At 69.9% G+C, this 57,139-nt stretch carries 51 protein-coding genes (2 of these 51 only partly in view); 34 read left to right on the plus strand and 17 right to left on the minus strand.

Annotated elements, in window-relative coordinates; translation table 11 throughout:
* From IPK71_04195 to IPK71_04210, 4 genes are all read left to right on the plus strand, one after another.
* Positions 1-470 carry the 3' portion of a ribulose-phosphate 3-epimerase gene (locus tag IPK71_04195; GenBank protein MBK8212928.1) on the plus strand. 187 nt of this gene lie to the left of the window's left edge, so only the last 470 of its 657 coding nucleotides appear in the window; its start codon lies off the left edge, out of view; its stop codon occupies positions 468-470.
* Positions 467-1,879: a hypothetical protein gene (locus tag IPK71_04200; protein MBK8212929.1), complete on the plus strand. Its 1,413-nt coding sequence runs from the start codon at positions 467-469 to the stop codon at positions 1,877-1,879. The genes IPK71_04195 and IPK71_04200 overlap by 4 nt, the downstream gene beginning before the upstream one ends.
* 55 nt (positions 1,880-1,934) lie before the next feature.
* The gene (locus IPK71_04205; GenBank protein MBK8212930.1) at positions 1,935-2,450 is read left to right on the plus strand and encodes a hypothetical protein; all 516 of its coding nucleotides are present in this window, start codon (positions 1,935-1,937) and stop codon (positions 2,448-2,450) included.
* 133 nt (positions 2,451-2,583) lie between these two features.
* Positions 2,584-3,852, plus strand: coding sequence for a hypothetical protein (locus IPK71_04210; GenBank protein ID MBK8212931.1), 1,269 nt, complete (start codon positions 2,584-2,586; stop codon positions 3,850-3,852).
* 504 nt (positions 3,853-4,356) lie between these two features.
* Here IPK71_04210 and IPK71_04215 read toward each other — a convergent pair.
* The 5 genes from IPK71_04215 to IPK71_04235 all read right to left on the minus strand — a co-directional run bounded on the left by IPK71_04215 (position 4,357) and on the right by IPK71_04235 (position 11,857).
* Entirely contained in the window at positions 4,357-7,254 is a 2,898-nt protein-coding gene (locus IPK71_04215) for a hypothetical protein (GenBank protein MBK8212932.1), read from the minus strand.
* Between the two features lie 259 nt (positions 7,255-7,513).
* The gene (locus tag IPK71_04220) at positions 7,514-8,185 is read right to left on the minus strand and encodes a lamin tail domain-containing protein (protein MBK8212933.1); all 672 of its coding nucleotides are present in this window, start codon (positions 8,183-8,185) and stop codon (positions 7,514-7,516) included.
* 15 nt (positions 8,186-8,200) lie between these two features.
* On the minus strand, positions 8,201-10,444 hold the full coding sequence (locus IPK71_04225) for a hypothetical protein (GenBank protein ID MBK8212934.1): 2,244 nt from the start codon (positions 10,442-10,444) through the stop codon (positions 8,201-8,203).
* Between the two features lie 7 nt (positions 10,445-10,451).
* A complete protein-coding gene (locus tag IPK71_04230) occupies positions 10,452-11,123 on the minus strand; it encodes a hypothetical protein (protein MBK8212935.1) in 672 nt (223 codons plus the stop codon).
* On the minus strand, positions 11,120-11,857 hold the full coding sequence (locus IPK71_04235; protein ID MBK8212936.1) for a hypothetical protein: 738 nt from the start codon (positions 11,855-11,857) through the stop codon (positions 11,120-11,122). The genes IPK71_04230 and IPK71_04235 overlap by 4 nt, the downstream gene beginning before the upstream one ends.
* 375 nt (positions 11,858-12,232) lie before the next feature.
* Here IPK71_04235 and IPK71_04240 point away from each other — a divergent pair, with 375 nt between their 5' ends.
* Positions 12,233-13,279, plus strand: a complete 1,047-nt coding sequence (locus IPK71_04240) for a hypothetical protein (GenBank protein MBK8212937.1) — start codon at positions 12,233-12,235, stop codon at positions 13,277-13,279.
* A 60-nt stretch (positions 13,280-13,339) separates the two neighbouring features.
* On the opposite strand, the gene IPK71_04245 is transcribed toward IPK71_04240, so the two are convergent.
* Positions 13,340-14,584 carry a competence/damage-inducible protein A gene (locus IPK71_04245; protein MBK8212938.1) on the minus strand — a complete coding sequence of 415 codons (1,245 nt, stop codon included), beginning with the start codon at positions 14,582-14,584 and terminating at the stop codon, positions 13,340-13,342.
* 9 nt (positions 14,585-14,593) lie between these two features.
* Positions 14,594-16,078, minus strand: a complete 1,485-nt coding sequence (locus IPK71_04250) for an SAM-dependent methyltransferase (GenBank protein MBK8212939.1) — start codon at positions 16,076-16,078, stop codon at positions 14,594-14,596.
* Positions 16,079-16,233: 155 nt separating this feature from the next.
* On the opposite strand from IPK71_04250, the gene IPK71_04255 reads away from it, so the two are divergent.
* Together IPK71_04255 and IPK71_04260 are read left to right on the plus strand one after the other, a co-directional pair.
* A complete protein-coding gene (locus IPK71_04255; GenBank protein MBK8212940.1) occupies positions 16,234-17,724 on the plus strand; it encodes a hypothetical protein in 1,491 nt (496 codons plus the stop codon).
* Entirely contained in the window at positions 17,721-18,377 is a 657-nt protein-coding gene (locus tag IPK71_04260) for a sensor histidine kinase (GenBank protein MBK8212941.1), read from the plus strand. Before IPK71_04255 ends, IPK71_04260 begins: the two co-directional genes overlap by 4 nt.
* Positions 18,378-18,543: 166 nt before the next feature.
* Here the strand turns inward: IPK71_04260 and IPK71_04265 are convergent, their stop codons facing one another.
* Together IPK71_04265 and IPK71_04270 are read right to left on the minus strand one after the other, a co-directional pair.
* A complete protein-coding gene (locus tag IPK71_04265; GenBank protein MBK8212942.1) occupies positions 18,544-18,897 on the minus strand; it encodes a hypothetical protein in 354 nt (117 codons plus the stop codon).
* A 272-nt stretch (positions 18,898-19,169) separates the two neighbouring features.
* On the minus strand, positions 19,170-19,685 hold the full coding sequence (locus tag IPK71_04270) for a hypothetical protein (protein MBK8212943.1): 516 nt from the start codon (positions 19,683-19,685) through the stop codon (positions 19,170-19,172).
* Between the two features lie 517 nt (positions 19,686-20,202).
* On the opposite strand from IPK71_04270, the gene IPK71_04275 reads away from it, so the two are divergent.
* Positions 20,203-21,168 carry a hypothetical protein gene (locus IPK71_04275; GenBank protein MBK8212944.1) on the plus strand — a complete coding sequence of 322 codons (966 nt, stop codon included), beginning with the start codon at positions 20,203-20,205 and terminating at the stop codon, positions 21,166-21,168.
* A 226-nt stretch (positions 21,169-21,394) separates the two neighbouring features.
* Here IPK71_04275 and IPK71_04280 read toward each other — a convergent pair whose 3' ends face one another.
* The gene (locus IPK71_04280) at positions 21,395-22,054 is read right to left on the minus strand and encodes a TetR/AcrR family transcriptional regulator (GenBank protein MBK8212945.1); all 660 of its coding nucleotides are present in this window, start codon (positions 22,052-22,054) and stop codon (positions 21,395-21,397) included.
* 524 nt (positions 22,055-22,578) lie between these two features.
* Between IPK71_04280 and IPK71_04285 the strand changes: the two genes are divergently transcribed.
* The 12 genes from IPK71_04285 (at position 22,579) to IPK71_04340 (ending at position 33,878) form a co-directional block, all read left to right on the plus strand.
* Positions 22,579-23,367 (plus strand): hypothetical protein, encoded by a 789-nt coding sequence (locus IPK71_04285; GenBank protein MBK8212946.1) that lies wholly within the window; start codon positions 22,579-22,581, stop codon positions 23,365-23,367.
* A gap of 50 nt (positions 23,368-23,417) precedes the next feature.
* Positions 23,418-24,029 carry an L-2-amino-thiazoline-4-carboxylic acid hydrolase gene (locus IPK71_04290; GenBank protein ID MBK8212947.1) on the plus strand — a complete coding sequence of 204 codons (612 nt, stop codon included), beginning with the start codon at positions 23,418-23,420 and terminating at the stop codon, positions 24,027-24,029.
* Positions 24,030-24,265: 236 nt separating this feature from the next.
* Positions 24,266-25,315 carry a PAS domain-containing protein gene (locus IPK71_04295; protein ID MBK8212948.1) on the plus strand — a complete coding sequence of 350 codons (1,050 nt, stop codon included), beginning with the start codon at positions 24,266-24,268 and terminating at the stop codon, positions 25,313-25,315.
* Positions 25,316-25,319: 4 nt separating this feature from the next.
* Positions 25,320-25,685: a roadblock/LC7 domain-containing protein gene (locus IPK71_04300; GenBank protein MBK8212949.1), complete on the plus strand. Its 366-nt coding sequence runs from the start codon at positions 25,320-25,322 to the stop codon at positions 25,683-25,685.
* 13 nt (positions 25,686-25,698) lie between these two features.
* Positions 25,699-26,451 carry an FprA family A-type flavoprotein gene (locus tag IPK71_04305; GenBank protein MBK8212950.1) on the plus strand — a complete coding sequence of 251 codons (753 nt, stop codon included), beginning with the start codon at positions 25,699-25,701 and terminating at the stop codon, positions 26,449-26,451.
* The gene (locus IPK71_04310) at positions 26,448-27,491 is read left to right on the plus strand and encodes a response regulator (protein ID MBK8212951.1); all 1,044 of its coding nucleotides are present in this window, start codon (positions 26,448-26,450) and stop codon (positions 27,489-27,491) included. The genes IPK71_04305 and IPK71_04310 overlap by 4 nt, the downstream gene beginning before the upstream one ends.
* 34 nt (positions 27,492-27,525) lie before the next feature.
* Complete coding sequence (locus tag IPK71_04315; GenBank protein MBK8212952.1) at positions 27,526-28,095, plus strand: OmpA family protein; 570 nt, start codon at positions 27,526-27,528, stop codon at positions 28,093-28,095.
* Positions 28,092-29,003: a hypothetical protein gene (locus tag IPK71_04320; protein MBK8212953.1), complete on the plus strand. Its 912-nt coding sequence runs from the start codon at positions 28,092-28,094 to the stop codon at positions 29,001-29,003. Before IPK71_04315 ends, IPK71_04320 begins: the two co-directional genes overlap by 4 nt.
* A gap of 49 nt (positions 29,004-29,052) precedes the next feature.
* On the plus strand, positions 29,053-29,382 hold the full coding sequence (locus IPK71_04325) for a hypothetical protein (protein ID MBK8212954.1): 330 nt from the start codon (positions 29,053-29,055) through the stop codon (positions 29,380-29,382).
* Positions 29,383-29,445: 63 nt separating this feature from the next.
* Positions 29,446-32,352, plus strand: a complete 2,907-nt coding sequence (locus tag IPK71_04330) for a DUF3160 domain-containing protein (protein MBK8212955.1) — start codon at positions 29,446-29,448, stop codon at positions 32,350-32,352.
* A 20-nt stretch (positions 32,353-32,372) separates the two neighbouring features.
* A complete protein-coding gene (locus IPK71_04335) occupies positions 32,373-33,122 on the plus strand; it encodes a hypothetical protein (protein MBK8212956.1) in 750 nt (249 codons plus the stop codon).
* Positions 33,123-33,173: 51 nt separating this feature from the next.
* Entirely contained in the window at positions 33,174-33,878 is a 705-nt protein-coding gene (locus IPK71_04340; protein ID MBK8212957.1) for a hypothetical protein, read from the plus strand.
* 2 nt (positions 33,879-33,880) lie between these two features.
* Here the strand turns inward: IPK71_04340 and IPK71_04345 are convergent, their stop codons facing one another.
* A complete protein-coding gene (locus IPK71_04345) occupies positions 33,881-34,546 on the minus strand; it encodes a hypothetical protein (protein ID MBK8212958.1) in 666 nt (221 codons plus the stop codon).
* 2 nt (positions 34,547-34,548) lie between these two features.
* Positions 34,549-36,012, minus strand: a complete 1,464-nt coding sequence (locus IPK71_04350) for a hypothetical protein (GenBank protein MBK8212959.1) — start codon at positions 36,010-36,012, stop codon at positions 34,549-34,551.
* A gap of 134 nt (positions 36,013-36,146) precedes the next feature.
* Here IPK71_04350 and IPK71_04355 point away from each other — a divergent pair, with 134 nt between their 5' ends.
* From IPK71_04355 to IPK71_04365, 3 genes are all read left to right on the plus strand, one after another.
* Positions 36,147-37,034, plus strand: coding sequence for a hypothetical protein (locus IPK71_04355; GenBank protein MBK8212960.1), 888 nt, complete (start codon positions 36,147-36,149; stop codon positions 37,032-37,034).
* A gap of 111 nt (positions 37,035-37,145) precedes the next feature.
* Positions 37,146-37,910: a hypothetical protein gene (locus tag IPK71_04360; GenBank protein MBK8212961.1), complete on the plus strand. Its 765-nt coding sequence runs from the start codon at positions 37,146-37,148 to the stop codon at positions 37,908-37,910.
* A gap of 18 nt (positions 37,911-37,928) precedes the next feature.
* Positions 37,929-38,510 (plus strand): Fis family transcriptional regulator, encoded by a 582-nt coding sequence (locus IPK71_04365; protein MBK8212962.1) that lies wholly within the window; start codon positions 37,929-37,931, stop codon positions 38,508-38,510.
* Between the two features lie 177 nt (positions 38,511-38,687).
* Here the strand turns inward: IPK71_04365 and IPK71_04370 are convergent, their stop codons facing one another.
* On the minus strand, positions 38,688-39,857 hold the full coding sequence (locus IPK71_04370; protein MBK8212963.1) for a hypothetical protein: 1,170 nt from the start codon (positions 39,855-39,857) through the stop codon (positions 38,688-38,690).
* Positions 39,858-40,197: 340 nt separating this feature from the next.
* Between IPK71_04370 and IPK71_04375 the strand changes: the two genes are divergently transcribed.
* Positions 40,198-41,010: an enoyl-CoA hydratase/isomerase family protein gene (locus IPK71_04375; protein ID MBK8212964.1), complete on the plus strand. Its 813-nt coding sequence runs from the start codon at positions 40,198-40,200 to the stop codon at positions 41,008-41,010.
* A 76-nt stretch (positions 41,011-41,086) separates the two neighbouring features.
* Positions 41,087-42,007, plus strand: coding sequence for a hypothetical protein (locus tag IPK71_04380; protein MBK8212965.1), 921 nt, complete (start codon positions 41,087-41,089; stop codon positions 42,005-42,007).
* Between the two features lie 16 nt (positions 42,008-42,023).
* Here the strand turns inward: IPK71_04380 and IPK71_04385 are convergent, their stop codons facing one another.
* A complete protein-coding gene (locus IPK71_04385) occupies positions 42,024-43,091 on the minus strand; it encodes a hypothetical protein (protein MBK8212966.1) in 1,068 nt (355 codons plus the stop codon).
* 314 nt (positions 43,092-43,405) lie between these two features.
* Positions 43,406-43,990, minus strand: coding sequence for a hypothetical protein (locus tag IPK71_04390; GenBank protein MBK8212967.1), 585 nt, complete (start codon positions 43,988-43,990; stop codon positions 43,406-43,408).
* Positions 43,991-44,176: 186 nt separating this feature from the next.
* On the opposite strand from IPK71_04390, the gene IPK71_04395 reads away from it, so the two are divergent.
* The 8 genes from IPK71_04395 to IPK71_04430 all read left to right on the plus strand — a co-directional run bounded on the left by IPK71_04395 (position 44,177) and on the right by IPK71_04430 (position 54,830).
* Positions 44,177-45,172: a hypothetical protein gene (locus tag IPK71_04395; protein ID MBK8212968.1), complete on the plus strand. Its 996-nt coding sequence runs from the start codon at positions 44,177-44,179 to the stop codon at positions 45,170-45,172.
* A gap of 189 nt (positions 45,173-45,361) precedes the next feature.
* A complete protein-coding gene (locus IPK71_04400) occupies positions 45,362-45,862 on the plus strand; it encodes a hypothetical protein (protein ID MBK8212969.1) in 501 nt (166 codons plus the stop codon).
* A 367-nt stretch (positions 45,863-46,229) separates the two neighbouring features.
* Complete coding sequence (gene fusA / locus IPK71_04405) at positions 46,230-48,311, plus strand: elongation factor G (GenBank protein ID MBK8212970.1); 2,082 nt, start codon at positions 46,230-46,232, stop codon at positions 48,309-48,311.
* Between the two features lie 172 nt (positions 48,312-48,483).
* Positions 48,484-49,140 carry a hypothetical protein gene (locus tag IPK71_04410; GenBank protein ID MBK8212971.1) on the plus strand — a complete coding sequence of 219 codons (657 nt, stop codon included), beginning with the start codon at positions 48,484-48,486 and terminating at the stop codon, positions 49,138-49,140.
* A 210-nt stretch (positions 49,141-49,350) separates the two neighbouring features.
* The gene (locus IPK71_04415; GenBank protein ID MBK8212972.1) at positions 49,351-50,586 is read left to right on the plus strand and encodes a hypothetical protein; all 1,236 of its coding nucleotides are present in this window, start codon (positions 49,351-49,353) and stop codon (positions 50,584-50,586) included.
* Between the two features lie 109 nt (positions 50,587-50,695).
* Positions 50,696-51,940 (plus strand): hypothetical protein, encoded by a 1,245-nt coding sequence (locus IPK71_04420; protein MBK8212973.1) that lies wholly within the window; start codon positions 50,696-50,698, stop codon positions 51,938-51,940.
* 297 nt (positions 51,941-52,237) lie between these two features.
* The gene (locus tag IPK71_04425; GenBank protein ID MBK8212974.1) at positions 52,238-53,320 is read left to right on the plus strand and encodes a hypothetical protein; all 1,083 of its coding nucleotides are present in this window, start codon (positions 52,238-52,240) and stop codon (positions 53,318-53,320) included.
* A gap of 118 nt (positions 53,321-53,438) precedes the next feature.
* Positions 53,439-54,830 carry a fibronectin type III domain-containing protein gene (locus IPK71_04430; protein MBK8212975.1) on the plus strand — a complete coding sequence of 464 codons (1,392 nt, stop codon included), beginning with the start codon at positions 53,439-53,441 and terminating at the stop codon, positions 54,828-54,830.
* Positions 54,831-54,882: 52 nt separating this feature from the next.
* On the opposite strand, the gene IPK71_04435 is transcribed toward IPK71_04430, so the two are convergent.
* Positions 54,883-55,686, minus strand: a complete 804-nt coding sequence (locus IPK71_04435) for a hypothetical protein (protein MBK8212976.1) — start codon at positions 55,684-55,686, stop codon at positions 54,883-54,885.
* 146 nt (positions 55,687-55,832) lie between these two features.
* Positions 55,833-56,798, minus strand: a complete 966-nt coding sequence (locus IPK71_04440) for a hypothetical protein (GenBank protein MBK8212977.1) — start codon at positions 56,796-56,798, stop codon at positions 55,833-55,835.
* A 130-nt stretch (positions 56,799-56,928) separates the two neighbouring features.
* Between IPK71_04440 and IPK71_04445 the strand changes: the two genes are divergently transcribed.
* Positions 56,929-57,139: the start of a hypothetical protein gene (locus IPK71_04445; protein ID MBK8212978.1), read on the plus strand. It continues 626 nt past the right edge of the window; only the first 211 of its 837 coding nucleotides appear in the window; the start codon lies at positions 56,929-56,931; the stop codon falls past the right edge of the window.

Below are 57,139 nucleotides of genomic sequence, written 5' to 3' on the forward strand. Positions count from 1 at the left end.
CCCTCGACTGCCACCTCATGATCGTCGAGCCGGAGCGCTACGTCGACGACTTCGCCAAGGCCGGCGCCGACGTGATCTCGGTGCACGTCGAGGCGTGCGTGCACCTGCATCGGACGCTCTCCCACATTCGCTCCCTCGGGAAACGCGCCGGCGTCGTGGTCAATCCGTCGACCAGCGAAGAGGCCCTGAAGTACGTGTACGACGTCGCCGACCTCGTGCTCGTCATGAGCGTGAACCCGGGCTTCGGGGGGCAGAGCTTCATCGAGTCGGCCCTCCCCAAGATCGAACGCATTCGAAAGGCCATCGAGGCCAGCGGGAGAGCGATCGACCTCCAGGTCGACGGGGGCGTCAACGAAGAGACGGCACCGCGCGTCGTGTCCGCGGGCGCCAACGTGCTCGTCGCAGGCAACGCCGTGTTCTCGAAGCCGAGCTACGCCGAGGCCATCGCGCGCCTCCGGGGGGCGCGTTGAGGCGCCTCGTCACGAGCGCGGCGATCGTCGCAGGTGTCTCTGCGGCGCTCACGTCCTGCGGGGGTGAGCCCAAGGTGCCGCCGCTCGCCTACGTGCCGATCCCTGCCCCGAGCGCGCCCGCGAGCGTACCGATCGCGCCGCCGTTGCCAGGAGTCCCCACGCCTTCCCCGGAGGACAAACACATCGCCGCCATCCTCAAGAAGGTGAGCGCCGTCCGCGGCCTCGCCGCCAAATCGCCCGTGCCTGGCAGGGTGCTCGAGCGCACCGAGCTCGTCGCCGCCGTCCGCAAGAAGGCCGACGACGAGTACCCGAAGGCGGCCATCGAGCGCGACGCGAAGGTGATGGAGCTCATGGGCTTCGCGCCCGCCCCGTTCGACTACATGGGCGAGCTCTCGAAGCTGCTCGAGGCCCAGCTCGACGGCTTCTACGACCCGAAGACGGGCACCATGTACGTCGCGCAAGACCTCGCCGGGGACGCGGCCACCCTCGCGCTCGCCCACGAGCTCACCCACGCGCTCCAAGATCAGCACTACGACCTCAAGCCCCGCGGCGGCTACCACCCCGGCAAGAGCGACGAGATCATGGCGGGCAGCATGCTCGCCGAGGGCGACGCCACGAGCACCATGCTCGATCTCTCGATGAAGGCTCAAGGCCAGACGGCGCTCGATCTCCCCGAGACCGTGTTCACGTCGGTGCTCCAGGGCGCCATGAGCTTCGGCGACGCGGCCAACGCCCCGCGCTTCCTCCGGAGCACCCTTATTTTTCCCTACGTCGACGGCACCCTCTTCGTGCACGCCCTGCGGCGCGAGGGCGGGTTCCTCCACGTCGACGACGCCTGGCGCGACCTCCCGAAGACCACCGAGCAGGTGCTCCACGCCGAGAAGTGGAGCGCGCACGAGCCCGCCCTGGCGGTGCCCGCGCCCACCTTCGCGGCGCTCGGTGCAGGATACACGCGCGTCGACGAGGATACCTCGGGCGAGGGCGGATTGCGCATCGCGCTCGAAGAGTGGACCGCGACCCTCGGCGCCGCCAAGGCCGCCGCGGCCGACTGGGGCGGCGATCGATCGGCCGTGGTGCAGAACGGCAAGACGATGGCGAACGCGCTGCTCGTCGTCACCGACGCTCCCCCCAAGGGCAAACCCGAGGACACCTTCGCCAAGCGCGCCTTCGAGGCCGTGCGCCCGGGCCTCGAGAAGATCCCCGGCAAGGTGACCAAGGACGCCGACATGATCTGCGTCGAGCGCCCGAAGCTCGGCCCGCTCGCCGTGGCGCGCAAGGGCCGCGCGTACGTCGTCTTGGCGGGCCCCGCCGAGCGCTCCGACAAGGCCGATTGGACCCCGAAGGGCACCTGCGCCCTCTCGCGCAAATGGGCCGACGAGGTGCTCGCCCAAGGCGCGAAGGTGAGGTAGCGAACGGGCGCGCGGCGTCCTTTACCGGCCTCACCCTGGCGCCTACGCTGCTCGCATGGGGTCGAGGCGCGCCCGTATCCGAGTCACGGTTCTGGGGATCGGCGTCACGCTCGGCTCGATCGGGCTCCTCTGCACGTCGTACGCGCGTGCCGCCATGGAGCCCCGAGAGGCGTCCTCGGCGGCGCTCCACGACCCGAAACCGTACGAGCTAGGGGGCGTGGAGAGGGAGTCCTCCTCCGAGGCCGCTCGTCCGAAGGAGCCCGTGACGTGCGGTTACCAAGCGCTGGTCTCGGCGGCGCTCGTCGTGTTCGTCGGTATCCCAGGGGTCCTCTTCTTCGCGCGCCTCGCCGTCATGGCGAATCGGGCCGGTCCGACGGGTCCGGTCGCCGCAGGGGCACCCCCGGCGGGGAGGCGAGGCCCGCAGATCGCCGGCGAGCGGTGTGGCCACTGCCGCAAGCGAGTGATCGCGGAGAACGAAGCAGCGCGGTGCCCGAGCTGCGACGTCATCGTGCATCGCGACGACTGCATGGCTCGCCACGTGGCCGAGCACCGGGACGAGCCCTACCGGTAGGCGAGCGCGTGGAAGGCCGTCGACCTCACGCGTCGGTGGACGGACGATAGGCTCGCCCAAGGCGCGCGCATGAAGTCGCGAGCCTCTCGAACATTTTCCGACGGAACACCGCGGCGTGCGCCAAGCGGCGGACATGAACCCCTCGCATCGCGCTTCCTTGTCCCTCGCCGTCGCCCTCACGCTCGCCGCTTGCGGCGGAAAAACCGAGGATCTCTCGGGCACTGCCGCCCCCGGATCGTCCCCGTCGGCGAGCTCGACCCCCTTCCCGGGAGCCCCTCCGCCTCCCGGCGCGATCACGCCGACCGATCCGCCGCTGCCGACGAGCCCGTTCACCGCGCGCGTCGCCACGACCGACGTCTCCATCCTCTATCCGCTGCCCGAGCGCGGCACCGCGGGCCTGCTCCGCGCGAGCGACGGCACGGGGCTAGGCCCTCTCCTCCCGCGGGAGGCCTTCTCGGGCCCCCTCGGCCGGGGCTCGCTCGACTTCGAGCACACGTCGACCTACGAGGCGCTCCACCTCGTCGGCGTGCGCCTCGATCCGTGCGGCCACCGAGCCGAGGGCGCGGCGTGCACGAGCGAGGTCCGCGCGGTGTTCCAGGGCGTCGCCCCCGACACGAAGGGCGCGACGCTCGCGGCCGACGGGGGCGTGCACGTGATGTACGACGTGCCCGCGGGCGAGCTCGACGAGATGCTCCGCGAGATCCTCACCGCGAAGCGCGCGAGCGGAGACACGGAGTCCCGAGAGCTCGGGCCGCACCCGATCCTCACCGCCCAGGGCCTCGAGGGCGCCTTCGGCAAGACGCTCCGCGCGATCGTGCTCCGCCACGTGGGAGAGAAGCGCATCGCGCGAGTCACCACGTTCGACCACAACTTCGCCCTCGACGGCGACGGGTGGACGTTCACCATCCACGATCGGGTGAATGGCAAATACGTCGCGGGCAAGATCCCGGGGGTCGAACAGTCTGGTCAGACCGTCGGGGGCACGCCTGCACGCGCCCTCTCGCTCGCGGAGACCTCGGCCGAGGCCCTCGGCGGCCCTTCGGCGAAGGATCCCGTCGCCGCCCTCGTCTCCAGCGCCCGCAGGGAGGCGCCCGCGGCGACGCTCCAAAAGGCCTTCGACTCCGCCCTCCGCGTCGAGGATCCGAGCGTGCACACGGCCGCCTCCACCGACTGCGCGAACTGCCACTTGGCCGAGGGAGCGCACCGCATCGGCAAAGAGCTCTTCGGCATGAACGAGCCGGCGGGCTTCCTCCCGGGCGTCTCCCGGCGCGACGAGCGCACGAGCGTCACGAACCTGCACGCGTTCGGCTACCTCGACAGGAGCGTCTCGATCACGCTGCGCACGGCCGCAGAGTCCGTCGACGTGGCCCGCGGGATGGAGCGCACGCTCGTCGCGAAGTAACGAGCCCACGCCCACGGGACGAGGGCCTTCGCATCCTCGCAGCATGCGACCGGGAGAGCGGCTCGGCGATTCGTACCGTGCGACAGAGCTCCCGAAGCCGCGGCGAGCCTGCCCGTACGCGTACGAAGGCCCTATTGTTCTCCCGGAAGGGATACTCCCATGTACGAACGCCACTTTGTTCTCCCGGAAGGGATACTCCCGTGTACGAACGCCACTTTGTTCTCCCGGAAGGGATAACCCCATGTACGAACGCCACTTTGTTCTCCCGGAAGGGACAATGGCGGGTACGAGCGGCCCACGCCGTGCTTGGGAGCTCCCCCTATCCGCTCGCAGGCTTTGCGGGCGCGGGTGGACGCGCCGAGACTCGGAGAAGCAAAGCCGAGAACGGATTTTGGGGGAGCTGTCGGGCGCGGAGCCCGGAGGGCGAGCACCCGGCGGTGGGGGCACCCCTCTCTTTCTCTCTTCTCTCGCTCTCGGCGAGCGGAGCCGTGGGCTCCTCGTGCCTCAGGGCACCGCGACGTCGAAGTGCACGGCCCAGTTGTAGAGCGAGTATCCGTAGAGCGAGGGCGTCGCGTCGGAGTCGCGGAGGTTGCCGCGCGCACCTCCCGTGGGCCCAGGGCACGCGGGGGACGGGGCGTTCTGCGCGTAGGTGAGCCTGCGGCTCGTGCCCGTCGGGGTCGACGCGAGGGTGATGGTCACCGTGTCGGGCGCGGTCACCGCGACGCTGGTGATGGCCGGCGTGCCCGCGCTGTCGAGGTAGCGGAAGCCGAAGTTGCCGGGGTTCGTCACGAGCGTCGTGTCGAGCGTGAGCGGCGGCGCGGGCACGGCGAACTTCACCGTGATCACGTTGCCCGCGCGCGAGACGGCGGTCGGGCGGACCGGCTCCCACGTTTTGCCCTCGAGCACGTGCTTGAGATACGCCTTGGCGAAGTACTCGCCGAGCCTCCGGTTGCTATGCGACGTGTAGTGGAGGCAGTCGGACGCGAAGGCGAACGGGTAGCCCGGCGTGACGAGCACGACCTTCCCGGGCGCGCGCACGTGGGCGTCGAGCTGGGCGTTGGCGATGGGGCTCGCGGGCTTGTCGGTCCAGCCGCTCATCTGCGAGACGAAGAGGGGCACGGGGAGGGTCTGCCCGGTGCGCGCCTTCACCTCGGCCTCGTAGTCGGTTTGCCACTCGACGAGCGCGTCCGAATAATTCTGGATTTTGTTCGGGGTCCCGTCGGTCCCCGCGAGGGGGAAGCCGGCGTAGTAGTGGTCGGTCTCGCCGTGGATGGCCGTGACGGCGCGCACGACGTACGAGGCGCCGCGGGCCGCGGCGAGCCGCTTGCCGTCGTCGACCTGGCGCATCGCCTCGGTGAAGGCCTTGATGTTCGACGCGCTCTCCCACGAGCACCCGCCCTTGCGGAGGCACGCGTAGCTGTTGCCGCTCCGGCCGTGCAGGCTCACGAGCACCTCGTGGCTCGTGCGACCCGCGGGCTGGCCGACGAGGTACACGCTGCGCGCGATGTTCGTGATCTCGTTCGCGATCCCGCTCGAGGCCGTCTCGACCGAGTAGTTGAAGAAGCGATCGCCCTCGACGAGCGCGACGAGCGAGCTCGGCGTCTGGTAGGTCGTGCAGCCGTTGCCGTTGCAGCCGGTGGCCGTCATCACGCCCACGTCGAACATGAGGTTCGCGAAGGGCTGCGTGGTGGTGAGCACCGGGGTGCCCGAGTTCGCCACGCTGTTGCTCTGACCCGTCGAGAGCACGTGGTTCACGTCGAAGTGTTGGTAGAACGGATCGAGCCCGGTGCCGGGGCCGCCCGTCTCTTCGTTGAGGCCGATCGTGACCGCCGCCGAGACCGTGCGCTTCAGCGTGAGCCACACCGTGTTTCCGTCGCGCGAGACTTCGTAGTCCGTGCCGTCGACGAGGGCCGTCGTGCCGAGTCGCACGCCTGAGGGGAGCGTCGCCTTCGTGTAGTCGAGCAGGCGGAACACCGGGTTTTTGATGGCCTTCGCCTTGGGGTCGAAGGTGAAGACCGCCGCCGAGGTCGTGGGCTCGGCGCGGACGTCCCACGTGGCGAGCACGTGGTTGTAACCGGCGGGCGCGAACGTCACGGTGTCGGTCCGGCCCACGCCAGCGACTCCGCTCGTGACCACTTGGCCGCGCGTGGCCGCGATCGACGAGGCGGTCTGGCGCTCGACCTGGGCGACCTGGTTCGTCGTGGCGGACTTGGCGCCGAGCACGATGAAGGTGCCGTAGCTCTGGTACGGATAGCCGCTCAGGTTGCCCTGATATCCATACGACGGGAACGAGGTCTGGCCGACGGCGCCGAAGTTCATGCCCCAGCCCATCGTCTTCACGCTGGTGCCGGCCGGGAGCTGGTGCTGATTCAAGAGGTACGTCCAGTTCCACGCGGCCGGCATGAGCTGGCTCGCGGGGCTCCCGGCGTCGATGACGCGGGTGGCGCTCGTCTTTCCCCAGTTCGAGTAGAACCAGCCGTAGCCGGCGTCGTGCTGGGTGTACCTCTGGCTCTGCACGAGCCCCATCTCGGCGTTCTGGGCGTTGTTCCACGAGAGCACGTACGGCACCACGTTGGTGGCCGAGTACGACCACGCCGACTGCATGGTGACGGGCCCCGTGGTGGCCGTGGTCGTGAACTTCCGGCGATCGCCCCACCCGACCCCGTCGACCGTGCCCGACGAGCCCGTGTACTCGAGCGCGCCAAAAGGAGATTTGGTGTCGAGCGAGAGCCCGTTCGCGCCGGCCGCCGAGCTGTCGTAGGTGACGTTCCAAAGCGGGTAGTCGCGCCCGGTGACGAAGACCCATTGCACCGTGGCCTTCACGGGGATGGTGGCGCCGGTGCTCGTCTTGAGGGTCGCGTACGAAAACTCGACGATGGCGTGGCCGGTGCCGTTCGCGCGGAGCGTGCGCGTGCCCGTGACGAACTTGTTCGAGATCGTGGCGTAGTCGCTCGAGCGCTGGGCCATCACCAAGCCGAAGCCGGGCTCGCTCGCGCCGCCGCTCATCGTGCGCGTGACGCCCGCCGAGGGTTGGTACGTGAAGGTGCGGGCATACCCGCCGAAGGCCCCGGCCGGATCTTGCGCGCCGTTGCCCACGAGGAAGGCCGTGCGCGTGCGGTTCGCCGAGTCGCGCCAGGTGATCTTGTCGCCGACGAAGCCGCCCTCGTTCACGTTCTGCGCGACCGACACCGTGGGCGCCGCGGCGGTCGTGTCGGGCAGCTCGAGGGGGTCGCCTGCGAGCCGCGCCCGCGGGCCGTCGAGCTCCGCGTCTTCCGTGGGCGTGGCCGTGTCGGGATCGAACGGCGCGTCGGCCCCGGTGGCCACCTCGTCGGCGGGCGCCCCGCACGCGACCGGGAGCAGCAACACCGCGAAAAGACCCGAGAATTTCAGTGCGTTGCGCATGGCTTCGACCCTCGGGGCGGACTATGACCCGAGATCGGCCGGTCGACAAACGGCATCTTTTGCACGAGCTCGGCTATGCCGCGCACGGTTCACCTCCCCCTCGCCGCTCGCAGGCTTCGCGCGCATGGGGAACGTGCCGGGACGCGGGGAAGCGAAGCCGAGAACGGCGTTTGGGGGAGGTGTCGGGCGCGGAGCCCGAAGGGCGAGCACCCGGCGGTGGGGGCACCCCTTTCTCGCTCTCTCTTTCGTGCAGGGCCCGTCAGCGCCGGTTCGGGGCGCCGGGCGTCTCGGGTGCCGTCTCGAAGCCCGCGTCGGGATCGCCGCTCGGGAGACGTGACCAGCTCATCGCACCCGAGGAGGCGTCGGGCGGGTAGACCACCTTCCCGAGCACGCCGCCGTCCTTCGCGAGCAAGAAGAGGGTCTCTCCGCTTTTGTTGCTGATGCCGAACTCGGCGTTGAAGCAGTGCGACTGCCCGCCATCGGGGCACGGGCGCCCCGCGTCGCCGGTGCCGCCGCCGCGCACGATCACGTATCCGCCCTTTTGGACCACGGTCGAGGGTGGGAACATGACGGCCTCGGAGAGCTTGGGCTCGCCCGTGGTTTTGTCGCGATCGGCGAGCCGGATGCCGGAGATGTCCTCGGGATCGGCGCCGATGTTCACGAGCTCGACCCACTCGTCGCCGCCGGAGACCTCGTTGATGAGGAGGTTCGAAGCGCTCAGGTTCGAGCCTGCGTCGAACCTCCCGGAGTCGACCGTGGACGTGTCTCGCGCGGCGTCGATCGGGGGCGGCGGGGGCGGCGGCACGTACGTCTCGGCGGTGCCCGCGTCGACGACGGGGACGGTGTCGTCGCCCGAGCAGGCGTACGCCAGGGCCGCGGGCACGAGCACGAGGGCCAAGAGCACGAGGCGGCGATCGGTGGTCGATTTCATGGTCTTTCCCTGGACTTAGCGGCCGCGGAACTCCCGCATTTGTTTCATCACCACGTGGCCATTGGCCAACACCTTGAACTCCATGTCGAGGGCCACGGGCTTCTCGGACCCGAACTGCACGTTCGCACACGAGGGCGCGTACCCCGGGCTCACCGTGCAATAGGCCACCTCGGCGGCGCGCGCGATCTTCACGATCTCGGCCTTCTTCTCGTCGGTCAGGACCGATCCGGGGAGCTTCTCGCCGTAGGGCACGGGCACGGCCGCGCGCACCATGGTGAAGCGATCGGGCCGCGAGGGGTCGGCGCTAAACGTGACGAGCGTGGTCTCGGCGATGGTGCCCGCGGGCGGGTTCGTGACGAGCACGTTGCCCTGCTGGAGCGTGAGCGTGTACCCCGAGATGCCGATGCCGTTCACCACGCGCGTGATGACCACGCCGTTCGCGACGACGTCGGACTCGGTGTCGTACGCGGGCACCACGGCGAGGCCCATGGCGCTCGTCGCGTGATCGAGGCGTGCGAACGAGCGCTCCTCGATGGCCCGTTTGTTCCAGAGGCTCGCGTACACGGCTTTGATCGCGCACTGCGGGGTCTTCGGGGCCACCTTGAGCTTGGTCGCCACGTCGCCCGGATCTTGGTAGACGAAACACGAGCCGTCAGGGTTGTCCCGCGCGGAGAGCTTCACCGAGAAGCTGTCGTGGAGGCCCGCCCCGTCGAAGCCGGGAATGTCCTCGGCGTTCGCGCTGGAGCGGAATTTCAGCTCGTCCATGTCCGGAAAGCGCGCGGCGAGCGCGGCGACCTTCGTGGTCACTTCGGCGAGCTCGGCCTCGGGCACGCGACCGAAGTAAAACGCCTGTTGAACGTCGGCCACCATCTTGGCGCGGTCGTTCGACGAGAGGTCGCCCTTGCGCTCGGCGGCCACGAGGGCGTCGACCTTGGCGGCGATCGCCGGATTGTGCGCGATGAACGAGCGGTAGCGAGCGACAGGCACACCGAAGCCGAAGGGCGCGAGGTCGTAGCCCATGCTGCGGCTCAAGGAGTCGGGCTGGGCGTAGCGCCCGAGCACACGTGGGCTCGCCAAGAACCCGAGGCCCGTGGCTTTGCCGCCGAAACGACCGCCGTCGTTCACGCACGACGGCCCGAGGGCGAGACACATGACGTCGTAGTCCTTCGTCGAAGGCTCGTTCGTGAGGGGCAGCGTGACCCAGGGTTTGTTCGTCCGCTCGGCGAGCTTCTGCGCGACCATCTCGGGCGTCGTGGGCTCGAGCACGTAGCCCGTCTTGCCCACGGCGAGGTGCACGGGGAGGTTCGCGAACCGCGCGAGCTCGGGCAGGGCGGGCGAGGCGTCGCGCAGCACCATGTTGGGCGTGCCGCGCTCTTTGCTCTTCAAGTTCACGTGGGACGTCACGTCCTGGAAGGCGCGCGTGATGGTGCCCGCGACCACCGACAGGTCGAGCGGGAGCTCGTCGAACACGGGAATGTCGGTCGCGCGCAGCTCACCATAATCCTTAGGGAATATGCGCAGATAGCCCCAGGCCTCGCCCGGGTTCATGGGCAAGTAGCGCACGGTGCCGAGCACGTCCTCGATCGTCATCGGCTCGACGCCGATCGCGCGGAGGCGGTCCTTCACGCGGGCGAACGTCTGTTGGGGGCCGGTGGACACCACGGCCACGCGCACGTTCGGGATACGGATCTTCGGCCGGAGGATCTCGCACGCGCGGAGGATGCCCTCTTCGTGGATGACGTCGTCGGGATAAAACTGGATGGCGTAGGTGGGCGTGGGCTCGCCACCGAGCGTGTACGTCTGGATCGAACCGGCGACGTAGCGCTTGTCGTCCGAGTAGTAGGTGTTCTCGTTGAACGCCGCGGGCGGCTCGGCGATCCCCAGCACGGTCGTGGCGAAGTCGTAGTGGAGCTTCGCGTACGTGGGGATTTCACCTCCCACGCGGTAGTTCGCGTTGATGAAATACGTGTCCGACCCGCCGCTCCGCAGATCGACGAAATACTTGAGCGACCGCCCCGCGAGGCCGAACCCGCCGCCCTCGGTGGCGAACGCGTCGAACGCGCGCACGGTCTTGATCGCGGGCAGGTGGAGGGTCCTCGCGAGCTCCTCGAGCGACAGCTCGTCGTCGACCACCGGCGGCTCATCCCCGCCGCAGCCCACGACGAACGCACCGCCCGAGCCCGCGAGGGAGACGGCGAGCGCGAACCTTGCGGCCACGTGAGCGAAGGGGCGGAGGCGCGAGGAGCTCAAGAGTCCCATGATGCCCTTACTTTCCGTCCGCGACGAGCGAGACCGTGCCGTCGGGCGCGACGCGCACGATCCGCGGCTCGGCGGCTCCTTGCGCGACGATGCCGATGCCCTCGGCGAGGAAGGCGTACGCGGCGCGCATGGCCGAGGTGGTCTGGCAGGTGACGTTCTCCCCTCCGCGCTGCGCGACGTAGGCGGCCTCTTGCGGCGTGTCGATCGCGCCGAAGAAGCTGCGGACGTCGGCGTCGGTCACGACGAGGCCGACCTCGTCGCCCCGCGTGAAGACGAGGTAGGTCGCGGTGCAGGTGCGATCCCCGGGCGGGCCCTCCTCGGGAGCTCGGAACTTCGGCACGATGGGGGTCCCGTAACACGAGCCCACGAGGGCATGCGCGCGGGCGAGGGCCGACTCGCAGGCGCCCTTGTCTTTCGCGGTCGCGCAAGGCGTGCCGCGAGCCTCGAGGGTCGTACTCTGCACCGTTGCCTCGTTCACGCCGCGGGAAAACACGGCGTCGTCACGGCGGAAGGCCAGGTAGTCGACGTCCTTCGCTGGGCGGAAACCCTCGACGAGCCGAAGGATGTCCCCGTCGCACATCGACGTGTAGCCCTCGGGGGCGGTGGGCTCGCTCGCGCACCCGGCCAACCCGAGGAGAGCGAGCACCACGCCGACGGGCACGAGGCCGCGGGCGCTCATCGGCACACCGCCGTCTCACCGGCCTCGACGACGCTCGGCGCGCCGTTCGTCGCGATTTGCACGATTCGGCCGCTCTCGTTGCCATCGCAGTCGCGCTGGCCGGTCGCGACGTTGTATCCCCCGGCGACGCTCGCGTATCCGGCCCCCGATCCCGTCGGCCCGCTGCAACTGAGCGCCTCGCCCCCGGCGCGGGCGACGTACGCGGCCTCTTCGCCCGAGTCGATGGGGCCGAAGAACGCGATCGCCTCGCGCGCGTTTCGCACGAGGCCGACCTCGTCGCCGCGTGTGTAGAGGAGATACTGCGTCTCGCACGTGCCCTGCGGGATAGACGGAGCCTCCATCGCTGCGGCTTGCGGCACGATGCTGAGGCCTTGGCACGTCGTCCCGAGCTCGCGCACGGCGGCGACGGCCTGCTCGCACTTGGCCTTGTCCTTCGCCGTTCCGCAGAGCGTGCCCTGCGAGTCGACGAAGCGGGCCGACCACGCGGCGACCTGCTGCGGACCAACAGGAGCGATCGGGTCGGACGCGCTGGCCGCGCGAGGCGACGTGCGCTCGACGCGCAGGCCCACGAAGTCGACCGGGGCGGCGGGCCGAAAGCCGCGCGCGAGCACGAGCTCCCCGGAGTCGGAGCAGAGGCTCGTGTACCCGTCCGGCAGGCCACCGGGACTGCACGCGGCAGAGAGCGCGACGAGGGCGAGGGCTCCGAGAGAAACAGCGGTGCGGTGTGGGCTCATGCCCGGACCTACTGCAGCCGGCGTACCAGGCACTAACATACGGAAACCTATGACGATTCCGAGCCGCGTGTGCCACCGTGGCACACGGTTCGGGGAGCACGGATCCGAGTGTGGGGGGAGGCCTCACTCGAAATCGACCGGACCTCCATTTTCTCACGCAACGTCTCCATCGGCCGGGCCGATGTCACCGCGAAAGGTGACGTCATGAAGCGCACGCCCTCGTTCCTCGGCCTCTTCGGGCTCCTCATTCTCACGTCGGCGTGCTCGGGCACCGACGGCCCGGCTCCCCTTCTCGCCCGCAAGGTGGATTCGTGACGAATACCGCGACCTTGGACGACCGCGGCAACCTCCGCTGCTTCGGCTGGGAGGAGTGACATGCGCCCTCCGCTCGCCTTCCCTCTCATGGGGGCGCTCGCCCTCCTCGCGCTCGGCGTCGACGTCGCTCGGGCGGGTATTCCGCCCCGAATCGCCTTCGCGGAGGCCCCCAAGGCGGAGCGCTCCCCGGGTTTTCCCGCATGCGGGAGCAGCGACGTGGTGGGCCTCCCGAACCGAACCGCCTTCGAGCGCGAGGAACCGCCGTTCCTCCCGCCGGGGCCGCGGCACGAGAGCCCCCCGGAATACCCCGTTCGTCCACCGTACTCGGCCCTTCGGACGAAAAAGGCTTTCTACGAGCACTTCCCGTTCGGCCTCGCGACCGCATACGTGGGAGAGCTTCCCGATGGCCGCCTCTACTGGACCGGCGCCAAGGTCGGGAACCCTCCGGTCTTGCCACTTCTCGCATTCGTTCAGAAGTTCCGAGTCGAGCTCGGGTTCCGGGACGGAGACTGGCCCGAGCTCGTGGGAAAGAAGCGAGTATTTCGGCGCTATGCAAACGGCGCCATCTCGCTTCGCTACTTCGGAGCACAGCACCCGGAGCTCCCGTACGAAGCGAAGGACGACAAGGACGAAGGTTTCGACGGGTACTACGGCGGCCGCCTCCCCGTACCGGCGGACGGCCTCGCCGCCCCACCGGACCTCACGGGAAATCAGGCGCTCGCCATCATCCACGACATGAATCCCTATCTCGAGCTCTTGCCTTTGGAGGAGCCAGGGAGCCCCATCGCCGCGCGGCTCGTCGTCGTCTCGGGGATCGACTGGGACCCGCACCTCGCCTGGGAGGTGCGCTACAAGTACCCATGCTGGGAGCCCGGAGTGGGGAAGGAGCGACCGTACCTCGTCTCCGATTCCGCGTACGCGTACGTCGACGCTCGCTCCGGTGCGCTCGTCTTCGGCCGCGACGAGACCCGCGGAGGAGTCGCCCTCAGCGGCCCCGCCAAGCCGACCCTCCCCGCCAAGCCACCCCTCCCCTTCTGCGCCACCGGGCTCCTCTCGATCGAAGAGCCGAAACCTGCTCCGAAGAAGGGGCCCGCGCGCCGACGGTGAGTGCTGGTCGCACCCCGCTTACCGTATACGACATCGTGCTCGACGCTCGCGACCGCTGCCTCAGCCCGCCCTACCCTCCACCTCGCGGCGGACCATGTCGAGGCCCGCGAAGGCCGCGAACTTCTGCACCATCGTGCGCTCGTGGGAGAAAAAGACCTTCTTCGCGCGGGTGCCTTGGGCCGTGGCGACCGCGAGGAACACCGTGCCGACGGGCTTCTCCGGCGAGCCTCCGCTCGGGCCCGCCACGCCCGTGAGGGCCAGCGCCACGTCGGCTCCGGCGCGCTCACGGACGCCCTCGGCCATGGCCCGCGCGACCTCCTCGCTCACGGCTCCGTGCGCGGCGATGAGCGCGGGGTCCACTCCCGCGAAGCGTGTTTTGGCTTCGTTCGCGTACGTCACCGCGTCGGCGAGCAGGTACGCCGATGCGCCGGCCTCGCGTGTGAGCAGGTGACCCACGAGGCCCCCGGTGCAGCTCTCGGCCACCGCGAGGGTGAGCTTCTTCTCGAGCAGCGAGCGCGCGACGACCGCGGCGAACGTGTCGTCGCCCTCGCCGAAGACCGCGTCGCCGAGACGAGCGCGCACTTCGCGGGCGATCTCCGTGGCGCGCGCCTTCGCGGTGTCGAGGTCGTCGGCGCGCACGAGCACCTTCACCTCGATCTCGGGGAAATGCGCGCGGTACCCCAGCGTGAGACCTGGCGTCGCGGCCTCGAGCCCGGCCAATCGCTCGCCGACCTGCGACTCGGGGAGACCAAAGCAGTGCAGGTGGATCTGGTGCGACAGGGCGCGCCCGAGCGACGCGATGCGGGGCACGACCTCACCCTCGAACATGGCCTTCATCTCGCGGGGGACGCCGGGCATGAAGAAGAAGCGGCAACCATCGAGCGTCATGCCGAAGCCCGGGGCGGTGCCTTGCGCGTTGGGCAGCACGTCGGCTCCCTCGGGAAAATCGGCCTGTTTGGCGTTGCTCGGGCTCATGGGGCGGCCGAGCCGCTCGAAGCGCGCGACGATGGCCGCGAGGGAGGCGTCGTCTCGTCGCATCGGCACGCCGAGCGCTTCGGCCGCACACTCGGACGTGAGGTCGTCGGTCGTGGGGCCAAGGCCTCCCGTCACCACGACGACCTTGGCCTCTCTCGCCAGGGCGCGGAGGGTGCGCACGATGCGGGCGCGATCGTCGGCGATGGTCAGGTGGGACACGACGTCGAAGCCGAGGGCGGTGAGGCGCTCGCCGAGCCAGGCGGCGTTGGAGTTCACGAGCTCGCCGCGGGTGAGCTCGGTACCGATGGTGAGGATGACGGAGGGATGCATGGAAGGGACCTAGGGTTCCTTTGGATGTCGCTCGAGGGAGAAAGGGTCACCGGGGCCGTTTTCGGCCTCGAGGAGGGCGCGCAACGAGAGGCGCTGGAGCACGGCTTTTCCTAGCGGGCGCTGCTCGTCCCAGAACACGCGGGCCTCGAAAAATTCCCGGGCGAGCGGGCTCTCCAGGGCCTTCGCCACACACGCGGCGGAGGCCTCGTCGTCGAACGGCAAGAACGTGACGGTGTCGTCGAAGACGACGGGCTGCCCCTCGCAGGGGCCGACGAGGTGAAAGGCGAGACGTTTGTACAGCCCGCACACGGCCACCTTGTAGGGCGCGAAGGCGTACGGGCCCACCCCGAAGATCGAGAACGCCGGGCGGCCCGCGTAAATGCGGCTCTTGCGCGCGAGCAGCGTGGCCTCATGACGACGCAGGTAGGTGTACGTGCGCGGGGCCGACTCGGCGAGCGCCTCGGTCGGATCGAAGAGGGCGCGCTGCGGCACGACGAGCGCACGTGCCCCCGGAGCACGCCGATTCGCGACGTCGCTTCCCTTCATGAGCGGGAGGACGTGGGAGGGCTCGAGCTCCACCGGCTCGCCGAGGCCGTTCACGAAGGTCTCGCCCACGCGGTGAAGCTCCATCACCTTGGCGGCGTCGTGTTTGATGCCCGAGCGCCACTCGGGCTCGTCGGGGCCGTCGTTCGTGCGCTCGAGGAAGGCCGTCCTGCCCTCGGCGTCGACGTCGCCCGTGAGGCTGCCCCTTCGCACGCCGAGCCGCGACACCGGCGCCGACACGAGATCGGGCCGCACGGCGAACACGCCCCCAGCCCCGCGCGGAGAGGCGGGCCGCGCGGCGAAGGCCACGGCGTCGACCGAGGCGCCGAAATGCCGGCGCGCGTCGAGCTTCCAGATGTCGCCCTCGGCGTGCACTCCCTCGCGATGAAAGAAGCTCACCATCTTGCGGGCGACCTGCGCCTTGCACAGCACGGCGAGGCTCGCCCCACGCGTGAGCGCCGCGCGCCCGAGCACCTCGAGCATCCACACCGAGATATCGAAGTTCGAGGCGCCCGTGACGGCGTCGAGGCCGACGAGCCCGGTGCGGCGCGTGCGCTCGGGCCCGTTCGAGCCTCCGAGCTTGCTCACCGTCGCCGACGTGACCCACGGCGGGTTGCCGAGCACGAGCACCGGAGCGGGCAGCTCACTCAGCACCGCCGCCCAGTCGACCCCGAAGAAGTCGGCCTCTTCGACGCGCGCCGAGGCACCGAGGGCGCGGCGGGCCTCGGCCACGTACTCCGCGTTCACGTCGAACCCCACGAGGCGCGCGCGCGGGAACACCTCACGCGCCGCGAGCAAGAAGGCGCCCTTGCCGCACGTGGGCTCGAGCACGGCACGCGGCCTCACCCCCGTCTCGGCGACGGCCCGCACCACGCCCCGCGCGAGCTCGAGGGGCGTCTGAAAATCTCCGGCGACGGCGCGCGCCGCGCTCCTCACGCGACGCTCATCCACGGGTGGGCTCCGACCGTTCGCTCATCTCGCTCGCGCCTTCCGTAGCAGGGTTCGGCGCCCTCGCTCACCCCATTCACGCGCACATGGGCACACACCACCGAACGAGCCCTCACGATTTCGTGTCACGCCTCTTCGCGCGGCGAGTTCTCCCTTTCATGAGCCCACGCGCCCTCGACCCCATCGTCCGAGCCTTTCGTGAAGAGCCCAAGCTCCGCGCCTTCGCCCTCGCGCACTTCGTCGACGACGTCGGCGTGGCGGTGGCGGCGTGGGCGTCGATGCTCCTCATGACGAACCTCTTCACGAGCCAGGCCGAGCGCGCGAAGCTCATGTTGCCTTCGTTGCTCGCGTTCCTCGTGGGCACGATCGTCTCGGGCCCGCTGGCCGACGGCGCGCGGCGTCGCCTCTCGGGCCCCGGCCTCGCTCGGTACCGCCACGCGCTCGTCGTAGGCTCGCGTGTGGTCGAGGGGATGTGGCTCGTCTTGCTCGTGGCCCTGGTGAAGACGGGTACGCCGACGATCGGCCGCATTTTGCCCTTCGTCGTGCTCTCGGCCTTCACGAAGACGGCCTTCCGGCCCGCGCGCATCGCGTTCGCGGTCGACATCCTCCAGAAGGAGAGCCCGGTGCTCCGCGACGACGGCTCACCCGCGCACGACGAGCACGGCGCGCCGCTCGTTCAGAAGACCCACCTCGTCGCGGCGAGCGCGGTCACGTCCTCGCTCCAAGCCGCGGCCACCCTGCTCGGCCTGCTCGTCGGCGGCAAGGTACTCGCGGCGGCGCACGGGAGCTACGCGCCGCTCTTCTTGGCCCAAGCCACGCTGCACCTCACGTTCGCGGGCATGCTCGCGTTCCTCTGCCATCCCACGCTTCGCTCCGGCGAGGTCACGCTCACCTCGCTGCTTCGTCGCGAGCCCGAGCCCCCGGCCCACGAGGGCGCGGCCCGGGAGCCCGCCGTCGGGTTCTTTCGTCAGCTCGGGCAGGGCCTCCGGTTCCTCGCGCGGGGAGATCAGCGACCGCTCGCGCTCCTGCTCGTGGGCACGGCGCTCGTCGAGCTCGTGACCGAGTCGTACGACGGCAAGATGATGGTGAAACACGTGCTGCACGGCTCGGACGACGCGGTCCGCTACGCCGAGATCGTGTGGAGCGTCGTCGCGGTGCTCGGGGTGGCCGCGGTGCCGCTGCTCGTGCGCGCCAAAGGCAGGCTCGCCAAGGTGTTCGTCGCGCTCATGCTGCTCGACGGCCTCGTCATCGCGTTCTCCGGTAAAATTGCGGGCGCCGAGGCCTCTCGTGCGGTGGTCCCGTTCGTCGCCGTGCTCGCGATCGACCACGCGCTGACTCAGGCCAGCACGTCCCTCGCCGAGCTCGCGCAAGCGTCGTCCTCGAGCGCGGGCATGCGCGGTCGCATCGCGGGAACGTACGCCCTCTTCGTCATCGTAGGGGACATGCTCGTCGAGGGTCTCGCCTCCGCGGCGGCCGAGGCGATGGGACTCCCCGCCATGCTCGTGCGGGTGGGGCTCCTCCAGGTGGGCCTCGTCGCCGTGCTCGTCGTGTTCGGCGGGCGCCGTTTCCTCCGGTTCGGGCTCGCGAGCGAGGCCTCGCAGAACGAGCCCGCGGCTTCTCCGAGCCTCGTGGGCGAGAGGGCGGCATGAGCGAGCTCGAGGCAGAGCTCCGCGCGCGCGACGCCTTCCTCGCGACGGTGGCGAAAAAGCTCCAGGAGCGCGTGAACGCCCTCCGCCTCGCGAGCCCCGAGGCAGCCGCGGCGGCCCTCCACGACATCGAGGGCTTCGTCGCGGAGCTCTCGCTCGTCGCCCACCCCGAAGCGCCCATCACGCTTCCCGACGAAGAGACGTGCCTGGTCGACGCCGTGGTCTCGGCCCTCCCCCTCGCGCGCCTGGCGCAAGCCGAGGTGCCCGTGTCGGTCCGGCGCGAGGGCACGATGCGTGGCCGATGGTCTCCGCCCCTCGTCGCGACGGTGGTGGGGGAGCTCCTCTCGAACGCGCGTAAATACTCGAAAGGAGAGACGATTCGGCTCACCCTCGGCGCCGCGGAGGGCCACGCCACGCTCGTGGTCGAGAACGTCGGTGTGCCCGCCGCGCTCCCTCCCGCGCCGGCCAGGTTTCGCCGCGGCGAGACCAACCCGAAGATCGAGGGGTACGGCGTGGGCGCATACCTCGTGCGCCGCATCGCCGAGGCCCACGGCGGCACGAGCGGCCTCGAGGTCGCGGAGGGGAAGACGCGAGCCTTCGTGCGCGTGCCCTTCACGGGCCCCGAGGGCCCACGCCTCGAAGTGCGGGTGGGCTGAGCGGAGGCGCGTCGCCCACGCGGGACACCGCTTGCGCTCTACACCTACCGTTCAGCGGCATCGTCCTGCGGGGGCCGAGCACGACGAGGCACCGCCTTCCACGGCACCGGGAGCGCCCGAACGACGAGCCCCAGCCCACCGCGCAAGGGCGGAGCCCCCGTCTCTCTCAGAGCGGGTAGTTGTGGTTGCAGGTTCGCTGACACGAGAGGCTATCGCTCTCGCAGCCGCTCTCGCAGAGGGAGTTGATCCACCCCTTCCCGAACGTGGAGCACCGCAGGCGACAGTCGCGCCACATTCCGAGGCACGCGTTCAGGCAGTTCGTCCGATTGGTCGACGTGCCGGACGTTGCCTGCTGCGTCGTCACTGGGACCTCCTCCGGAGCAGCCTGGGCAGCCTCGGACGACTCAGGAGCGGTCGGCGCAGGCTCGAGCTCCCCGTCCGGGTCGGGCCCCGCAGCACACCCGACCACGACGAGAAGGGGAATGGAGAGAGCGATCGAGAAGCGAATGTCCTTGAGCATGGGGAAACGTCCTTCGTCAGCGTCCGCTCGATTGCGGCAGCACCGGCAAAGCATGGAGCGTGCCGACGTCTTCGTGCCTGATTCGTGGGGGATTTCGCACCGGCGCGTGGTCGACGCCGAGCGCGCCCAGGGCGCGCCCGAAGAGAAACCGCGATACCGAGCAGGCTGCATCGACGACGACGCGCCAACGCCAACCTCGACTCAACCAGAGACCTCTCCCATCCGCGGGCCGTCCTGACGTGAGTCATCCCGCGGTGCGCGCTGCCTCTCCCTCAGTTCACCTCCCACCCGACTCCCAGCTTGAGCAGCAGGAAGCCGTCGACCTCACTGCCTTTGACAAGATAGTTGAAATACGTCGCGGCCTGGACGCCGAGACTCAGGACGAGTCCTCTGCCATCGAGCCGGTGCCGCGACGGGACCGACGTGAGGAGGCCGACCTCGCCGTACGGGCTCAGGTTGCCGAAGCTGAACCTCCCATCGATCTCGTCGACGTGAATCGTCGTACCACCGAGCATGTAGCCCGAAATCGGGCGCGGCGAGCCGTAGTACGCGAGGCCGGTGCCAAAGGCGAACACCTTTCGATCCGGCGCCAGGATGGCGGTCCCGGACACGTGTGCCGCGAACGGCAGCGCCCTGCCGTCGATCCACTTGGCGGTCCGGGCGTCGACGCCGATCACCGTGTCGACGGAGAAGGTCTGGCCCGAGTGACCGGCGCGACCGCCGAGCTTGCAGGCAGCACCCGTCTCCGCGCGGGTGAAGCCACGAACGCAGCCCGAGAGCAGGGTCACCGCGACGGCGCCAAGGAGCAGGTGCAAAATCGCGCGAGGCGCGGCGGCACGCGCCGAGCGTACCCGCGCCGAGCATGGGAGCGCATCCGTGGGACCCATCGGTCGATCTTTAGCACCGCCTACGGGACCGACTCCTCGTCACGAGGGGCGCGAGGGTCGCCGAGACGCTGGCTCGAGAAGGCCCACATCCTCGCTTGGACGTCCTGCTCGAGCTCCGACAAGCCGCCTGCGATCGGCTTCTCCGCGCGAGGGCGGCGCTTCCGCAAAGCTCGAGCACTCTCGTAGAGATGCTCGCCGAGCTGGTGGGCGAGTCTCGGCGTGTCCTCGTCTCTTCCCGCGGGAACGCACCCTCGGCGTGCCCGTCGCCGATCCGACCTCGCATGCATCCTCGTGACTTACGCAATGTCCCACGATAGGCTCACGCTCGGCCAACGTGGCACGGAGGGCGCCTCGACCGGTGAAGGGGCTCACACGAGGCCCGGCTCACGCCACTCCACGCCCGGAAGGACACCCCACGATGAGCTTCGATCCGTACGCACCTCCCTCGCCTGCACACTCCGAGGCCGCTCCCCTCCCCACGCCGGCCCACGTCGCGCCGCAACGCTTCGAGGCGTCCGAGGTGGTCGGCGTCGCGTGGGAGCACGTCAAGCGGAACGCGGGGCTTCTCGTCGTCGGTTCGGCGCTCTGGCTCTCCGTCAGCGGCGGCGTCGGGTACGGTCCCGCCTTTCTCGTCGGGTCTTGGCTCACGCCATCGGTGGGGTCTCAAGTCGTGTTGCTCTTTGCCTTGATCGCCAGCCAGGCGCTCGGCGGGCTCATGACCAACGGCTTCGCGCACGTGGGCCTCGCGATCGTGCGGCAGCAAACCCCCTCGTTCGGTGCGTTCTTCGCGACGAAGGGGGCGGGACGAGCCATCGGGTTTGCACTCACGCTCCACCTCGGCGGCACTGTGGGTGCCCTCCTCCGTGTCGGGGCCGTCGCCGCGATGGAGGCCACCGGGATCGGCGAGTTCGGTCTCTTGCCCGGCGTGTGGAACATGCTCGCCATCGTGCCCTTCATCTGGCTCTCGATGGCGGTCTCGCTGACCCCCTTCTTCATCGTCGACCGCGACATGCCCTTAGGAGAAGCGCTCCGATCGAGCCTCGCCGCCACGCGCGGCAAACGCGGCGAGATCTTCGTCGCGTCCCTGCTCGGGGGCCTCGTGCTGCTCGCCGGCGCCGCCGCGTGCGGTATCGGTGTCGTCGTGAGCTATCCGATTTTTGCGATGATGTTTCCTGTCATCTATATGCGCCTCACGGGTCAAGACATGACGTACGCCGCGAGAGCTGCCGGACACGGGCCCTTCCAAGGCGGGTTCGGCGGACCGGCGGCCGGCGGAGGATACGGGCCGCCCCCCGCGGGAGGATACGGCACACCTCCGGGGTACGGGCCTCCTCCGGGCTACGGGCCTCCTCCGGGCTACGGGCCTCCTCCGGGCACGAGCTGAGGGCGAACGGCTGCCGCGAGCGCCTTGGGTAGAAACGAGGGCGCACCGCGACGTGGTGGGGAGCTCCTCCGGCTCGCTCGGAGGCTTCGCGAGCGGGGGTGTGCGCGACGGCGCGTGGGGGAGCGGAGCCGAGAACGAGCTTTGGGGGAGCTCGCGGGGGCGGAGGCCTCGAGCCGAGCACCCGCGTGTGGGGGCACCCTATCTTGCTGTCTTCTCTCCTCTTTCGTCAGGCCGTGCTCCCCACGGGCACGCGCTCCGACACGGTGACCCGTGCACCTCGCACGGCGGCCATGAGCACGCGCACGAGCCTCGCGCGGACGTTGGGGCAGGCGGGGTCGACCGCGCCGAACACAGTGCCGATTTGCACGCCTTTCAGAGCATAAAGCGCGAGCCTCACGCCGCGCCCGAGCTCCTCGTCGTCGACCTCGACGTCGTACGCGCGGAGCTTCTTCGTGAGCGCCGGGATCACGCGCGCGTCGTTCTTTCGCACGAACTCGAAGTGTTTCATCGAGAGCGTCGACGAGAGTATTTGGGAGTACACGCCGCCGTGGTGCACCTGCACGTCGAGCACCTTGTCGACGATGTGCGCGATGGCCGACTCGAGCGTCGTCGTCTCCGGGTCGATGGCGTCGATCTCTTTGATGAAGCCGTCGACCGCGCGGTTCATCGTGTGCTCCACGAGAGACTGAAAGATGGCCTCTTTGCTCGGGAAGTACTGGTAGAGCGAGCCTACGCTCACGCCCGCGCGCTCGGCGATGCGGTTCGTCGTGAAGCGCTCGAAGCCGTGGCGAACCACGATCTCGGCCGAGGCCTGGAGAATGCCGAGCACCGTGTCGCGGGCGCGGGCTTGGCGTGCGGTCTTGCGTGGAGTGAACGTGTCGGACATCAATGGGACCTCCGACCTATGGACGCGCGGCGAGGGATTCATCATCGTCCACGTTCGCTCGATTTCGCGCCTCCGTCCGTCACCCAAAGAGGGACGGTCCACCCGGCTGTCACCCGTTCGGATGTCACCCGAACGGAGACGTAAAACCCCGGCGTTTTCAGGCAGTTGGGGACCGAATGTGAGCACCCACGAGGCGCCCTCGTGCGCCCGAGCGAGCCCTCGCGTCGGCCGAGCCACGAGAGATCCGAGGGATTGTCGGCGAGGGCCCGCGAAGGTCCATCCGCGCATCCACGAGCGACGAGGATGCGAGTTGCCGCCGAGGCCGTTCGCACGCACTCTCACGGGTGACACCGAGGGCGAAACGGAGCGCCGACACGCGCCCCACGCTCTCGGGTCCACGAGACGCGCCAGGCCTCCATCGCACCCACGACGAGGCCCGGGTCCCCACGTCGCGCGCCCTCAGGAGCGCGGCGATGGGGCGTGCGCGGTCGTGCCCACTCGGCCCCCAAGAAAGAGGAACCACCATGCACCGCCACGCCCTCACCCTGCTCGCCCTCTCCGCCCTCGCGCTCACGGTCGCGCCCGCCTCGGCCGCCTCGTCGTCCGACCTCACCGTCACGGTCACTACGCCCACGGTCGCCGTCGACCAGAGCGGCGTGTACTCGGTGGCCGTCTCCAACATCGGCGGGCAGAGCGCCCAGAACGTGTCGGTCACGATCGATCTGCCGAAGACCGCCACGAGCCCGCAGGTGCACCTCATGGGCGTGCTCGGCGCGTTCGACAGCCGCTGTACACGCGCCGGCACGCGGCTCACCTGCAACCTCGGCACGATCCGCGCTCGCCGCGCCGCCACGCCGATCACGTTCTCCCTCGCGCTCCCCTACGCGATAGCCCCGCTCGCCATCGACGTCGACGCGAACAGCACCTCCGCCGACCCCAACTCGGCGAACGACACACGCCACGTCGTCGTCACCCCGCAGACCGTGCCGATCTCGTTCACCGCGCCCGTCACGGTGCACGGCCGCCACTGTACGGGGCAAAACCTCACGTCGTTCTTCGAGTGCGAGCTCTACCCGAGCTCCATCTCCGGCTTCGACACGGTGCTCGCGGCGGGCGGGACGATCAGCGTCCCCGCCGAGCCCACGGTCACCGGCACGTGGACCCACACGGGCGACCGGCTCACGATTCAATACGTCGAGAATGGCAACGTTCTCGGCACCTTCGACGGCCGCGGCGTCTCGGCGAAGTGCTTCGAAGGGAGCATGCCCTTCACGAGCGGCTACATGGCCATGTACGAGGTGTGCTTGCCCTGACGGCGTGCGATCGTCCGCGCCACGAGGCTCGACCCGGGTACTCTCGCGCCATGTCCGACAGGGAGCCCGAGCTCGCCACTCCGAGACCCATCGAGCCTGCGGCGCTCGCGGTCCTCGTGCGCGAGCTCGGGCCCTTTCGTGCGCTCGCCGTGGGCCTCGAGGTCGGCGCTCGCATGGCCGCGGGCGAGCCCTTCTCGCGCCTCGATCCGCCGGCGACGCCGAAAGAGAGAGCGTCCCGACAGCAGATCGCCCCGGCCATCGTGCTCTATCGGGTGTTGCGACGCGTCCGTGGGCGAGACGCCCTGCGCATCACGAGGGAGGTCGTGCTCGCGGCGGGCGCGGCCTTCATGGCGCGCACCGTGGGGCTCCTCGCTCGGACCACGTCCCTCGACGAGGTGAGCCTCGTGCGCACCACCTCGCGCTTCCCGAACGCAAAATTCTCGGGATTCGAGGTCAGCGCCGACCGCGTTGCCTTCACCGCCCACGAGTGCCTGTTTCCGACGCTCACGCGCGAGACCGGTGCACCCGAGCTCGCACCTCTTTTTTGCGAGGTCGACGCAAGAGCCTTCCAAGACCTGAACGTCCGACTGGATCGCCCGCGCACGATGGCCGAAGGTGCAAACGATTGCCACTTTCAACTCATCCGTATTCGCCCTGGCTAGAAACGAGCCATTCGGTACGTCACGGTGACGGCACGGGCGCTCTAAGCGACGGGGATCCGTTCGATGGGCCTCGTGTGTCGCTTCGGGCGTCACGATGCAAGGGTTGCGTCGCGTGCGCAATTTCGCTCGGAGCCCACCTACAGGGACCTACGATCGACGCATGATGGAATTTTCCGCGATTTCGAGGTCCTAGGTCGCTATCCAATAGGCGGCACGGCAAGTGCAACGGCCCGTTCATGGGGTTTCGGGGCACACGGTGCACCGCCGACGAGGCGCTGGATTCTCTCACCGCGGGTGTGCTCGTGGTCGGAGCCGACGGGCGCATCGAGGTGGCGAACCGCGGTGCGGGCCGTGTGCTCCGATGTGATCCTTCGGCGCTCGTCGGTCGCCCGGTCGAGGGGCTGCTGGTCCCGCTCGATACGCTCGCCGCCGCGGCCACCCCGCGGGGTCTCGGTAGCGACAGGCCCGAAGCGATCGTGACCCGTCTCGACGGGAGCACGACGATGATCGGCTTCTCCGCGAGCGAGCCCGGGGCGCGCGGACAGAGGACCGTGCTCTTCCAGGAGCTCGAGGGTGTGCTGGCGCTTCGGAGGGAGCGCGATCGCCTCCTCCAGCTCGCCGCGCTCGGCGACGCCCTGCCGTCCGTGCTTCACGAGCTGCGCAACCCGCTCGCGGCCATCACGAGCATGCTCGAGGTGCTCGTCGAAGAGACCGAAGAGAAGGTGCAGCGCGACCTCCACGCGGTCCTCTGGGAGGTGCGGCGGATCGGCTTGGTGCTCCAGGGCGTGGGCGGCGTCGTTCGATCGGCGCACGGCGATCAGTACGCGGCGGTCGACATGGCGCTCCGCGAGGCGTGCCGCATCCTCGAGCCGAGCGCGACACGAAACGAGGTCGATCTCGCCGCCGACATCCCCACCATGCCGCTCTTGCCACTGGACCGCGGGGTGGTCGCCGGCGTCGCGTTCAACCTGGTCAAGAACGCGATCGACGCGTGCCGAAAAGGGAACACGATCACGGTGAGCGCCAAGCTCGACGCGGACGACACGTTCTCGCTCACCGTCGAGGACGACGGCCCCGGCATGCCCCCGAGCGTGCTCGCGCGCTGCCAAGACCTCTTCTTCACCACGAAGACCCACGGCTCGGGCGTCGGGCTCGCGCTGTGCCGCCAAATCGCCGACTCGTCCGGCGGAGCTCTCGAGATCACCAGCGTGGCCGGCGCGGGGACGAAGGTCGTCCTGTCGCTCCCGCTCCACCGCGCATCTGCACCCCCCATCGTATCGAGGTAGTCCCATGTCCCGTGTCGACAACTTGAACCGCATTCTGCGCGGCCTCCAGAGCGCGTCTCCCGACGTCGAGGCCAGTGCCCTCATCTCCGAGGACGGCCTCATGATCGCGAGCGCCCTCCCGCAGCACGTCGACGAGACGCGTGTCGCCGGCATGACGGCCACGCTCTCGAGCCTCGGCACGCGCGCCGCCACCGAGCTCGAGCGCGGAGACGTGGAGGAGGTGCTCGTACGCGGAAAGAGCGGGTACGCCGTGATGATGGCGGCGAGCTCCGGCACGCTCCTGCTCTGCCTCGCCAGCAAACAGGCCAAGCTCGGCCTCATCTTCTTGGACATGCGTCGCGCCATCGACGACATCCGCAAGGTTCTCTGAGGGAGGCACGACCATGTCCCACATCGTTCTCTTCGACGACGGAAACCACAAGAACGTGCTCCTCGAGGATTTCAGCGGAGGCCTCGCCGTACAGGCCAATCAGCACGTCATCATCGACTCGGGCAATGGCATGATCCTCGACCCGGGTGGACACAAGATTTACTCCAAGGTGCTCGCGGCCACGACCGGGCTCCTCGGCAAAGCCAAGCTCACCACCATCTTCTTGTCGCACCAAGATCCGGACATCGTCGCCGCAGTGAACGGCTGGCTCATGACGACGGACGCGACCGCTCACGTGTCGAAGCTCTGGATCCGTTTCGTCGCCCACTTCGGGCTCGACCGCCTCGTCGAGTCACGCCTCCTCGGTATCCCCGACTCGGGCACTAAGCTCCCGCTCGGTGCGAGCGAGATGCGGGTCATCCCGGCGCACTTCCTCCATTCGCCTGGCAACTTTCAGGTGTACGACCCGGTATCCAAGATCCTCTATTCGGGCGATCTCGGGGCCTCGGTCGGGCAGGACTATCGCGAGGTCACCGACTTCGACGCCCACGAGCAGTACATCGCGGGCTTCCACCGGCGGTACATGTCCGGAAACCGCGCCATGCGCGCGTGGGCCAAGATCGTGCGTGGGCTCGACATCGAGCTCATCGCCCCCCAGCACGGCGCGCTCTTCCGGGGAAAACCCATGGTCGAGCGGTTCATCTCGTGGTGCGAGAACCTGGAGTGCGGCGTCGACCTGGTCGACGAGCTCTACGCGCAGCCATGACCGGCCCACACCGCGTCCTCTTGCTCGAGGACGAAGAGGCGCTCCGTAAATCGATGGTCCGTGGGCTCTCGAAGCTCCCGGGCCTCGAGGTGGTCGACGTGGGGACGGTGACCGAGGCCAAAGCGGCACTCGCGACGTCGCCGGCCCCGGCCCTCGTGATCTCCGACCTCTCCCTGCCCGACGGGCTCGGCGTCGAGGTCGCGACGGAGCTCGGCCGGCTCGGCATTCCCGCGCCGGTGGTGTTCGTGTCGGCGTACGTGGGGAAGTTCAAGCACCACTTGCCCGAGAGAGGAGACTTCGAGGTGTACGAAAAACCCGTTCCTCTCGAGGTGTTGCGCGGTGTCGTCGAGCGAAAGCTGGACCTCGCCGACAAATCCGCGCCTTCACCGTTCGGCGTCCCCGACTACGTGCAGCTCGCCGCGCTCGGGCGACACTCGGTGGTCATCGAGGTGTCGTCCGCCGTCGGCCGGGCGCGGATCGTGATCGTCCGAGGCGAGGTGTGGAGCGCCGAGGACAAGCTTGGCAAGGGCATGGACGCGTTCCGCAGGCTCGTGTTCCTCGGCACGGCCCAGGTGTCGTGCCGCACGTTGCCCAAGGCCACCGAGGTGCCCGAGCGAAACATCCATGGCAGCGCCGAGAGCATCCTCCTCGACGTGATGCGCGAGCACGACGAGGCCGAGCGCGCGAACGAGCCGTCGGGCGTCGTCGACGACGGGTGGGGAGACGTGCTCGCCGACGCGGGCGCACGCCGCGCTTCACGGCCCCCCGTGGCTCCGACCCGCGCGACCGCACACCCGTCCACGCGCCCGCCTCCGCGCGCCTCCACCCGGCCGCCACGAGGAAGCGCGCCTCCGCCCAAGATGCCGGTCGCCCCGCGCGCGCCCGGGTTCGCCGAGTCGTTCGAGCGTGGCGTCGATGCTCTGCTCGCAAAGGACTATGCAAAAGCCCTCGCGGCGTTTCGCGAGGCCTCCGTCGCCCGCCCCGACGATCGCCGCGTGATCGCCAACCTCGAGCGCCTGAAGGCGATGGGGTTCTCGTGAGCCCGGGCCCACGGTTCTCCGTCCCGGGGAAGACTTGCCCCCGTTCGTCGGCTGGGCGCTCACGGCGATCGGCGTGGCGAGCGCGCTCGGGGCGTCGTCCGAGTGGCGGCGCCCACACCCTACTACCTCGTCCGCTCCCCCGATCGTCGCGCCTCTCCCGCAGGTCTCGCCGGCTCTTCCACGCCCCGAGCCCGCACCGCCCGTCGTCGCCCCGGCAGCCGAGGCCCCGAAGTCGAAGTCGACGTGTGCGCCCGTCGTCGTGACGTTCGCGCGCGGCTCGGGGTGGCCCGATCGCACGATGGAGCCGAGGCTACGCGCGCTCGGAGCCTGGGCCGCCACGCACCCCGAGGTCTCTTTGGTCGTCGACGGGCACGCCGACACGAGCGGCTCCGAAGAGACGAACCTCAAGCTCTCCCGCGAGCGCGCGTACGCCGTGCGGTCGATCCTCGAGAAGGAGAAGGTCCCGCGCGCTCGGGTCACCACGCGGTCGTTCGGCTCGTTCTGGCCCGCCGACGAGGCGCCGCCGGACGCGTCGTGGAACCGGCGTGTCGTCGTCGTCACCAAGGGGGAAACCTGCCCACCCGAAGAGATCACCCGCCCATGACCTTGCCCCTCGTCGCCCTGATCCTCGTCGCCACGATGTCACTCTGGGCCGCGGGCTACGCGTTCGGCGCGCGGCGCGGGAAGGCCGCGCGCGACGCCCTCCGCGACGAGGTCGTATCCCACACCAACCGCATCGCTCGCCTCGAAGCCGATGCCACTCGCGCGCCCGAGAAGCGCGGGAGCCTCCGCGGCGAGCTCGAGCAAGTGATCGCCCCGTTGTTGGGCGCCGCACGGAACGACGCAGGGGTCGAGGTGCTGCGGCACGAAATGAAGAGCGTGCTCGACACCCTCTCGTCCCGCGAGCGCACGAACGAGGCGTTCCGCTCCGAGGTGCGTGGCCTCCTCGGCGAGGTGGCGCGGCGCTCGGAGGACTCGAGCCACGTCGAGGAGCGACTTAGGACCGTGCTGGCGCCGCTCCTCGCCCAGCGCGGAGACGAGGCCCACGACGTGCGCCGCGTGATCGACGAGGCCCTCGAGCCGCTGCTCGAGAACGACCGCGTCGGGCACGAGCTGTCGACGATCCACGTCGCGCGGGGGAGCCTCGGCGAGCTCCCGGCGCTCCTCGACGCGATCGCGACCAAAGCGGGCTTCGCTTCGGTCGTGCTGAGCGACGAAGCCGGGCTCCCCCTCGCCGCGAGCGACGGCGCCGTGGACGTGGACGGCCTCTCGGGGACCGCGGCGTTCTTCGTGACGCTCGCCGAGCGATCGGAGCGCGCGAGCTTGCCGCGGCCGCTCTCGTGCGTGGTCCTCGACGAGACGAACCGCGTCACCCTGCACCGCATTTTCTCGGTCGGAGAGACACGTTTCACCCTGAGCGCCGTGTCCCGCGGGAAGGCCCTCGGCCCGGGCGCCCTCGATCCGGCGCTCCTGCCTCTCGAGCGAGTATTGGGCCGCCGCGAGCTCTCGTGACGATTTCGCGCGACGTCGGGTAGCGCGTCCTGTCCACTCGATCACGACCATGAAGATCGTGATCTCGCTCGGGGTGGCGGCCCTCGTCGCTTTGTCGGTCATCGTCGCGGGGTTCGTCCTGCTCGTCGCGCTGAACGGCTTCAGTGGACGCGCGGCGACACCGGCGCTCGTCACCTACGCCGTCTTCGGGGTGGTCGCGACCGGGCTCGGCGGTGGGCTCCCGTGGCTCCCGCTCCGCTCGAAGCTCGCGTCGGCGGGGCTCGCGGTCAGCGCCGGGCTCGTCGCGATCGTGATCGGGTTCTTCGCCGCGATCGTGGTCGCCGAGGCGAGCCACAAACGCCCCGCGCCCCTGTCTCCCCCAACTCCATCCGACGAATAACCCAACCCTTTCAAGATGTTCCACATCATGTCACACCTCGGCCGCGTGGACCGACGAAGAGGCATGCGAAAGCTTTCGCTCTTCGTCGTGCTCGCCGCGCTCGCCCTCGCGCACTGCACACCCGCGCCGCCTCTCGAAGGAGCCGCGACTCCTCGCCCGCTCGTCGTCTCGGGAGACGCAGGCAGCCCCGACGCGACGACCTCGGCCAAGCTCGCGGAGCTCCCCGAGGGGTCCACGGTCTGCACGCTCCCGGCCACGAAGGTCGCTTCCCGCGCGGGCGCGCGCCCGTTCACGCGCCCCGACGGCCTCTGCAAAGACGAGACGACCGGGAAACCCGGGAGCTGCGGGTTCGCCGACCGGTACGACTATCCACCGACCCCGGGCGACACCTGCTTCGTCGCCGACTCGAACATCGAGGCCGCAGCACGCGCGGTCCGCTCGGGAGGGAGCCCGGCGCCCATTCCCCGTCTCTCCGGCACGTCGTCGCTCTCGTCGCCTCCGCCGCCTCCGGCCCCCGTACCCGGTGCGCCGTGGGACCGAAAGCGCGCGCCGAAGTACCTCGACAAGGTCGTCTCGCATTTTGGCCTCACGGGCCCGGAGCGCACGATGCTCGAGCGAAACGGGTTCGTCGTGCTCGACCGCAAGGCCGTTCACACGTACGTGGCCGCGTACCACGACGTCTTCCAAGAGCAGCTCCCGCTCTACGTGACGGCCGATTCCATTCTCCACGCGGTGTTCAAATCGGAGGACGCGCTGCTCGAGGGCATCGAGCGCGCGGAGCTCAAGGGCGCGGTGGAGAGCCTCGTCACGCGCCTTCGCGCCGCCTTGCGCGGGATGCCTCAGTCACCTGCGGCGCACGACGTCGACCTCTACCTCACCATCGCGTCGAAGCTCATGACCGACGATCCGAGCACCGCGCCGAGCGTGCTCGGGCGCGTCGACCGCGAAGCCGAAGGCATCGTCTCCCAGCTCCGCGCGGCGGGCGCCGGCCTCGTCGAGGTCGACATGTACGGGCGAAGGCGCACCATCGACGCGTCCAAGCTCGAGCCCGCCGGGCACTACGCCGGCTACCACTCGGACGACTACGCCGACCCCTCGAAGAAGCACCTCGGGTGGGCGAGCTACTACCAGGTCATGACGTGGCTCTCGAAGCACGAGTGGAACCTCGTGACCCGGGGGTGCCAGAGCTCCACGCCGATCGGTGCAGAGTGCACGACTACCGAGACGCCTCGCGAGGCCCAGGCGGCGCTCCTCTTGGCCGAGCTCGTCGAGCGCGCCGGGGTGCGGCCCACGCTCGATCGTTTCGAGACCGTGTACTCCACCTTCGGAGGCAAACGCGACGACGTCCCGATCGCGAAGCTCGGCGCGCTCGTGGGCCGCGGCGCGCTCCTCGCTTCGGACGGGCCCCAGCGCCTCGCGGCCGCGATCGGCGAAGGGTGGAAGCGCACGGCAGTTACGCATCCGATGCCCGTATTTCCAGGGGATCACGACGGTCGGCTCCCCGCCATCGCCACGCTGCTCGGCGCGCGCACGCCTCCCGATCTCGACCCCGTCGGTCAGGTCATGCGGGCCGCGTATCCGGGCAAGCTCACGGGCTCGGCGTTCGGTGGGCTGCTCGGTCACGACGCACGTACCTGGAACCCGAGCCTCGCCGCGACCGAAGCTTCGGCCCTAACGGCGGGCCTCACGCTCGCCCCGAAGCTCCGCGCCGAAGCGCGCGCCGGCACATCGTTGTATGACGCATGGATGTCGGCGGTGCTCGCGCTCGGAGACGCACCTCGCGGGATCGCGCCGTCGTTCTACGAGTCGAAGGCGCACGCGGCGCTCCGGCTCGGCTCGGCGCTCGTGGGCTACGCGCAAATCCGGCACAACTTCGTGCTCATGAGCGGCTCCTCGTACGACTCGTACGGCTGCGAGATCCCCGACGCGTACGTCGAGCCGCAGCTCCCCGTGTACGAGGCCCTCGTGACCTACGCCGAGCGAGGCCGCGCGCTCGGCACACGAGACGCCGCCACACGCCAGTTCTTCGACAGGACGCTCGCGGTGCTCCGCACGCTCGTCACGATCACGAAACACGAGCTCGAGGGCCGCGCCCTCACGGCCGACGAGCGCCGGTACCTCGGCATGATCACCGAGTACGAGCCGGAGGGCGGCTATGGCGGCGACTCGCACGGCCCGCCGAAGCGCGGCGGTTGGTACTTCGATCTGTTCACGGACCGGGGCAAGCTCGCGGAGCAGAGCGCCGATTTCGTGGGTGAAATCGCGACCAACGCTCACTACCGCTACGTGCTCGACGTCGGCGCCGAGATGCCGCGTCTGGGTCTCTTCGTCGTCGACACCGGCGGCGAGCCGAGGGTGATGGTGGGCCCGGTGGCGACCGGCTACGAGGCGAGGCCGAGCCTCCAAGAGGCCCGCTGGACCGACGAGTCCGCCGTGTCGAAACCGCACGAGGCGCCGTGGCGTGCGCTCTACACGGCGCCTCTCGCCAGGGAGCCCTCGATCGACGGCACGGTCGTGACATCGTGCGACGAGAGCACGACACGCGCCTACCTCCGCGCCGCGACACGCATCGAGGGTGTCACGGCGTGGGCCACCGATCATCACGGAGATCCGGCGAGCGCCGTCGCGAACGTCACGCTCTCGCCGACGGGCGTGACCTTGGCCTTCGACGACGAGCCACTTCCTCCGAAACCAGCGGGCGACGCCCTCGCGTTCTACGGCGGCGGCACGCCGAGCCGCACGAGCCGCTACGCAGGCCTCCGAGTCCATGTGCCGGCGCACGTGGAGGACGGCGTCGCGATCGACGCCTACGATGTCACACTCGGCCCCAGCGTGTACCACACGCTCACCGGCCTCGACCCCGCGTACCAGCCGACGCGCATCCCGGAGCGCCAGGCCTACGAGAACCTCGGTGCCTTCGGGCGCGGCGCGCTGCGGGTGTCCACGAAGGCCCGACGCGCTCCGGAATGAGACGTGCAGTGCCGGAGCCCATGGGACGGACGATCGGCTTCGAGGGGACGTGGAAGTGGGCTCTCGTGATGGTCGCCGCGGCGCCCTCCGGCCTCGGCGCGATCGGGTGCTCCGGGCCCTTCTCGGCCGCGGGCATGTCGGAGTCGGAGCCCGCCATCGACGATCCAGTGACGTCCCCTCCCGGTGATCCAGGTGATCCCGGAGATCCGGGTGAGCCCGTCGTGCGCGACGCGGGTGCCGTCGACAGCGCGCCGATCGACGCGGCCGACGCGGGCCGCACGTTCCGGTGGGCGTTCGTGTCGAAAGGTAAGACGTCCGGTGCCATCCAGGCAGGCGTGCTCCCGCCGAAGCAAGGGCTCGAGGCAGCCGACGCGATCTGCACGTCGGAGGGCAAGACGCTCGCACCCGGGAAGGTCTTCAAGGCGCTGCTCCACTCGGGGGCGCAGCGGCCATGGGATCGCGTCGCGCCGACGTCACCCAAGCCGTACGCGATGCCGTCGCCCACCGGACCGGTTCAGATCCTCTCGGGCCCCGGCGCGGCCCCTGCCGTGGCGTTCGATCGCACGGCCGAGGGCTCGCGGCTCTCGGGCGTGCTGTCGACGGAGACGGCGTGGACAGGCGCCGACACGGGCGGAAATTGCCGAAGTTGGACCGCGACCTCGAGCACGGACACCTCGTTCGGCAACGTCGGCTCGCTCACGAAGTGGCTCTCGGCGGGCTCGGGCACGTGCGTCGAAGAGCGCCACGTCTACTGCTTCGAGGTCGACTGATTCGCGGAAACGTCGACAAGACTCGCGCGATCGCGGAAGCTTGGGGGTCCGATGCGCGTCGTTTCGACATGGGTAGGTGGCCTCGTCCTCGGAGCCATGGCGGGCTGCTCCGGGGCGTTCGGCATCGCCGGAGAAGGCGAGCAACCGACCGACGCGTCCCCCCCTCCGGCACCGGAAGCCGGCGCGACCGTCGACGCGACCACCGACGCGATCTCGGTCTCGGAGGCAGGCGCCCCTGACGCCAGCGTCGACGCGGGGCCGAGAGACCGCTGGGTGTTCTTCTCCGAAAAGACCACCACCGGGAGGATCGCGAGCGGGGGAAGGGTCGGCCCATCCGGCGCCGACGCTCTCTGCACCGACGAGGGGCGCGTGCTCGGCGCGACGCTCACGTTCAAGGCGCTCGTGAACACGGACGACGAGCGGCCCTGGGATCGTGTCGCGCCCGCGGGGAACCCTCCGCGCGCGTATGCCATGCCGACCCCTGCGGGCCCCATCCGGGTATTCACGGCGCCGAGGACGATCCCGCTCGTGCCGATCTTGCGGCACGCGAACGGCCAGGAAGATGGAGGATTGCAGGTCCTCTTCGCGAAGGCGTGGACTGGCTTCGATGCACCTGCAAACTGCAACAATTGGTCGTCGGCGTCCTCGGCCATGTCCTCGACCTTTGGCGACGCCGCCTCGCTGACCAAATGGCTCCTCTCGAGCGAGGGGCCGTGCAGCGAAGCGCGCCACCTCTATTGTTTCGAGGTCGACTGACGTCACGCCTCGAGCACGATCACGATCTCGCCTCGTTCGCGCAGCACCTCACGCACCCTTCGCCCCGGACGGGAATCGATGGCCCACGCGCGGGCACGCTCGTCATGGGCCGCCGCGCGCGCTCGATCCGCGACGTGCTCGGGGCGGACGAGGCACACCCGCACCGGCGCTCCCGAGGCCACGTGTGTCGCTCGAAAGACGACCGTATCGGCGTCGCGCTCCACCTCGGAGTCGATCGCATACCCGAGCAGCACCTTCCCGACGGGCGCGCGCAGCTCGGACAGGAAGACCGCCTCGGGCCGCGCGCGATACTTCGCCCACGCGACCCCCGCGAGCACGAGGCCCACGACCACCATGAGCCCCGCCATACCCCTCGCGTTGGAGGCCGCGACGCTCGGCGACCGAAGGGCCTCACTCTCGGTAGGCGCTGCGGACGTGGACGGCGTGGGCGCGGGAGCGTCTTCTTGATCGTCCGCGCCGTGCCAGGTCGCAGGGTCCCACCAGACGACACCCTCGGCCCCCTTCGAGGGCGTCGCGGCGTACACCTCGCTCGCCAGCGCCACCGTGGCCGCGACGACGGTCATCCGTACGAAGCTCCGCATCACGCGACGACGCACGACGAAGCGGCGACGACGAGGCCTGGTCGGCGCGACCGGATACGCTTCCATTCCTAGTCCTCCGAGGTGAACACGACCTTGCCGACCTTCCGCTCCGACTCCTTCGCGAACGCGCGCTCCTCGTCGACGGCCTCGGCCTCGAGCTCGAGCTCGGCGAAGCGGTAACGTACCGGATCTGCTGAAGGATCGGCGACACGCACCTTCTCGGCGGCCTCGAGGTCGACGTCACCACCGAGCTCCACGACCACGCGCGTGAGCTCCGCGTCGTCGACCGGCCCACCGGACGCGCGCGACCACGCCGCGCGGAGGCGCGAGGCCGAGACACCCTCGCCTTTCCGCGTGGCCTCGAGCACCTCGCGGAGCAACGCACGACGGCCGTTTTCTTTGGCGACCGCGCGCTCCGCGAGAGGCCGACCGAGCGCGCGCACGACGGGCAGCACGAACACGGCGAGCGACATCACGAGCGGCACGAGCCCGAGCACGATGGGCACACCGTCGTACCCGAGCGGCGCGATGTCGAGCTCGGGGTGGCGCACCATCTCCCAGATGTTGTAGAGGCGCGCGAGCGTGAGGTTCGCCGAGAGCGCGAAGCCCGCCATGCCGAGGTTGAACGCGTTCAGCGCGGCGATGAGGAAGTTCGCACCACCGCCGTTGCCCGTGAGCGGGGGCACGGCTTCTCGGCGGTCCCACACGGGCTCGGGGGCGCGTGGGGAGGGGCCGTCGTCGGCGGTCTTTCGAAGGGCCGGGAAGCGGTACACGATGCCGCCCGCTTCGGACACGCTCACGTCTCCGTCGTAGTCGAGCATGAGGCGCGCCATGATGCCGTCGGCCTCGGTGCGCGAGAGGCCCGTGACCCGCATGACGTCGGCGAGGCCCACGCGGCCTTTTTTGGCGCGGATCTCGGCCACGATGCGGCGCTCGCTCTCACGAGGGTCTTCGGCGGGAGGAGGCGGACCGAAGACGAAGCGGTTCACCTTCTCGTAGAAGGGCGTCTCGTCGCGGGGGCGGCGCGCACGTGCGTAGCCTGCGCCGTACGGCTCGATCGCGAGCGGCGAGAAGGGGTGGAACGTCCAAAAGAGGGCGTCGGCGAGCACACGAAAGAGCGCGCCGAAGAGAGACGCCCCCGGGAGACCGTCGCGATCGCCTTGCTTGGCGAGCGTAAGGCCGAGCAGCACCGCGAGGAACGTGGCCACGTAGGCGAAGATGGCGATGGTGAGCCACGCGCGAACCACGAACCGCGCGACACCGGCCGCAGCGCGCTTCACCTTGCGGAGGCCTGAGCGCACGGCGTCGCCCGCCTCCCATGGCTTGGTGAAACCCGCCGGGAAGACGTAGACGAGGTCGCCCTCTTCGCTCACGCGGAGGTGCCCGCGGTACTCGCTCACGAGGGCCGTGAGACCACGCTCGGCGTCACGCAGGGCGAGGCCGCTCTTCGCCGCGGCGTCGGCCACGGTGACCGCGATCGAGGGCGCGGCGAGGGCTTTTTCGAGCACACGCGTCGCCTCGGGCACGGCCAAGAACGTGGGGGCGGGGGTAGTCACGGCTCGCACCACCGTAAGGCACAGGAGCGCCGTTGGTCAGGGTTCCGCCTCGAAAAAGCACGCAAACACGAGCCCATGCACACGCGCCTTGCATAAGGTATCGTACGTGTATGTGGTATCGACGGGCTCTCTTTGCGCTCGCCGTGACGGGCCCCGCGGCATCTCTGCTCGTGCACTGCACCGAGTTCGGAGCCGACGGTGAGCCCTCGACCGACGCGTCGACCACGGCCACCACGACGAGCGCGGGCCCACCGCTCCCGAAGGCAGACGCGAGCACCACCCCCGTCGACGCAGCCGCTCCTCCAGACGCGAACGGCCCGCCGCCCTACTTCGTCGGGACGACGGTGGTGCCAAATGCCCCGAAAGCCGTGGCCTATGCCACCATCGAGGCGCCAACTCCGCGAGTCTTCTATCTGCCCCCGAGCTCGAACGACGCGCGCGAGGTAGGCGCCGGGACCACGTGGTCGATGGAGCAACCGAACCACGGCCTCGCGATGGCTCCCGCGGGTGGTGGCAGCGGCGCGGCGAACGGTCTCATCGGGCTGAGCCTGAAGGACGACGGCACCATCGTCATCGGAAATGTGGACCTGAACCGGGAGATCGCGACCGCGCTTACGGCGTCCGGGACGAGGCTCTATTTCGCGAGAACGTCGAGCACGCCACCGACGTCGACGATCGTCGAGGGCATCGTGAGCGGAAACAACGAGGTAAGGTTCGGCGCGGGCGTGCTCACGCTCGCCGGCACGGTGCTTCAAGCCCCCTTCGCCGTAAGCCCCTCGCAGAAGGAGCTGTACCGAAGCGCCGACGACCCGAGCTTCGTCATCGTGCATTCGCGGGCAGACTCCGACGCAGGGTTCTCGATGGCGCTGGCTCGCCTCGAGGTGAAACCGAAGCTGACCGGCCCCATCATCGGCGCGCACCCGACCGGTTTCTACGCGGTAGAGCCCACCGACGGTGGCGTGGTGAACGTTGTAAAATACACACGCACCCCGAACTGAACCGAGACCATCTCGAGACCTCTCGGGGGAGCGAGGTGTGATGGTGTGCGCGTGACCACCCCGGCCTTCCGTGCCATCGTTCGAGATTCACTTCTCTCCCGGAGCTTCCTCATGAAACGTTGGTTCTTGCTCGCCATCCCCGCCGTCACCCTCGGCTTCGCCGCGTGCTCCGGGAAGACCGACGAGGTGCCCACGGACGCCGGCACCGCGGATGCTCCGACGGCCACCGCGACGACCACGGGCACCAGCACGGCGACGGGAACCAGCACGGGCACCGGCGCACCCGACGCTGCACCCACGCTCCCTGCGCCCACCCCGTTCAGCGTGGTCACCGGGGCCTGCACCGAGACCCCCCCGTGCGGCGGTACGCTCGAGGGCACGTGGGACTACACCGCCGGGTGCATCCCCTCGGCCGACCTCGACCGGTTCACGGCGGAGATTCGCCGCCAGTGCCCCACCGCCACGACCGGCACCGTGACGGGCAACATGGCGGGCCGCATCACGTTCGCGGGCAACAAGGTGACTCGCACCGCCGAGGCCACGCTCACGGCGCCCGTCTTGCTCCCGGCCGAGTGTGTCGCGCAGGCGAACGGGAACTGCAACCTCGTCGCACTCGCGATCCGCCAGGGCAGCGGCGGCATGGTCTCGAACGTCTCGTGCACGGCCGCGGGCGGCGGGTGCGACTGCCGCATCGCGTTCGGGATCGGCGCCGACAAGTCGGGCACCACGTTCACCACGAGCGGAGACACGCTCACCACGAGCGACGGCGACCAGTACTCCTACTGCGTCACGGGGAACAAGCTCACCCACACGCGCACGGCGGCCGGCGCCGGCTCGCCCCAAGAACCTGGTCACTACGAAGCCACGAAGCGCTGACCCCGAACGAGGCTCACCATGCGATCCCGCGTCTTCTCCACGCTCTTCACCGTCGGCACCCTCGTCGCGATCACGGCGTGCTCCGTCACGACCACCACGACGGACCCGGGCGGCACGGGCCCCACGGGCTCGAGCGAGACCCCGGCCGAGCCGAGCGATCCCGAGCTCGCGGGGATCGTCGCCGCCCACAACGAGGTGCGCGCGGGCGTGAGCCCTGCACCCGCGAGCCCGCTCGGCAAGCTCGCGTGGTCCGAGGAGGACGCGGCCGTGGCGCGCGCGTACGCCGAGAAGTGCGTCTTTTCGCACAACAAGGACCGAGGCACCCGCGGAGAAAACCTCTACGCCTCGTCGGGCTCGTCGAGCGCGGCCGAGGTGGTGAAGAGCTGGGCCAGCGAGGTGTCGGACTACGACTACGCGACGAACAAGTGCTCCGGAGTATGTGGACACTACACGCAAGTCGTGTGGGGGGCGACGACCCACCTTGGCTGCGCGAAGAAGACGTGCACGACCAATAGCCCCTTCGGCAACAAGGGCTCGTGGGAGATCTGGGTCTGCAACTACAGCCCCCCGGGCAACTTCGTGGGCAAGAAGCCATATTGAGCGGGCGCGGCCTCCCGGCGTCCGACATGCGTCTCGAGCGTGGTGCGCCGCGTCCGTCCTCGTGAGCGCGGCGCTCCCCCACGAGGACATGGTACTCGAAGCTCCGCGGCGGCACGGGAGGCCTACGTGAGCCGCACGCCGGGGCGCGCAGGCCGCCCCGACAACGCCGCCGTAACACTACGGATTTACACGATAAATCGCCTGCGCCGTACCCGCCCCGTCGGACGAAGGCTCGGCCCGAGACACGTAGAGCGCGGTGCCCGAAGCTCGAAGGCGCTCGCCGCCGTGGGTCGTGAGGCGCGTGAAGATCTCGGGGCCGGAGGCGGGGTTCGAGAGGGCGTCGAGGGAGGCGCGGTACACGCCGAGCGCGTTCGTGACGTAGAGCGCGTCGCCCGAGATCACGAGATCACGAACCATGTCGATGCCCGACGCGTCCGAGAGGCGCATCGCGCGGAAGCCCGTGCAGTCCCCACGACAGATCCGCAGCCTGTGTGTGCCCGAGATGAGCACGGTCGCCACGATCAGCGCGGGCCTCGAGCCCTTCGCGGGCGCCGACACGAACACGTCGTGATCACGCTGCATTTCGCCCGGGATGGCCTCGCCGTTGCGTGCGAACTCACCACTCCCCAAGAACTCGACGAGGTCCCCGCCGAACGCGTGGTGCGAAGACTCGGCCCGCGGCGGCGCGGTGGTCGTGACGGGCACGGGCAAGAGGCGCGTCGTCGGCGCGCGGAAATAGAGCGCAGGCCCCGAGACGAAGAGCTCCGTCACGGGCCCCGAGCGCATCACGGACGTCGTGCCCGCGGCAAAATCCCACGCGACGAGGTCCGACGTGGGCGATTGGAAGAAGGCCGTCGTCGCGCCGTCGATGGCGATCACGTTCGACGACGCGGGCTTCGAGGCCGCCGTGTTCGCGAGCGTGACCGCGCTGCCCGCGCGCGCCGGCGTGGAGCAGGGGAGCGGACATACGTACGCATTCGACCCGAGCACGAACGCGAGGTTCGTCCCGTTCGTCGCGAACTCGAACGTGGTCGTGCGGCTCCCGTCGTACGCGTAGCCGACGAGGGTGGGCACGGCGAGCGGGCCCGCGTCCACGCTCCCGTCGACCGTCGCGTCGACCGCCCCATCGGACCCATCGCCGCTCGCGTCGAGGGCACCATCGGCCGACGCATCCGCAAGGGGCAGAGAGGCATCGGGGGCCCTTCCATCGACGGGCGGCGCCGCGCCATCGGCTGCACGCGAGGGGGCATCGACGAGAGCCCCGTCGAGAGCGGCGTCGAGCCCGAAGTACCCGTCCGCGTCCGACGTGGGCAGGTTCCAACACGCGAGGGACGAAGCGGGAGCCACGAGCAGGAGGGCGAGGCAGGCCCGCCGGAGGGAGGAGCGGCGCGTGGGCCGGGATGCAGCAGGAGCGAGAGTGGGGTGGGGTTGCCTGTGTCGATCCGTCATGGGACGTCTCCGCGGCGAGGTGTAGATTTTCGAAAAAACCCCCAATTTTTGAAGGTATCTCGGCGGGCTATCCGAGCACAAGCGCTCCGGCGCGGCGGCTTTCGGGCCCGAGCACTTTCGTGGGATGGCGTGGGACCGCCTCCTACTTGCGCTCCGCGGCGTCCAACCCACCCCGTCGACCTCTCGCGCGAGCCGCTTTGGTCTCGACGAGAGGCGAGCAACGTGCGACGAGGCCGTCATGCCTACGGTGAGAACGCTCGTCGAGGACTCGGTCGCCACGCTCGTGCTGGACGACGAGCCCCGCAAGAACGCCATGACCCCCGAGCTCGGCGATGCCCTGCGCGACGCGGTGCGTGCCCTCGTGCCCCGGCGCGACGTGCGCGCCGTGATCCTCACCGGAGCGGGTGAAGCCTTCTCGGGCGGCGGCGATTTGACGATGCTCGAGCGCCTGCGCCACGTGACGAAGGAAGAGTCGAAGGCGACCATGCTCGCGTTCTACGCGCGCTACTTGTCGATCCTCGACCTCGAGGTGCCCACGATCGCCGCCGTTCGCGGGCCGGCCATCGGCGCGGGCCTCTCCGTGGCCCTCGCGTGCGACATGTGCATTTGCGCCGAGGACGCGAAGCTCGCGAGCAACTTCGCGAGGCTCGGGCTGTACCCTGGCATGGGCACCACCTACTTCCTCGAGCGTCGCGTGGGGGCGCTGCGAGCCTCCGAGCTCCTCCTCACGGGGCGCCGCTTCTCGGGCGTCGAGGCCGCCGCGTGGGGCATCGCGAACGAGGCTGTCCCCTCGGCCGACGTGCTCGCGCGAGCGTGGGCCCTCGCCGCCGAAATCGCGCACTCGTCCCCCGCCACCGTGCGCGAGCTCAAGGCCACGCTCGCGCCGAACCGTGTGTTGCTCGAGGCCGCGCTCGACCACGAAGCGAGCTGCCAGTCGACGAGCTACAAGGGCCAAGACCTCGCCGAAGGCCTCGCCTCGGTGCGCGAACGAAGGACGCCTAGGTTCGCCGATCCCGAAGAGCCCGAGCCGCCGACCATCAAGCCCGACTGAGGCCGAAAGCCAGGGGATTTCGCGCCCTTCGTCGCGCACCTTCGGTGTCCGGGCGCGCTTGGTTATGCTCTCGTCGATGGGCCGAGGCGAGGCAGACAGCGCATCGCGACCGGGCGCCGTGGCTGCGACGGTCGCGGGGCTCTCGGCGCTCGTCGCCTCGGCGCTCATGACACTGACCGGAGCCACCATGTCGGCCTACGACGCAGGGTGGCGGCTCCCGTGGGGCGCGCTCGGCACGGCTTACTTCGTGACGGCGCTCGCCCTCGCTCGGCGCGCACGATGGGCACGTGGGTTCGGGCTCGGGCTCGGTTTGTGGGGCGTCGCGCTGAACTTGGAGGCGCTCGTCATGCTCTCGAGCTTCGGGTACCCAGCCGAGCCGATGACCCTCGGGGCGAAGGTCTTCTTCGGTTCGGGCCTCGCGGCGTCGATGCTGCTCACGGGAGCGACGGCCGCGACCCGCACCGAGGGCCAACCACGGCGTGTGCTGGCATCGCTCGTCTTCGCCGCGGCGTCGGTGCCGTGTGCGCTCGTGTACGGGCTCGCGCCACAAGCCTCGTGGCTCGTATCGGCCGCCGTGCTCGCGGCGGCCTCGCTGGTCGCGGCAGGCAGCACGGGCATCGCGCGGGGAAAAACGTGGGGCCTCTTCGCGTCCATCGCGGGCGCCGTGTCCCTCGCCGGGACGCTCCCGTTCGCGCGTGAGCTCGGGTGGCTGCACGGGCAACACCCCTTCTTGCCCACGGGCAACCCTCTCGCCTTGCACTGGCTCGGCATGGGCGCGGTGGGGCTCGCGGCGATGTCGGTCGTGCCCTTCGTCGGCCCCGTGATCGCGTTTCTCCTCGGGAAATCGCCTGCGACGTCCGCCTCCGTGCGCGTGGCCGACGAGCCTTCGGCCGTGCGCGTGAGCGTCTCGACACCCTCCGAAGACGAGCACGAGACCGCTCGGCTCGACGAGCACGACGACGAACCTGCGAGCTCGCGACGCGCACGACGGAACTAGGGATCACGGTCGTCGGCTACGGCCGAGGCGCAGGCCAGCTCGAGACGAGACTCGTGAACCTGTCTTTGTCGAGGCACTGGAGCTCTCCACCTCTTCGCACGTGGCACGGCGCGTAGGGCAAAAGCGCGACGACGTCGCTCACGGGCACCTCGGCAGGTGCCGCGTGCGGCTTGCGATCCCCCACGCCGAGGCCTCCGCCGCGGTTCTCGCCGAAACACACGACGGCGCCGGTCTCCCGCAGCACGCACGTGCGCGAGCCCTCGACACGGACCTCTCGAGCATCCGAAATACCGGGTAGTTTCGTGGGCTTCGGCTCGTAGTAGGAGAACGTCGCACCGTCGGGTGGGCGCGGCGTGTCGCCCCCGAGGAGCTTGCCGTTTCCGAGCTGTCCGTGGCCCCCGGCGCCCCAGCAGAACACCTCTCCCTTCGACACCGCGCAGCCGTGATCGCTCCCCGCCGAGATCGCGTCGAGATCGCGCACGCCTTGGAGCTCCCACCCCGGGCTCTCGGAGCGGTCTTGGTGATCGAGCGCGCGCCCGTAGTCCCAGATGCGCCCGTGGACGAGCCCGAAGCAGTACCCACGACCGTCGTCGAGGACGGCGCACCCGCGCGAGGCCCCGAGGTCGAGCGTGCGCACGGGGCGGGGAAAGGGCACCTTCTCGGGCTTGGCGGTCTGCCGGTAGGTGTCCCACCGGAGGCCCCACGTGAAGACCTCGCCGCTCCGCGTGACGACCCCCACGAAGCTCCTTCGTGTGTGAACCGAGACCACTCCGGAGAGGCCCGCGACGACCTCGACGGGGAGGCGCGTCTGCGCGTTCACGTTGGTCGAGCGCGCGAGCGCACCGCCGAAATTGCTGCCCCAACACACCACGGTCCCCTCGAGCGTGACCCCACACACGTGGCCCTCGCCAACAGCAACATCGCTCAACGGGGGCAGGCCCTCGACGCGGGAGAAGTCGGTGTGCTCGATCGGCGCGCGACTTTTTGCCGACGGATCGAACAGCACGCTCTTTCCACGCACGTAGAGCGCGCCGTCGGTCGCGACGACCCAGACCGACGAGCCTGCGACGGCGACGCTGCGCACGCCTCGCGGGAACGCAGCACGTCCACTTCCGAGAGGAGCCGAGGATGGCCCTGCTTCGGGAGCACCTCCCTCCAGAGGGAGCGACGCGTCGAGGCCGGCCTCCGGTAGCGCGCCACCATCGACGCTCGACGCGGACGCATCGCCCGAGGATGGGAGCGGGTCGGGCCGCGGCTCTACACGCGACGAGCTCGCGGGGGCACACGCCGCACCGCCGAGCCATGCCGCCACGAGCGCCATGCTCCACACGCGAGCCGCAGCAAAACGAACGAAACGGCCCAACGTCCCTCCCCGAAAAGACCTGCGAGAACGTGCAGTTAGCGCTTCGTGACCTTCTTCGCCGGTGCCGCCTTCTTCGCCGGTGCCGCCTTCTTCGCCGGTGCCGCTTTCTTCGCGGGCGCCTTCTTCGCCGGTGCCGCCTTCTTCGCGGGCGACGCCTTCTTCGCGGGCGACGCTTTCTTCGCCGGTGCCGCTTTCTTCGCGGGCGCCTTCTTCGTCACGGGTCGGCCGATGCCTCCACGGGCAGCGCGCTCGGCGCGGAGCTTCGGATCGTTCTTCACACGGAGGGCCGACCAGGTGTCGTCGAGCGCGACCTGAGCCACGGGGTCGAGCTCGTGCGCCTCGGACAGCGCGCGCGCGAGGGAGTCGCGGTTCAGGTCCGTGCCGAGCGCCCCGCCCTTCGGGTAGGCGAACCACACGATCGCATCGGCGCCTGCACGTGCGCGCGCCGCCTTGGCCGCCTTCGGGAGCTCCTTCGCCTTCGTGACGAACGCGAGCACCACGGCGCACGGCCCTTTCGGAGGGAGCGTGACCCCCGATGGGAGGGCGAGCACCACGTCGTTGGGACCCGAGACGATCGCGAGCGTCGAGCCCTCGGTGAGACCGAGCTTGTGACGAGCCATGACGGCGAACCTACCCCGGGTCGACCCCGAGAGCCACCACGTCGCACGAGGACGCGATCGGCCGGATCATCGGCAGTCGATCCAGGGGTGAGGCACGGCTCGAGTCCACGAGGCGCGCCGTTCGGCACGATTGTGCCGGAATTTTCCACGATTTCGGTTGGCCCGATCGGTGCAACACGGGAGGGCGTGCGCTCCGCCCTTCCCTACGACGAGACCACCCGAACCGAGATCGACATGTCTCCCGACATGGACTTCGGCCCCACCCACGTGGACACGGCGCTCTCGATGGCGAAGGCCCTCCGGGACGTCCGCACGGCGACGAGCGCGCCGAGGCCCACGCCCAAGGCCGCGGCTGCGGTGGCCGCGGTGCCTCGTCCGCGACCGAAGCGGCCCGACGTGTCGTTTCGCTCGTACGCGCATCTCTCTCCGTGCACGGATCTCCCGACGCCCACCGGTGCGAGCGCCCCCGAGCGGGAATCGAGCTTCGAGGTCGTGGCCGACGTGATCACGGTGACGGCGCCCTTCGTCGTGCGCCCCGCACCGTCCAGCGTGCCTCCTCCCCCGCGTCCGATGCTGCCGACCCCCACCGCGTTCGTCGCGAGCGCCCCCTCCGAAGACACCGCGCGGCGCCTGTTTTCCCCCTTCTACGCGCCCTCCGGCCCCGCCGTAGCGCCCGCGCCGAGCCCCGCGAACGAGACACAATCCGCCTTCGCCGCGCTCGACGACGACGCCGCGGTGCTCGCCATGCGCCCTCGACGCTCCGGGGGCCTCGTGGGCGCGGCCCTCCTCGCCGTGGGGCTCGCGGCCGGCGTGCTCTTCGGCGCGAGCTTCGCGAGCCCCCCTGCGAAAGGGGCCACCGCGTCCCACGTCGCAGCGGCCACGCCTGCTCCGATCGCGCCCGTCGCCGATCGCGCGCTCGCCCAAGCCGCGGCGAGCCCGAGGGTCGACCTCGAGCTCCCGGAGAGCCCGCCCGCGGAGAAGAGGGTCGTCGCGACTTCCAAGACCAAGGTCCCCACCGTCGCAGCTCCCCAGGTCACCAAGGTCCCCACGGTCGCAGCTCCCCAGGTCACCGTGCCGAGCCCGAAGGCCCCAGCGGCCCACGCGCTCACCTCCGACGGTGACACGAGCGCGGCCGCGAAGCTGCTCGAGGCCTCCCGCGCGGCGACCGAGAACACGCTCTGACGCGGGTCATGGAGGTGGCCGAGGATCGTGCGGCCCGCCTCTCGCGAGACACGACACGTCTCCGTCCCACGATCCGAGCGTGGCACATGGCACAGCCCTCGTGAGCGTCACGCCGCGCGGCGCACCCGACAATTTCCCTGGAAACGCGCATGTCGCGTGCACGGCACACGCGTTGCTGAGGGGGAAGGCATGAAAGCTCTCTCCCTCTTGGCTTGCGCGTTCACGGTCACGGCCATCGTCTCGGGGTGTTCGGCGAACGGGACGACCAACCTCGTCTCGGGCACGGGCCAGACCCTCGTCTCGGGCACGATCGATCGAGAGAAGAAGGCCACGGCCCTCAACGACGACATGCCCATCGCCCCTGACGCGCACATCGTGGTGACGCTGCGCACCTACCGCGGCGCCGATGGCGCGGCGCCCGTGTTCCTCCAAGCCGACGGGCCATTTCGCGGCTTCCCGGTCGCGTTCGAGATGGCAGGAGATGGCGCTCGAGCCTTCGCCGACCGCGGCGAGCTCCTCGTCGAGACCAAGGTCTACAACCACGCGGGCACGTCGCTCGCGGTGGGGGACTTCACCAACGAACAGCGGGTCTCCGTGACCTCCCAGGGCGAAGAGGTCACCGTCCTCGTGAGCGGCCTCGAGTCGTGCACGGCGCAGGGCTCGGGCGGCTTCTGCGTGGGCGAAAGATGAGCCCACGACACCGTTCGAGCGTGGTCGCCGTGGCTCGTCGGGCCGTCCGTGAAGAGGCATCCGAGGCGCTGGCGGCGGCTGGCGTTCCCGGCGGGGGCGGAACGTGCGGCGAGCCAAATCCATGGTCGGCTTGACAATCCAATGTTCGCGCGCCATATCTCACGAACTATGTTGCGCCTCGTGATCCTCACGTATTTCCCCCGCGGAGCGGTCGCGTAAGGCATTTCGTAGCTCGATGTGTCCTCGAGGCCGGCTCCGCGCTCCGCGATAGCCGGCCTCGCTGCGTTTGTCGTCTCGACGCGCGACGAGCCCTCGACGCTCACGCAAGAACGCCTCCCGATTCGACCGGGAGGGACAGGACACTTCCATGCCTCGCGACATCCCCCTCACTCGCCTCCGTACCCTCGGGATCATGGCCCACATCGACGCCGGCAAGACCACCTGCGCCGAACGAATCCTCTATTTTTGCGGCAAAATCCGCAAAACAGGGGAAGTTCACGATGGCACCGCCGCGCTCGATCACCTCCCCGAAGAGCAGAAGCACGGCATCACGATCACCGCCGCGGCGACCACCGTCGCTTGGTCTCCCAAACAGGGAGTCTACGAAGGTCTCGAGCACAGGCTCCAGCTCGTCGACACTCCCGGGCACATCGACTTCACCATCGAGGTGGAGCGATCGCTCCGTGTGCTCGACGGCGCCATCTTCGTGCTCGACGCGGCGAGCGGCGTCGAGTGCCAATCGGAGACCGTCTACCGCCAAGCCGAGCGGCACCACGTCCCCGTCATCTGCTTCGTGAACAAGATCGACAAACCCGGCGCCGACCTCTCGCTCTGCGTCGACGATCTCCGAGAACGGCTCGGCGCTCGTCCCGTCGTCCTCCACGTCCCGGTCGACGGGGGCCGCGTGCTCCTCGACGTCGTGCGCGAGGTATCTCTCACGTTCGACGACGATCGATCCTACGTCGTGGGCCCCGTCCCCGAGGCCTATCGCGAGGTCCTCGCCGAAGCTCGGCGAAAGGTCGTCGAGGCGTGCGCCGACGTGTCCGACGCGGTGCTCGCGACGTTCTGCGAGGGCCGCCCGGTCGCGGCCGTGGATCTCGAGCGCGCCCTGCGCAAGGGCACCCTCGAGTCGAAGCTGCTCGTCGTCGTGTGCGGATCCGCGCTGAAAAACCGCGGCATTCCGCAGCTCCTCGACGCCGTCGTCTCCTATCTTCCTTCCCCGGCCGACTTGCCACCGGCGACAGGCCAGGGGCCACGAGGAGAGGAGTCTCGCCCCGCGGACGACTCGCACGACACGCCCCTCGCGGCCTTGGCCTTCAAGACCACGAGCGACAAGAGCGCGGGCTTCCTCACGTTCGTACGGATCTACTCCGGCGTTCTCCGCGCCGGGCAGGCCGTGCGCGTGATGCCCCGCGACGTACGTGATCGCGTGGCGCGGATGTACGTGCTCCACGCCGACACGCGCGAGCCCATCGACGAGGCACACGCGGGCGCCATCGTGGCCATCACCGGCGCGAGCACGGTGCGCACGGGGGACACGCTCTGCGACATGTCGCACCCCGTGACGCTCGAGCGCATCCTCGCGCCCGAGCCGGTCGCGCTCGTCTCGATCGAGCCCAAGACCTCGGCCGATCGTGAGCGCCTCTCGTCGGCCATCGGGAAGATGCTCGTCGAGGACCCTTCGCTTCGCGTGTCGACCTCGGAGGACACCGGGCAGCTCGTCCTCGGCGGCATGGGCGCGCTCCACCTCGAGATCGTGGTGGCGCGGCTCTTGTCGCACCACGGCGTCGCGGTGACGATGGGCAAACCCCAGGTCGCGTACCGCGAGACCCTCGCGAAGGCCGCACGTGCAGAATACAGGCACATTCGGCAGTCGGGAGGTACCGGACAGTACGCGTGTGTCACGCTCTCGGTCGCCCCGAGCGAGCGCGGGAGCGGCATCACCTTCGTCGACGCGACGGTGGGTGGCGCCGTCCCGAAGGAGCTCGTCGCGGCCGTGGAGAAGGGAGTCCGAGGCGCGGCGAGCCGCGGTGTCTTCGCGGGGTATCCCGTGGTCGACGCCGAGGTCCGCCTCGTCGACGGCGCGACTCACGTCAAAGACTCCAGCCCAGCGGCCTTCGAAATCGCGGCGTCGCTCGCCTTCAAGCGCGCGGCCCTGGAGGCCGGTCACGTTCTGCTCGAACCGCTCGCGCACGCTGAAATCGTGGTCCCCGAGGCCATGGTGGGGAGCGTCGTGGGCGACCTCCAGAGCCGACGTGGGACGGTACGCAGCATCGCCCCGCGCGGCGCCTCGGTGGTCGTCACCGCCGAGATGCCGCTCTCGTCCACCTTCGACTGGGTCTCTCGCCTGCGCGGCATCACCGGCGGGCGCGGGACCGCGGTCGTCAAAGCAGACGGATACGGCGAGCTGCCCGAAACCGAGGCGCGCGTGCTGCTGACGCCCGCCTGACCCTTGGCGCCCCGCGATCTCCGGATCGCGGGGTGCTTTTTTCGTCCGCCGTGCGAGCGCGAGACGACCGGGGATGTCGCGAGGGGCGAGAAGGCCGGTTCACGGGGCGGGCCGAGCTCGCCGCGATCAAGGCTCTGGCGGTCGAGGCACGGCGATTGCCTTGGAGCGCGCCATGCCTAACCGCTTCCGTTTGTCTTTCCTCGTCGCACTTCCCATTTCGGCAATCGCCGCAGCCGCCGCGCTCGCCGCGTGCAGCTCCGACCCGGACCCGGCGCCCTCCGACGGCGGAACCGACGCGAGCTCGAACGACGCGAGCTCGAACGACGCGAGCTCGAACCCCGACACCGGCACGAACGACGCGAGCTCGAACCCCGACACCGGCACGAACGACGCTGGCCTCTCGGCCACGGAGAAAGCGATCTGCGACGCGCGAGCGAGCCGCGCCCAATGCTTCGACGGCGGAGGGGGAATCCCTGGGACGTGTGACGAGAGCACCAAATGCCTCTACGGCCGGCTCATGGAGCCTGCCGCCGTCACGGCCTACGCGACCTGTTACGGGTTTCCCTCCTGCGTGGGGGACGATCGTTGCATCGCCCAAGCCGGAGAGGCCGTGGGCGGGCAAGCCGCGCGCGACTACACGACGGCGTGCCTCGCCAAGGTCACCGAGTGTGGCGCCGCGTTCCCCGACGACGAGCTCTGCTCCCCCGCGGCGTTCGCCTACAAGGGTATCGGCGCGGGCGCCGCGGCCTGCCTCACCAAGCCCTGCACGGATCAAAAGGCCTGTTTCGACGCGCTCCTCGCGCCGATCAAGGCCTGCAAGCAGCTCTGAAAGGGCCGTCGATCGAGAGGGTCGAGCCTGCGTGACGCCTTCGCGCTCCGAGGTGCGGCGCGCGGGCCTCGGGCCTCTTCCGTCGTCGTCGAAGGCACGTGTCGCCGTGGGGCGGGCCGGACCAGCACGCGACACGCTGATGCGCTTGACTTACACACTGAGGTATCGTCTCATGGAGAACGACACGCGCGATGCTCCGCGGGGGATTCCATGACCACGTCACACGTCCAATCCACGAGACCCGCCGGCCTGCGCGCGTGCCTCGCGCTGGCTTCGCTCCTCGGGCTCTCGGGGCTCGTTCCGGCCTGCACCTTCGGGGGGCCGGCCATCCTCTGCTGCACCAACGCCGACGAGGTCACCTACGAGGACCCTCGCGCCTTCGGACAGTACGCGGTCGCCAAGACCACCGCCCGAGAGCTCACCGCCGTCGCGCAGCGCTCGTTCGACGAGGTGGTCACGGCGTGCCGCAACATCGCGACGGACCTCGATTCTGCACCGCCGGACGACACTCGGTGGATGTCGGGGCGCGACGCCGCGGAGGGGTGGTGCAACCTCGCCAGCCGCGCGATCACGGGGCAAATCAAGGCCAAGGGGTCCTTCCGCGTCACCATCGCACCTCCACGGTGCCGCGCCTCGGTCGCCGCGAGGGCGAACTGCCAAGCTTTGTGCACCACGGACGGCCGATGCGAGACGAGCACGAGCCCACCACGATGCACGGGAGGCAAGCTCCAGATCGCGTGCCGCGGGACGTGCAGCGCCCGGGGAGGCGCCGAGGTCGGGTGCGAAGGCACCTGCGAGGGCAGCTGCCAAGGCTCCTGCACCACGACCGAAGGCGTGGCCTGCAACGGCGCGTGCGACGGTGTATGTGAGGCCACGGCGAGCGGGGGCCGAGAAGCAAACGGCGTATGCAAGGGCACCTGCAAAGGGACATGCTCGTCCGTCGCGCCCGGCGCCACGTGCAAGGGCAGCTGCGAGGGCACGTGCCGGGGCGCGTGCAAGGGCACGGGAACCGTGGCCGTCCGCTGCGACGGCGCGTGCGACGGCGCGTCCGAGCTCCTCGCCTGCGAAGGTGGCAAGCTCGAAGGTGGCTGCGCGGCGGACCCGAAGTGCGACGCCAACTGCGACGCGAGGGCCGCCGCGGCGCTCGAGTGCTCGCTCCCCGAGGTCAGCCTCGAAGTCGGGAAGGGCGTGGAGCCGAAGCACGTCAGGTCCCTCCGCGAGAACCTCCCCCGCCTCGCTCTGAACGCCCAGGGTCGCGGCGAGGCGCTCGTCACGGTCATCGCCAACGTCACGCGCACCCTGGCGGCGTCCGTCAGCTCGGAGGCGCTCGACACGGAGGGCATAGCCTGTCTCAACCAGCTCGGCAGTCAGACCGCCGACAGCCTCACGACGATGCAAGCCTCGGTGAGAGCCTCGAGCGAGGTCCTCACCGGTCTACGCCCCTGAGGCACGCGCCAAAGGCCCGGATTCGCTTCTTCCCCCCATCGGGCCTCGCTGTAAAATACACTCAGTTTCTTACGACACACTCTTCTGCACGAACCTTCGGGGGTCTTCCATGTCCGAACGATACGGCGTCCGTCGGGCCGCGGCCTCGGGAGCGATCGTCGCGGGCGCCGTGCTCGCCGTCGGCGCTCCGGGGTGCAACCTCCTGGACCTGGACCCGCTCTGCTGCATCGATGTCACACGGGTCTACGTCGATGGGCGCGGGGCGGGGCAATACGCCGCGGCGCTCGACGCCACCAACGCGCTCACGGGCCTCTCGGTGAGAACGCGCGACGCGGTCATCGAGGCGTGCCAGGCCATCGCGGTGGATCTTGGTGCCTCGAGCGCCGAGCTCGCTCGGGCCCGAGAGAACCAGGGGGACGACAGCACGAGGGCCTTCTGCGACCTCGCCGCACGCGCGATCGACGCCCAAGTTCGAGCGAAGGGGCCCGTGGCCATCACGTTCACCCCCCCGATCTGCCGGATCTCGATCGCCGACAAGGCCACGTGCCGAGGCCTGTGCGCGCAAGGCCCGTGCGACATCAAGGCCCGCCCTCCGCGGTGCACGGGGGGCAAGCTCCGGATCGCGTGCCGCGGCACCTGCAGCGCAGGAGGCGGAGCGGACCTCGCGTGCCAAGGCACCTGCGCGGGGGCATGCCGTGGATCGTGCACGTCCGAGAAAGGTGCACCTTGCCATGGGTCCTGCCAAGGCACCTGCGAGGCCACGGCGGGTGGGGGCCGCGCGCTGAACGGTACGTGCCAAGGGATCTGCAAGGGCACATGCTCCGCGCTCGCACCGGGCGCGTCGTGCGAGGGCACCTGCGAGGGGACGTGCGGAGGCCTCTGCCGCGGCACACGCGACGTCGCGGCGCTCTGCGACGGCACGTGCGACGGCGCGTTCGAGCCCCTCGCGTGCGAAGGAGGCAAGCTCGAAGGAGGCTGCGAGGTCGAACCGAAATGCGAGGCGAGCTGCGACATGCTCGCGAGCGCCAAGGCAGAGTGCGACGCCCCCCAGGTCTCGATCGACGCATCGCCCGACGTGACGCCCGAGCACCTCGCCACGCTCCGTCGGCACCTCCCCACGCTCGTCGTCGTCTCTCGAGGTCGCGGCGCGACGTTCGTGGAGGCGATGGTGCGCACCGCGATAGGTCTGCAGACGTCCGTCGATCCCGAACACATCGGAGTGAAAGCGGGCTCGTGCCTCGAGCTCCTCGCGTGGCAGGTCGCTCACGGCGCCACCACGATGGACACGGCCTTGAAGGCCTCGGAGGGGGTCCTCGCGCGCCTCGATCCAGGGGCTCGCAGCGGTCGCCCCTGACGCGCACGGCGCCATTCGGCGTAGAGCCCTCGGCGCGCTCGGTCGACGACGGACCTGGCCGCGCGGCAAGACGGGACGCGGAGGCGTGCGGGCGCGTTGCGCGACCGTGGGGCAGGCCTTAGTGTCCCGCGCGTGGGTGAGGCAGCTCGGCGCGCGCGGCTCTGGGTCCGCATCCACGGCACACGCGCTTTCCTCCGAGTCGTGCGCGACGCGCGTGTCCTCTTCGGCCCCCGACCTCTCGACGCGGGCCCGGAACGTCTGGCTGGGCCGCTCTCGACGATCGCCCTATTTCCTCAAATGTTTCGTGCTGTTTGGCGACAAGAGACCACGCGTCGCTTCGTCGCCCGGGCCCACGGCGTCCGCGCGCTCGTGCTCGCGGCGGTGACGGTCCTCTACGCGCTCTCTCTCCGGTTCGATCGAACGCCGCCGGCCCCTCCGAAGGTCGTCCCCCACACCACCGAGGTCACCGAGGTCGACGTCGGGCCGCTCCACGTCAAGCTGCCCGACGGCGCGCACGTCACGATCTCGCGCGAAGGCGACGCGGGCGCCCCCGAGGCCGTGACGATCCCCGTCCACGAACGGGCAGGAGAGGGCGAACGCGGCTCCTCCCCCACGAGACGAACGAAGGTCGAGCGGCTGCTCGCGCGCGCGAGGGAGAAGCTCCCGTGGCTCGGCCTCGTCTCGCGCGTCTATGCGTTCATGGTGGTCGCGGAGTGGCTCCTGATCGCACTGACCCGCCAGTACGACGACGAGATCGCGCGACGTTTGGCCCTGCTCGTCAAGGTCGCCCCCGAGGACGAGCCCAAGATCCCGAAGGTCTCGTTCGACCCGAAGTGGGCCCTCCGAAAGCTGAGAGATCGGGTCCGCGGAGCGCTCGTCTTCGCCTCGGCGTTCCCGCTCTACGTCGTCGTCGAGGCCACAGGCACGACGCGCTTCGTCGCCCCCGTGGTCGTCGCCCTTTGGGGCCTCTATTGGAGCGTCGTGTATTCTGCAGCCAAGTCGGGGCACGCGTGGAGAGACGAGCCGCTCGGCCCGCTGCCCTTCTTCCTTCGCCCGTTCGAGGAGGGAATGGCGAAACACCCGAGGCTCTTCGCCTATCCACGGCTGCTCGCGTGGCTCATGCGGCCTCTGGGCTCCCCGGCGACGCACGGCGAGCGCTCGTTCGGCGCGTTCCTCGGCCTCGTCGCGGTGCGGGCGCTCACGCACGTCCCGTTCGTGTACCTGTGGCTTCGGCCTTTCGTCGCCGTCGCGGCTGCGCGCATCGTCGCAGGTCACGACCCGAGGGCTCGGCTCGGCGGCGACGTGGAGCCCATGGACGATACGGGCGCGCCCACGGGCACGCCCGACGCGCCCGGCCCTACCAGCGACGTTAGCCCTTGAATTCACTCATGAAATCGTGAGCCTTCGGCGGCGTAAGGGTGGCATGGCCGGTGCTCATGGGGCGAGCTGTCGGCGCCCGGCCATGTCGGCCACGCGCCATGGCTCCACGAAGGCACCTATGAAGACGTCGACTCTCTTCCTTCTCTCTCTCGCGGCGCTCGCCTCGGCGGCGTGCGCGTCCCCGACCGACGAGCCCCCGCTCGGATCCTCGAGTGAGGCCGTCGCGGTCGATCCGGGAGACACGGACCCCGGTCACTCCGGCCCGGTCGGCACGCCCACCGGCGTGAGCATCGTCGCGACCGCGTTCGACCGTGTCTCCGTCAAGTTCACCTGCGGGAGCAACGCGGACGCCCACTCGTTGCTCGAGACCGCCTCCGACACCGGGGTCCAGAAGCGGGTCGCGGACGTCGGCTGTTCGGCCGGGCGCGTGATGACCTTGTCGGACACGAAGGTCGAGCCGGGGAGGACGTACTGCTGGAGCGTCCTCGCGACGAACCTCACTCACGAGGCGCGCTCGGTATCGCGCTGCGCCACCGTACCGCTCGACCTCGGGCCCGTGGCCGCGCCGGGCCTCTCCGTGACCACGTTGAGCCAGGTCGGGCTCCGCTTCGTCATCGAGGACAAGAGCACGAACGAAGGAGGATTTCGCATCTACGGCCGCAAAGTCGGCACTCCGACGTGGCAAGTCGTCCACACCGAGCGGCGCGCGACCCGACGCGACACGTCGACCGGGACGCTCCTTCGTATCGACGACCACCGCTTCGCCACGAACGAAACGTGGGAGTTCTACGCCGAAGCCTTCAAGGAGTACGCACCCGCCGTGGCGCAGAGCGCGATCGTGCGCGCGCAGCTCTTGCCCTTCCCCGTCACGGCGCCCACGAACGTGCGCATCGTCGGCACGGAGGAGCACGCCATGACCGTAGCGTGGAACGCCGTGCCGAACGCCGAGTCCTACCGGATCCATGCCTCCGTGACCGCGGACTCCGATCCGGACGACGTGTACGTCGACGCCTCGCAGACACAGGTTCGGATCGCGCCCCTCCCTTCTGGCTACGAGGTCTGCATGACCGTCACGGCCATGAACCGGTCGAACGAAGCGTCTTCGACGCGCGTGTGCGGAACGACGGCCGTCGCGGCGTCCACGAACCATACGTCCGACATGACGCTTGCGCCCTTCCCTCCCGCCACGGGCCTCCTCCCGTTCTACGGTGTGTTTCCGCCCTTCGGGGTCGCGACTGGCACGGTGTCACGCATCGAGCTTCCGGACACCGCCAACGGCACCACGCTCCTCGCCCTCACCTTCATCCGCCCGTCAGCGGACGTCGCGGATTGCACCGACGCGGACAAGTCGGTGTTCGTCCGTCGCGGGGAGAGCCTCGACGCCACCGGGCTCGCCAAGCTCTACGGAACGTCGACCCCCACGCTGCCGCTCGCCTTGAAGGCGTGCGCGTCGACCACGACCCAGACGGTTCCGAGCCCGCTCGTCCGAATCCACTGGTTCGGGCACTGACCCGTCACGCGGACGACGTCGCTCGGCTGCGGCGTCGTTCGCGCTTTCGGCTTCACGCGTCGCACTCGGACACGATCGCGAAGAGCTCGGGGGCCTTCGCGCCCTCGCCGAGCACGGCGCCGTTCCCGAGGGGCGTCAGGACGAAGTCGGGCGCGTCTTTGTACGAAGCCGGGTTGCGCACGCCGAGCGCGAATTTCTCGGTGATTCCGGCGTGGACGATCGTGACGAGGCGCGGGCCCGAGGCGCGGCCCGACGAGGAGGCGACCGTGTAACGCGCGGGCACGGCGCGCATCGAGATCTCTCCGGTCTTCGCGTCGTACACCTGCTCACGCCACACCGCGCGGCCGTTCGCCTCGAGCTCGACGATCACGGGCGACCCGTACGCGCCGACGGGGCGCGCCGAGAACGTCAGCCCCTTCGCGAAGAAGGCCTCGACCCCCGTCCAATTTTGGTAGTCCGAGTCCCGAATCACCGAGAGCTCGCCCGTGAGGCTCCGCAGCGTGAGCGTGCGCGCGAGCGTGGTGCGCACGGGCGCGGCCCACGGGCTCGTGCGGATCACCGAGCGGAACGCGCCGCACGTCATCACCGCGCGTGACGCGTGGTCGGCGATGCTCTCCAGAAAGCCATCTTCGCTCTGGCAGACACCCTCGCGGAGGCGCGACTGCGCGGCCTTCACCGCGGCTTTGTAGTGCACGAGCGCCTCGCCGTACTTGGCCGAGCCGCACGTCGAGAGGGCCTCTTGGCTCTCGCCCGCCTCGTCCTCGGTCGGGGCTTCGCTGCCCGTCTCGGCGGCACACCCTACGGTGAAGAGCAGCGGAACGGCGACGACGGCGAGACGCGATACGAACGAAGGCATGTGTGGCTCCTGGCCAGTTGTAGGCCCATCGCCTACATGTGCGCCGCGTTGTAGCCCCATTTCTCCCCGCGTCAAGGCGGTTCGACGCGTCGCGTGACGGCAGGTTTTCTCCCCGCCCGCGCTACGCCGAACGAGCCGGCCCGTCGTCAGCGGAGGAGGACGGCGCGCCCCAAGAGGTTGCCCGACTGGGCCGTCACGTCGAGCCGACCTGCGCGCTCGACCAAGGTCACGTCCACGGTCAGGCCCGAAGGGAGCCGGAGCGCGCAGCGGGTACGGCCGTTCGACGAGACCACGCGCGACACCGCGAGGTCGACCGAACGACCATGCGACGACAACGTCACACGATCCCGCGCGATGCGCACGGTGGCACCGGTCGTCCACGCGCGCAGCGTGCTCGCCACCTTCTCGGACAGCGCCGGAGGCAGCTCGACGGAGGTGACGCGGTAGTCCCCCGAGAGGGCCGCGCCGTGCAGAGAGGACACCTCGGAGGGGGCGTCGCGTGCGATGTCGGGGCGCGCCTCGTCGGACGAGAGGGACCTCACTGCGGCGAGCACGACCGCGACGAGCGCGACGAGCGCAGCGGCCCACGCGAGGCGCGATCGGAGCGCCTGACGAAGCCGCGACACACGCTTTCGCACGGCCGGAGAGGTGAGCCCCGCCTCCTCCGCGATCGCGCAGAAGGCCTCGCCTTGATGCTCGCGCACCATCCAGTCGAGCGTCTCGCGGTCCCGCGACGTCGTGGCCTCCGCGAGCACCTCGCCGAGCGCGCGCCGTTCGTCGACCGGTGGCACGTCGGCGTGCACGGGAGCGTCCGCCACGTCGGGGTCGAGCACGAGCCTGCCCGAACGACGCCGGTAGTCGACCACCTTGTGTTTGGCGATCGCCCTCACCCAACGCGCGAGCTCCTCGGGCTCGGTCGGGCTCCGCGGCGAGGCGAGCGCTTCGCAGAGCACCGTCTGCACCACGTCGGACACGTCGTCGCGCGCGACCACCCGCCGCACGAACGACACGAGCCCCTCGCGCACCTCGGGCCGAGCGAGCCCCGACGCCACCGCGCGCCTGTGCGCTTCTTCTGCCACGAGCCTTCCCGAGAACGCCGAGGACATCGCCATGACCAGCCTATCGCTCGAACGCGGCCGACGTGACCGCCTCGACGACGATTCTCGCAACCGATGAATATATCTCCTCTTTTTCGCATTCGAAGATCCGGTCACGTCGCGTCCCTCGGGGCGATGGGCGGGTATGCAGAACCCCTCTCGCCTCGGACCTCGTCTCGTCTCGTGGGCCGCGCGCTTCGGCCTAGCTCTGTGCGTCGCAGGGTGCTCTCCCGCACCACCACCGCCCGAGCGCACCGACGCTTCGGTCGCGCAGGCTCGGGGTCACGAGCTCCCGGCGACGTCGAGCCCTCCGCTTCCGCCCATCGAAGGGGAGTGGCTCGTGCGCCTCGAAGGAG

The organism is Myxococcales bacterium (assembly GCA_016712525.1).
GTDB lineage: Bacteria > Myxococcota_A > Polyangia > Polyangiales > Polyangiaceae > JAAFHV01.

What these genes read in the sequence shown, in the direction of transcription:
- IPK71_04435 (MBK8212976.1), bottom strand. Translation starts at nt 55,686, where the DNA reads ATGCCTTCGTTCGTATCGCGTCTCGCCGTCGTCGCCGTTCCGCTGCTC.
- IPK71_04215 (MBK8212932.1), bottom strand. Translation starts at nt 7,254, where the DNA reads ATGCGCAACGCACTGAAATTCTCGGGTCTTTTCGCGGTGTTGCTGCTC.
- IPK71_04220 (MBK8212933.1), bottom strand. Translation starts at nt 8,185, where the DNA reads ATGAAATCGACCACCGATCGCCGCCTCGTGCTCTTGGCCCTCGTGCTC.
- IPK71_04365 (MBK8212962.1), top strand. Translation starts at nt 37,929, where the DNA reads ATGCGATCCCGCGTCTTCTCCACGCTCTTCACCGTCGGCACCCTCGTC.
- IPK71_04390 (MBK8212967.1), bottom strand. Translation starts at nt 43,990, where the DNA reads ATGGCTCGTCACAAGCTCGGTCTCACCGAGGGCTCGACGCTCGCGATC.
- IPK71_04400 (MBK8212969.1), top strand. Translation starts at nt 45,362, where the DNA reads ATGAAAGCTCTCTCCCTCTTGGCTTGCGCGTTCACGGTCACGGCCATC.
- IPK71_04375 (MBK8212964.1), top strand. Translation starts at nt 40,198, where the DNA reads ATGCCTACGGTGAGAACGCTCGTCGAGGACTCGGTCGCCACGCTCGTG.
- IPK71_04205 (MBK8212930.1), top strand. Translation starts at nt 1,935, where the DNA reads ATGGGGTCGAGGCGCGCCCGTATCCGAGTCACGGTTCTGGGGATCGGC.
- IPK71_04310 (MBK8212951.1), top strand. Translation starts at nt 26,448, where the DNA reads ATGACCGGCCCACACCGCGTCCTCTTGCTCGAGGACGAAGAGGCGCTC.
- IPK71_04380 (MBK8212965.1), top strand. Translation starts at nt 41,087, where the DNA reads ATGGGCCGAGGCGAGGCAGACAGCGCATCGCGACCGGGCGCCGTGGCT.
- IPK71_04280 (MBK8212945.1), bottom strand. Translation starts at nt 22,054, where the DNA reads ATGTCCGACACGTTCACTCCACGCAAGACCGCACGCCAAGCCCGCGCC.
- IPK71_04440 (MBK8212977.1), bottom strand. Translation starts at nt 56,798, where the DNA reads ATGGCGATGTCCTCGGCGTTCTCGGGAAGGCTCGTGGCAGAAGAAGCG.
- IPK71_04240 (MBK8212937.1), top strand. Translation starts at nt 12,233, where the DNA reads ATGCGCCCTCCGCTCGCCTTCCCTCTCATGGGGGCGCTCGCCCTCCTC.
- IPK71_04360 (MBK8212961.1), top strand. Translation starts at nt 37,146, where the DNA reads ATGAAACGTTGGTTCTTGCTCGCCATCCCCGCCGTCACCCTCGGCTTC.
- fusA (MBK8212970.1), top strand. Translation starts at nt 46,230, where the DNA reads ATGCCTCGCGACATCCCCCTCACTCGCCTCCGTACCCTCGGGATCATG.
- IPK71_04300 (MBK8212949.1), top strand. Translation starts at nt 25,320, where the DNA reads ATGTCCCGTGTCGACAACTTGAACCGCATTCTGCGCGGCCTCCAGAGC.
- IPK71_04210 (MBK8212931.1), top strand. Translation starts at nt 2,584, where the DNA reads ATGAACCCCTCGCATCGCGCTTCCTTGTCCCTCGCCGTCGCCCTCACG.
- IPK71_04255 (MBK8212940.1), top strand. Translation starts at nt 16,234, where the DNA reads ATGAGCCCACGCGCCCTCGACCCCATCGTCCGAGCCTTTCGTGAAGAG.
- IPK71_04325 (MBK8212954.1), top strand. Translation starts at nt 29,053, where the DNA reads ATGAAGATCGTGATCTCGCTCGGGGTGGCGGCCCTCGTCGCTTTGTCG.
- IPK71_04230 (MBK8212935.1), bottom strand. Translation starts at nt 11,123, where the DNA reads ATGAGCGCCCGCGGCCTCGTGCCCGTCGGCGTGGTGCTCGCTCTCCTC.
- IPK71_04225 (MBK8212934.1), bottom strand. Translation starts at nt 10,444, where the DNA reads ATGGGACTCTTGAGCTCCTCGCGCCTCCGCCCCTTCGCTCACGTGGCC.
- IPK71_04340 (MBK8212957.1), top strand. Translation starts at nt 33,174, where the DNA reads ATGCGCGTCGTTTCGACATGGGTAGGTGGCCTCGTCCTCGGAGCCATG.
- IPK71_04345 (MBK8212958.1), bottom strand. Translation starts at nt 34,546, where the DNA reads ATGGAAGCGTATCCGGTCGCGCCGACCAGGCCTCGTCGTCGCCGCTTC.
- IPK71_04420 (MBK8212973.1), top strand. Translation starts at nt 50,696, where the DNA reads ATGTCCGAACGATACGGCGTCCGTCGGGCCGCGGCCTCGGGAGCGATC.
- IPK71_04415 (MBK8212972.1), top strand. Translation starts at nt 49,351, where the DNA reads ATGACCACGTCACACGTCCAATCCACGAGACCCGCCGGCCTGCGCGCG.
- IPK71_04260 (MBK8212941.1), top strand. Translation starts at nt 17,721, where the DNA reads ATGAGCGAGCTCGAGGCAGAGCTCCGCGCGCGCGACGCCTTCCTCGCG.
- IPK71_04335 (MBK8212956.1), top strand. Translation starts at nt 32,373, where the DNA reads ATGGGACGGACGATCGGCTTCGAGGGGACGTGGAAGTGGGCTCTCGTG.
- IPK71_04430 (MBK8212975.1), top strand. Translation starts at nt 53,439, where the DNA reads ATGAAGACGTCGACTCTCTTCCTTCTCTCTCTCGCGGCGCTCGCCTCG.
- IPK71_04235 (MBK8212936.1), bottom strand. Translation starts at nt 11,857, where the DNA reads ATGAGCCCACACCGCACCGCTGTTTCTCTCGGAGCCCTCGCCCTCGTC.
- IPK71_04320 (MBK8212953.1), top strand. Translation starts at nt 28,092, where the DNA reads ATGACCTTGCCCCTCGTCGCCCTGATCCTCGTCGCCACGATGTCACTC.
- IPK71_04290 (MBK8212947.1), top strand. Translation starts at nt 23,418, where the DNA reads ATGTCCGACAGGGAGCCCGAGCTCGCCACTCCGAGACCCATCGAGCCT.
- IPK71_04355 (MBK8212960.1), top strand. Translation starts at nt 36,147, where the DNA reads ATGTGGTATCGACGGGCTCTCTTTGCGCTCGCCGTGACGGGCCCCGCG.
- IPK71_04330 (MBK8212955.1), top strand. Translation starts at nt 29,446, where the DNA reads ATGCGAAAGCTTTCGCTCTTCGTCGTGCTCGCCGCGCTCGCCCTCGCG.
- IPK71_04285 (MBK8212946.1), top strand. Translation starts at nt 22,579, where the DNA reads ATGCACCGCCACGCCCTCACCCTGCTCGCCCTCTCCGCCCTCGCGCTC.
- IPK71_04425 (MBK8212974.1), top strand. Translation starts at nt 52,238, where the DNA reads ATGTTTCGTGCTGTTTGGCGACAAGAGACCACGCGTCGCTTCGTCGCC.
- IPK71_04275 (MBK8212944.1), top strand. Translation starts at nt 20,203, where the DNA reads ATGAGCTTCGATCCGTACGCACCTCCCTCGCCTGCACACTCCGAGGCC.
- IPK71_04295 (MBK8212948.1), top strand. Translation starts at nt 24,266, where the DNA reads ATGGGGTTTCGGGGCACACGGTGCACCGCCGACGAGGCGCTGGATTCT.
- IPK71_04265 (MBK8212942.1), bottom strand. Translation starts at nt 18,897, where the DNA reads ATGCTCAAGGACATTCGCTTCTCGATCGCTCTCTCCATTCCCCTTCTC.
- IPK71_04245 (MBK8212938.1), bottom strand. Translation starts at nt 14,584, where the DNA reads ATGCATCCCTCCGTCATCCTCACCATCGGTACCGAGCTCACCCGCGGC.
- IPK71_04410 (MBK8212971.1), top strand. Translation starts at nt 48,484, where the DNA reads ATGCCTAACCGCTTCCGTTTGTCTTTCCTCGTCGCACTTCCCATTTCG.
- IPK71_04305 (MBK8212950.1), top strand. Translation starts at nt 25,699, where the DNA reads ATGTCCCACATCGTTCTCTTCGACGACGGAAACCACAAGAACGTGCTC.